Consider the following 57,671-nt stretch of genomic DNA (forward strand, 5'->3'; position numbering starts at 1 on the left):
CCCATGCAGGCATCACGTATGCTTCATCGGTGAATGGCAAGCTGTCGGCTCCACTTTTTTACCTTTTTTATCCTATTGATAACATGCAAGGGAAAAAGGATGCCGATAGCCCTTTTGAAATAGTAAACACCATTCCGGGGATCGAATTCAGTAAAGTCATTGGGGTCGATATTTTCACCATTTAACAGCGCCGCCCAGCGCCGAATAGATTTTTCTTCGTTAAAATAAGTGATCATTCGTTTCCGGCCGGTCTTGCCAAACTGAATGGCTTTCTCTTTATGTTCCAAGATATAGGTGATGGCCGATAAAAGCTCCTCTTCGTTTGCTGCTAAAAGTCCCCCGCGTTTGTTTCCAACAACTTCTAAAAGCCCTTCGGCTTTGCCTCCGATGACTGGAACCCTCAGACTCATTGCTTCCGCGGCAGACACACAAAACGTTTCGGTTGACCCATGTGCCGTCGCATTTGGGTTGACGACTACTACGGTACTTCGGCTTATGATGTCATAAAGCACTGTCTTAGGCACGCTGCCTTGAAATGCTACGTTCAGTTCCTTCGCAGATTCCCTGCTTCCGCCCAGTGGTGCTAAAATCCTGCGTTCGTATTCTTCTTCTGCAATCCCGTGAGGCCCAAGTTGCTGTGTTTTTCCGTATAAGCCGGGCGAACCGCATACGTTAAGTATATACGATGGAAAACGCCGGTGCACCTCTGGCCAAACATCCGCTAGATGGTGAAATCCCTTGCTTGCTTTCAGTGCACCGATATAGGTAATGAATGTTTCCTTGTGCTTGGTAGGATTCACCAGATAACCCAATCCGATAGCGTCTACAAAATTCAGAATGGTGACGGTTCGGTTAAATAGCGGATGATGAGCCATATTATAACGTTGCACATTGGAAACGCTGATAAGTTTATAGAAAGCGGGGCAATGATAGGCCTTAGTCATCCAATCAAACGATGGCGAGCAATGGGCCCAAGCGATAATTTTTGTGTGGTTATGTTGAGCGATTTGGAACAATCGGTACTGTACCAAATCTTCTTCGGCATTAAATACCAAAAAGTTGATCTGATTATTGTTGCAATAGTGATAGGCATCAATCAGGTCCTTGACTAAAACGATGGCGGTTTTTTCTTTCTGGCTAACGGGTTTACTGGTCGAAAGGAGATGTACGCCTTTATGTACACCGGCCAACTTCGTGTAAACCCGGAGCAATATACCATCGGTACCAGACAATGCCTGTTCGGATACATTGAGCGACCATTGGCGGCCAAGCCGTGCGGAATCAAAGAAAAAAGCTGCTTTCATGTCGTGCGTTAAGGATGTGTTAATGTGTCAATATTTAATAGCATAAACGTTTTCACTATACGATTTTATGGATGTGACCATTCGCGAAGCAACTCGCTCCATAGTAAAATTAGTCTCAAATACGTGTGTTGTGGCGACGGAAATAGCTTGTTTTTCTCCTTGGTTTAGGTTAAGCCAACGCTTCAGCATGTTGTAAACCCCGTCTCCTGTGTCCGTGTCGACCAACCCCCCGCCGCCTTCCACGACTTCCCGCCAGATGTTTACCTTATCGCTGATCAATACCGGTTTTCCACAAGCCATAGCTTCGACAATGGCAATGCCGAAATTCTCCTGATGGCTAGGCAATACAAATAGCTCGCAGTTGTATATCGCGCCCCATTTGGCTTTGCCGGTCAGCATTCCTGTAAAATGAATGCGCGGATTATCTTTCGCCAGTTGAAGAATATATCGTCCGTATGGCGTATTAAGGCCCGGCCCAGCTATAACCAAATTAGGAATATCTACATATTCCGACAACACCCTATTATAGGCGGAAATCAGCAAGTCGACCCCTTTCTTGGGTACTATCCGGCCAAGAAAAAGCCAATAAGGTCTATCCGGTAATGCGGAGGGCATGGTTGATGAGTAAACGGGTGGAAAAGGGATTCCCAAACCCACATTGAATGTAGCTTTGGGCCTATAACCTAAAAAGGTTTCCTTCGCAAGGATCTTTTCCTGCTCACAAGTAAAAAAAAGTCCGTCGGATTTATTGATTAAGTTTTTCTCAACCAAATGCCAGACGAAAATGTTACGGATTGCCTTAAGGCGTCGCCCTCTTGCTTGCTGGAAATAGGGATCCAGCATACCGTGTGGCATGGTGAATAACAGCGGCTGGGTTTTTTGCGAGGTACTAATCGCCTTCACAATGGCATAGCTTTGATATTGCCACAAACCATGTACGATGATGACATCGTATTTCTGTAGATTAATCGTTATCCATTTCAATAAATCTTTATGGTATTTCCAAGCCGATTTGCCGGGACTGAGCGCGTGCACAACATAGGGTTTGTTTCTAATATAACTCTCGAGAGGGTTATCCAAACATAAAACCTCTTGTTTTACGCCCTCATTTTCGGTTGCAATTATAAAACTATGAACTGCGGTAGCCACGCCGCCACTTTGCGGGTCGAGCGTGGAAACTAAATGGAGAATGTTCACTGCTGCTAAATTTTTAAAGGTTTATTTTGGTTCGCGTTGTCTACCTATAAAAAATCCGTAATCGACGCCACGGCATTTCTCGTTTGATTTTCAATGGAATACCTCGAAATTTCACGAGCCAGCTGTGGGTTTTCCGCCGTAAATACGCTGAGCAGCTCCTTTGCTTTGTTCTCCGAGCTGTTCTGGTGCGCCCACTCCCAGCATTTTCGCTGAAGTGATGCGTATTTTTCCTTATCCAGTCGATTGATTTGTCCCATCAAGTCATCATAATCGTGATATACAATACAGTTAACTCCTGCTTTCAGCCCATGAGGTGCACAGGTATGGGGCTTTCGGTCTAGGTCTTTAAAACAAATCACGGCACCGTTTGCAGCCACTTCATAGTGCCGCAGGCAGTCCCATCCTGCGCGCATGGTCGTGATTCCGAAACGGGCGTCTTGTAAATCCTGATAATATTCGATTTCGCTTTGGAAAGCATAGGTGGTGGTGGACCCTGGTATCTTATCCGCCAGTTCATTGTCGACTATGTGTTTCGGGAAGTCCTTTTTCTTTTCGGGGAGCTGGCCGACAATTTTTTCTTCCGGCACACTAAAGGAAATCGACCGAAGGTTTTTAGCTGAAGGCAACCTTCTTCGTACCGGAGCCGGTAACAAACGTGCCGCCGCATTGAAATAAGTATCATCCGTCCACTCTCGTTTAAAATAAAGAAAAGGCTTATGGGCCTTCGGAAGAAACCAATAATAAGGTCTCCGCCACCAGCGCCCGCGGGCCGGGTAGGGCTGCGAAGTATCTAACCCATCCATGATAATCGTATTCCGCTTCGTCAACCATGGTCGGAAGTGCACGAACAAGCCAAACTGACGTTGTATATCCCCGAATATAATGAGATCATAGTACCCGTTTTGGAGTTTGTACTCAATATTAAACCGATCGATAGGAATGTCATCCAGCAAACCCGTATACAACGTGAACCCCTTTCCCCGCACTTGTGACAGCACATTGTCCGGGCAATTTTGGTAAAGTATTTCGCATTTTGGATAATCAATACAATCGTCACCAAAAAGTGCACGCAGGCCGATTAAGATGCCATCACCTAAATAATCTTCGACGGCACTTGTAAAAAATAAAATCTTCATTAGAATAAATTGCTTGTGGATGATTGTTTGTTTTAACTGTATCAATTGGCCACTACGTTATGTTTCAAATGGCAAAGAAGCTTACGTAAGCTGGACTTTCGGCAGCTCATGCAGGTTTCATAGCGAAACGCGGTTTTGGTTTAGTTGTAGGAATGTTGTATGAAAGCAAGCCTGGCCAGATCTTGCTTATCAGGCGTTATGTGCTATTTTTTAGGAGGGTGAACAGCGAATTTATGTACCTTCTGAAGTAATTCGTGGTACTTGCTTTTCCAATATTGTTCGTTGAACTTTTCCGTTGCTTTCAACGCTGTCTGAGGGTTCAAACGATTCTTTTCGAAAACGCTGCGGAACTCATCATCAGAAAAAAGTTCAGGAAACTCTTTCGAAAAGTCATATTTAATCGCATAGCCAATCTTGAAGATGATTTCAGAGCGCAAATTGGGCTTATCAAACCAGTTATAAATCGAGCGCCTGTCTACATTTAACAAACGGGCTAGCTCACTAATGCTAATTTGATGAACCCTTATAACACGTTCTATCGTTTTACCATGGTGTTTTCCGGTCTTCATAAACGTTGGTTTTAATTGTAATAGGTACTTTACTATGATAAAAAAAGAACAGTTACCATTAGTAAAATTTAGCTTGGACGATCGGCGTTAAAAGTGAATGGCGAATTCAGCAATCAGTGGTACGCCAAAATTGAATAGTGATCTGCAAACACCGGAACTGTATAATTGCTCGACTTGGTTCAGCAGCATCTCATTATATTTTTCCAATAATGCGATGTATTTATGTTCCCAGCGATCTCCGCTCCGGTCTAAGGCCGCGGTTTTTTCGGGGTTCCGAAGGCATATCTTTTTACTGAACTCCTCGGGACGAAAAAGTTCAGGAAATTCCTTTGAAAAATCATACCTAAGCGCACATCCAATCTTAAAAATTATTTCCGGTCGAATCCTTGGCATGTTAAACCAATTATAAATAGACCTTCTGTTAACATTCAAAAGCCTGGATAACTCGCTTATATTAAAACCATTGCTGCGAATAACGTGTTCCAAGATTTGACCATAATGCTTTTCCATGTCGTATAACAATTAGAAATGTGTTGCAGAATTCGTCAGAAATACCCTTTATTTATTGATTGTAAGGCAAATTTATCTCTTTAAAAATACACATTACGTTGAAAAAATAATGTTTCGATTAATAAATATAACATAACCCAACACAATTTGACGATTTATTTAAACTACTGACCGAGCTGATTCGGGCATCAATCCAAAGAACGCGTCCTGTTGCCGGATTAGTTGGTCGATGAATCGGCCCTCTGGCAACAAAACATCATCATAGGTAAGTACTCGGTCTTTTGGCACATCCTTCCTAAGTATGCAGCCTTCAGCTGCGCCGATAGGAAGATAACCTTTTGCAGCCCGGACTGGGGTGTTCTCACAAAGGCCATACGTCATGTAGTGCCCGATACCATCCAAGATGGATCCGGCTGTCAAATCGATTTTCGCCGCCGCCACGACTTCTACATGAGGTTTGTTCATCGGTTTCAGGGTAGCGTCGTTGAACAGCACCGCCCTTGCCACCGTGTTCGGAACCTCGAAATGGCAAAGGTGATAGGGCGTATAAAACAAGTACAGTGGCCCTTCCCCAAGCTTATAAAGATGCAGATAATGTTGCTGCATGGGATGGTCGTGCGTGCCTAATACGAACACGCCAGGACCTGGTTCTGCACCCACCACGTAGTCCACTATCCCTTCTCCGGCCAATAATTCGTCTAACGGAAATAGGCCGACTGCTTCTTTTAGCGAGGTGCCGGCGGGCACCGTAGGGCCAAGCATCCCCAGTTTTGCTACACGCATACCTGTACCATTGGCAATGACGGCTTGTTCGAAGGAAATCTTGCTGCCGTCTGCAAAAGAGGTGACCATGGCCGGCTTCTGTCCCCATTTTTTAGCAAACCCTTGTTGGGTCGTTGGATTGCGATATGGATCATGGAGCCCCTTGATATTGCCACAGAGTACGGGTTTGACTCCGATTCCTTTGACAAAACGATATAGGTTCATGGTTACTCCCGGTTGATCGCCATCCGCATTGGTGTATACGACGCCAGTACGTTGGGCAAACACACTTAAAATAGGGCCCACGGTACCATCAACTTCAGCATTCATGGAGACGACGTGTTTTTTGTGCTTGATGGCCGTGAAGATTACCGTTGCCGCAAATTCAACGGTTCCTGTTACTTCAATGATTGCATCGATTCCTTCGGCCTCGCATAACAGTAACGCATTATCAGTAACCGCAGGTTTTTGCTGTGCAATTAGTTCTTCTACCTGCCGCACCGTACCGGCCTCATACACAGCTGGAACTCCCGCCAATGTATACGCATTCCTGGCCTTTTCAAGGTTTCGGTTGGCAATTGCTACCAGCTCCATTCCAGGTGTATAGCGGCAAATCTGAAGAGCTATGCCCCGGCCCATAAAACCGGCGCCTATCATCGCTACTCGAATGGGCTTACCCTCGCTTTGACATTTTGCTAAAGCAGTATCTATAATAATCATCGTTATAAACTTTATTCAGTTAAAGATTTTTATTCCATTGAAAAAGGGCATGCGCCTGATCTTTTTCAGAGATAACAACTGGATTTATGGGCCATTGAATTCCAAAGACGGGGTCATCCCAACGGTAGCCCCGCTCATGGCCTGGCGTATAAAATTGGCTCACTTGATAACAGACATCGGTATGGTCTTCCAACGAAATAAAACCATGAGCAAAACCTTCCGGAACATATAACATCCGGTAATTTTCGGCTGTTAATTCGACGCCAATCCAATGGGTAAAGGTTTCCGAATCTTCTCGCATATCGACAATAACGTCATAGATAGCACCCCGCGTGCAACGCACCAACTTGGCTTCTGCATAGGGAGCTGCCTGCAAATGCAAGCCGCGGAGTGTGCCTTTTTTTTTGTTAAAACTGAAGTTCGTCTGTACAACCGTGCTGATGAGTTGGTGTGCGGCAAATTCCTTTTGACAATAGCCCCGGGCAAAAAATCCACGCTCGTCTTCAATGGGGTTTATATCGACAATGTAGGCACCTTTAAGCTTGGTTTCTTTGAAAATCATGATATACTAAATTGGTTTCAAATCTGGGTGGGTTATGATTTGTCCATGTTAAGTCGGCGTTTAACCTTTCTTCAATCTGTAACTTGTTCAACACGCGCAAACGGATAAGGGGCGATTGATAAATATCATAGCTTTTGAAATCCAATGAAACAAGTCCTTCCACGAGTTCAATAATCGTTTCTTTCAAGGTGAAAACAGGTTGATGATCAGGAGCAAGCTCGGCAAATTTATCGAAATTAACCCGATACGATCGTTTGTCGGGCACAGCGTCCGAATTGATACTGATAGTCGTGTCGGGGATGATGTTGGCGACAGCTTGGGCCAGCGCCTTTACCTGATAGTTCCAGGCATTGCTCCCTACGTTGATGGCAAGGAAATCCCCTCCATTTGTCGCAGGCCTACAGACTGCCCATTCGATTGCCCTGGCCATATCACTGACATGGATAAGCGGACGCCAGGGGCTTCCATCGCTCATGATTTTAATGTGCCTTTTTAGCACGGCGTTGGCTACAAAATCATTCAAGACAAGGTCTAACCTAAGACGGTCACTCATTCCACAAGCAGTTGCAAAACGAAGGGAGGTGACCGTAAACTGTTCATCCGCCAGAGACGCTAAGGCTTGCTCACTTTGTACTTTAGATTGCGCGTAAGTTGTGAGCGGATTAAGGTCGTCCGTTTCCACTTTATCTGCACCATCGGCAAAACCATAGATGCTGCAACTGGAAGCAAAAACAAAATGACGCACCCCTGCTTGTTTCGCCAACGTCGCAATGGCAATGGTCGCGCGATAATTGACATCAAGTGTGACATCGTGGTAGGCTAATCCCATGGGGTCGTTAGAGATGGCTGCCAGGTGTACAACGGCGTCAATCGCCGTTAGCACATCCGGCGACAGCGATCGGACATCTCCGAAGATTTGCTGGTTGAGCTTGCATTCAGGCAATACGTCGGCATTGGTTATGCATGAGGCGAAGTAACCCATGTCATAGCCAATCAACGTCGCTGTCGGAAATGCATTTCTGAGCCGATAAATCACACCCGGGCCGACATAGCCCATGTTTCCTGTAATTAAAATGTTCATATTTTTAGGATTTAATGTTATCAACAGCTGCGTACAGGAGTTTCTTGGCGATGTTCTTTTCCAGCGATTCTACATGCCATGGCGCTACGCCTTTTTCCCACAGTTCCTCAAGCACGTTCTTATCGCGGAGGGTATCCATGGGTTGCCAAAAACCAGTATGCCGATAGGCAGATAATTGTCCTTTGTTGGCCAAATACTCAAGCGGTTCACGCTCCCAGACGGTGTGGTCTCCTTCTATATAATCAATGACCGAAGGTTCGAGCACAAAAAATCCGCCATTGATCCAAGGCATCTCATGCCCTGCTGGCTTTTCATGAAATGAGGAGATCTGAATGTCTTCGGCTCCTAAATTAAATGCACCGAATCTTCCTGGCTGTTGGACTGCCGTCAGCGTGGCTTCTGTACCGCAAGCTTTATGGAATTTTATCAGTTCATCGATATCGACATCGCTAAGCCCATCACCATAGGTCATACAAAAGGTCTCATCACCGATATATTCCCGTACCCGTTTAAGCCTCCCTCCCGTCATACTGTGGTAGCCGGTATGCACCAAGGTGACGCGCCAGGGTTCGGTGTCCTTTTTATGCACTTCGAGGCTATTTTTCGCCAGATCAAACGTTATATCAGCATTATCAATATAATAATGCGAAAAATACTCTTTGATAACGTGCCCCTTATGCCCACAGCAAATAATAAAATCATGAATACCGTAGGTCGAGTAGATTTTCATAATATGCCACAGGATCGGTTTGCCACCGATCTCTACCATCGGTTTGGGGCGTATACCACTTTCTTCGCTGATACGGGTACCAAAACCACCCGCTAGAATAACTGCTTTCATTAGTACTGGATTTAATTAATCACCTATATTTATTGGTTCTTTCCGCGTGTGCACTGTTACACGGCGGTTTTGCGACGCTATTTTTCAAGAGGTGTCCTGCTCTGTACCCGCAAAATACGGAGCGCGCTTCGGTAGGTCAGTTCCTGTTTCCTGTTGAAGAATACGTAGATGAGCCCTTCGAACAGCATCCGCCACTTGGGCCAGACAATTGAACCGCGTGTGTTTATGAATGTGCGGATAAAGGCAAACTGTCCATGTAACATGCTTCGAATCCCCGTCCTATAGAAGCTGGCACAGACCTCCTGATTAAAATAATTTACCAAACTCCGTTTCTCGATAGAAGGCGTCAACCGGTCGATTAACAGCTCGTATACCGTTATTTTTTCTCTCAATGCTTCACATTTCCGATTCATGTAATGCGTGGCCGTCCCGTTATGCTGCCGTACATAAACGATGGGTACTTTCTGAAAACCTATCGCAACGCTTTCCGAAGCCCTCAACCAAAACTCAAAGTCCCCTACTGTAGGAAGTCCTTGGTCGAAATACCCCTTATCCGCGATCAATCGGGTACGCACGGAAATATTAGACAAGTTGCCAACAAAATTGCCAAAGACGAAAAACCATAAGTTGGCCATTTCCGGGGTGATGACTTCGGGAAGAAACTTGTTTTTTAGTTTGGTGATCCGCGAATCGGACGGGAGCTCGTCCGTAAAGCACGCAAAGCCCACTGCCGGCCGCCCATCCCAAAATTGGACGATTTGCCCGAGCGATTTCGAATGTATAAAGTAATCGTCAGCACATAAAATCTGACTAATCGGGGCCTGCGCCTGTTCGAACAGGAAATTTAAGTTTCCCATGATTCCGAGATTTGTCGGCTGTTTGAATACCCTGATACGCTCGTCATCCAATGTATCCAAGTACGCTCTTGTTCCGTCAGTAGACCCGTTGTCACTGATCAATAGCTCCCAGGAATCGAATTCTTGCATCAGCACGGAATCCACACACTCCCTTATATAAGGGAGCCCATTCCATACGGGTGTAATGATAGAAATAGTCGGAGAGCGTTTCTGCTTGTGCATATGAGATTTAATAAATAGCGTTCAACGTCAGTAGAAAGATCTATACAATGTGGCGATAAATGGTCTCTATACAGTTGAGCGCAGCATTTGTATTGAATCGCTGTGCGTTTTCAACACAATCAGCCACGATTTTCTGGTAGTCCTCCTCGTTCAATTCCAGTACGCGTTCGATTAGCCTACCTGCTTCAAAGGCCCAAATTTCAGCTTCTTCAGGATGGGATGGCCGCCTGGGAATGTAGATACCTGCTTGAGCGGCAACTTCTGTCATAGGTGCCTGATTGGTTGTTATGACCGGACTACCACAAGCCATGGCTTCGGCAATGGGCCAACCAAAACCTTCGGCCAATGAAGGGAATAGAAAAATCTGGGCGCCGGCATACACAAAGACCAATAGCTCGTTATCTACGTCGGACATAAAGTAAATATCCCGTTTATATGGCGACCGGTTATAGGCATCAGCTAATCGACTGTCAGGTGTGGCACCGACCATCACCAAAGGCAATTTACGTTTGGTAAAAGCGCGCCAAGAATCGTATATCTCCAATACCCCTTGCCGGTTTTTGTACCAGTGATTGGAGCCAACGTGCAGCAGGTAACCGCTTCTCAAGTTACGCCCCAGTCGCCTTCCCAAAATAAGCCGGGCGAGTTCTTTATCAAAAGGCTGATAGTCCTCGTTGAGCCCATTGTAGACAACTTTTGAAATAATCGGATCTTTCCTCAAAAACCGGTGAAGGTCATTACGTGTCTTCTCCGATACGGAAATAAAGTTCTTGCCCATCCGGAAGCCACGCCTAATGTAAGCTTGCAAGACTTTCCCGGTAATACCCGTGGGATTTTCCTTGATTTCTCCAAGCGCCGACTGTTGCGCTAGGAAATCGTGGCAATGGATGACGTGGGGACGTTTACGGAGCAAGGGCACATAAGGTCCAAGGGCCTGATCTGTAAAAACAAATAGGGTATGCTTAGGGCATGTCTTTAGGCGCCTTTTAATCGTTATCGGAAAGACGAGGTATTGATCAATGTATCCCAACCATTTTTTCAGTAAAGGGTGCCTGGTTTGCCTGAAGAAGAAATCATCAGCAGTCCAAACTTCCACATCGTGGCCTCTTATTTCCATACCGTCTTTAAGTAATTTAGTGTACTGCGCTATACTTCGATAGCCCAAAAAAGTGGGATGCGCTACCAGTACAATGTCCATATCGTTAAGTTGATAGATTAGCGACTCAATACATCGAAACCCGCCGTGTCCGTGCCTCACGCAGAAGATAAAGAATATGCCTATAGTAAGACAGGTTGTAAATCGACGTGGGACAGGATTTCTTTGCAAATCATCTCGTTGCCAAGCCCCAGTTTTCGAACTTTCTCCGCGCCGGCCTGCTTAATCCGCTCCCTTAAGGTATCGTTTCGCAAAAGGTGTTTACAGATTAAGGCACAGTCCTGTGCGTCAGACCAAAATACAGCTTCTTTCCCCGGAAAATACATTGCGACATGTTCGGGCGTTCGCTCGGCACATAATAACCCTCCCGCATAAGGTATTTCAGCCGAGCGAGTGGTATGTTGGTCGCGATTGCCTTTGGAAACAAAGCCCAGGCAGATCTTTGCACCCTGAATCGCAGCCACATAATCCCTACCGCCAAGCGCGGCTCCTCGGTAATACGGTTTTAGCCGTTCCCAATAGGGCGATTTCGGCCATCGATTCCCCCAAATGCTGACGGAGATATCTTGTTCGATCAGCGTACATAAAAATCGGTCACGGTTTTCATTTTTCATCCATGTGCCTATAAAGGTCACATCCGAGCGGTATTTTGCGGGAATATCCGCAGGATTGTCGAAAGGCCTGTGTTCGATTTCGTCATAACTTCTATACACGCGAATCACCTTCTTTGCTCCTAAAAGCTTGCATTCCCGTTCGGTCTCTTTCCGTACAACCACCACCAAATCGTAATGGCGTATTGCTTTCAATAGCGTCTTAAACCGGCCTTTGTCCCGGCGTCCCGTAGGGTCGTCAATATTGTAAAGGATGACTGGGCACTTAAACGATTTTAGTAATGAGAGACAAGAAACGCCAAAAAGTTCGCCGCTGTCTACCCAGACGATATCATACCTTGTTGTATCTTCCAGCAGACGGCGAATCCATTTTTTGAGCTGCGCCTGCAAGGCACGATATCCCGTCCGGTAATGAATGTAGTTGAGGACATTCGATTGTAGCGACCGTTTCACAGCATCGAACGGATTGACAATCCGAACATGATACCCCAAACGACGAAGTGCGGTTGCGCGATGGGCTGAAGTAGAAAAGGGATCATTGTCACCTAAGTATAGTATCTGTATCATATGGAATTTATTTCGACATAAATAGCTTGTGTACCATGTTTGTGAGATGAAAAAGCATAAAATAAAGAACCATCAGTTGGAACCAGCCCCTAACCAGAAAAGTAGCGAGGGAGATGACACTTTCTGAAGGAAGAAATAGGAAAACAGAAGTGATATTCAATAACGCACAAAGGCTAAATCGATGTTCGATGTAAACATAGTCCGTTGGATGATACCCTGCCAAGTAGTTCTTTACATACAAGATATCGAGCAAGAAAAAAACAGGAACAAGTAAAACGCCGAATACCAAAAGATAAAACCAACCGAAGGCCGCAATACCTGTACCTGACATGTGGCCGGCTAAAAAGGAACCCAAATATATTGGATTCTTGAGAACCAGGTAGCGCAGGTAGTCACCGTACGACATGCCGCTTACTTCCGTTTTGTCGACGTTGATACGTAGTAGGTTTAGAAAAGGCTGCGGAAGCTCCGCCCATATTTTATCGAGCGAAAACTCCAGCATGTTGTTTTCTTCCTGCTTGACCCGAGATGCGAGTACAAGGCTCATGTCGTTGAATTTTAAGTTACAGAAGCGGGCGAGAAAAATATTGTCCAAGTAATACTCATCCCATTCCTCCAGTTCATTGAAGTCTTGGGCTTCGTCGCGGAACGCTGCTATGGCCTTATAGTCCTGTACGGCCTCCATAGTTTTCATGATAAGCTCATGACGGGGTATGTCATTCCTTTCACCGCGAACCAGCACCATAGCGACCCCCAAATCAGATATCGGGCCGGTAATCAGCCAAACGCCTAACACAACAATCAACACATTCTTGAATGTCAATATTTTAAATTTATAAATACCGAGAAGCAACCCCAATGCGTAAGTAAAGCCTATCGCCGTGAATCCCATCATAAAAGCACCACGGCTATTTCTTCCCATACTTACCAGGAAAAGCAAGAGGGTGAAGATTGCCAGCATGAGTATAAAATAGGGCGGGTTGTTTTTTGTCTTTCCATAAAGCCTTCCAAATGGAATGGCATATGGCGCATAGCTGAAGGGCATTAAACCCTGAATAACCCTGTCGGCAACACTCACATCAGCACCTTCCTGCGAAGAAATAAAAAATACGCTGTACGCCATTGCCCCTAAACCGACACATCCCATAAGCCAGATTTGCAGATTAGAAGGCGGTGTAAACCATCCGCCCTTTGCCAGTAGTTTTACACCCTTGGAAATCGCCGAGACCTTTCGGTAGGTAAATGTCCGGTAAATCGCGTGCGTCAGGATAAGGACACATAGCTCCGCCAAGCTATGGAAAAACACCTCGTAAGGAAGAAGCAAATTAAAAATCAAGGACTTCCCTTCGATAAATGTAAAAACAACAGGAAAATAAAACTGGGTAAGGGCGAAGGCAATGACCAAAAAGGACGTGAGCGGATATCCCCGCAATATAGCGGGTTTGAAATAAATTGTTGTAATCAATATCCACGCTAAAACGGAGGCGGACAACGCGCTTAAGTTTTCGAAGCTTGGATAAAATGATAGTTGTAAAAAAACAAATAACGCCAATACACCCCATGACCAAGCGGTAAGTTGGTGTAAAAACACGTCGCCTTTCAACAAATAATAATACGGCGGTCTCCACAAAGAAAAGGAAGTATTTAGTGTCAAAATGCTCGGAAATTACAGATTAACGGAATCTTATTCATTAACGTCTTGGCCCGGTCCCTGGCCAACAGGGGAAGTTCTTTCCAAAAGCTGACCGTGTTGGCAACCAATGCAACCAACCCGATGGTGACCAACACCCATCGTGATCCGGGCCAGTAAACCATGGCAAGGGAGATGGTACCTGCAATAATGACCGCCAACAATGCCAAGGTAGCTATTCGTTTGGGCCACATCAGTTGGTTCGTTTCAAGCCATTTGATAGCCACCTTGAAATAAGCTGCTGTCATGATCAATTCTGAAATCAATAAAGCCAGTCCCGCACCCTTAATTCCAATCCAAGGCACCAATAAAAATACACCAATAACCAAGATGAGTGCAGCGCCTGTATTGATAATCAATTGCTGCCTCAATAAGTTATTGCCCAAAACGATGGCTATTGCGGGCTGGGCCAGGGCATAAACCAAAACCCCTATCGAGAGATATGCAAACAAAGCCGGGTCAAAATCCAATTTACGCCGTGTCCAGATGGCGTATAGCGGTGTAATAAACGCCTGTAAAAGCACCACCATAGGAGCCATCACCCCCACGAGGATCATCCATACCGTGGAGAAAGCGATCTCACTTCTTGCCTGATCACGTTGATGTAAAAAACGCATCAGCTCCGGCATCAATGGGTCGGTAATACTATGCAGCCCCTGCATGGCAAAATTCGCACCGGTGCGTATGGTAGTGAAGGTAACCAACGCCTGCGTGCCGGCCAAGGAGCTGACCATCAATCGCACCCCCCCTACCTGCCAATTTTCAAGCAGGCTTTTCCAAGAGAGAGCCAGCGAATTTACCCAGTTTTGAAAGCCGAGCCTTAAATTCCATCGATTAAATGGTATTCCTTCCTTCTTGAACAAGGAAAACATATCCACGTAAAGGAAAAAGTTGACCAGCCAGGTAGACAGGACCAGATTAATGCCCGTTTGAAGTAGCCCAGCTCCGAGCACTACACCTATTGCTGGTATCAGGGCGTTGGCAAATGCCATGAGCACACCCCACCAAGCCATACGAGGATAATAGTCAAACGCATACAACGCACGTCCGCAGATCCCGCCGGCGCTACCCGTAAGCATCCACGTTGCGCTTTGCAGCATCAGAACTATACCAGCGTCGCGGAGCAGCTGATCGTCGAGATCGATAGCCGTAGACAATAGCTGTCCTAAACGATTGGATAGGCAGATAAAGACAACAACGACTAATTGAAATGCACCTAAAAAAAATCCGATGATCATGCCCGAACATAAATGAAGACCCAGTTGTTCCCTTTGAGGCTGTAGCCCCAACTTCAGGAATTTATAGCCCAGATAATTTTGGTGGCCAATATCCAGCATGGTCAGTAACGCCTGAAAAGCCCAAACAGCCAACCAAACCCCGTAGGTCTCAATATCCCAGAACGATAAGTACAGTGGGACAATAGCCAATTGGGAGATCAACGTAATGATGATCTTTAACCATGCAGCTGTGGTACCGGAAACAAGTCGAGAAAAAGCTGACATAATGAAAGTAGGTTGAGATTCCTGATTTTTCGGCTTTTTAGATAGAGCTTATCAAGGAAACTTAACAACGTGGTTAGCAATTTAGCGGGGCGTTGTATCTCAGACGGATACAGTCCGTTTGAATTTCCAGTCTGCTGAAGCAGCAGTTCCCAGTCAAAACTCCATATGTTATCCAAATGAAACCGTTTACAACCATGCGTCTTGAACAGTTTTAACACCTCCAAATCTTGCCAGTTGAAAGAAGGATCCGGAAAATTATTAAGATCAACATCTATCGTATGGTGATAATTAATCCAGCTTTCAGGTAGTGGCTCTATCCGTTCTGCGTAGTTTCGCTCATACGTATCCGGACTATAAATGTATCGACGCAGGTAAAAACGACTGGTATGCTTTATATTTTCCAGCGCCGAGTAATAACGCAACTTTGCAAGACGCAAGTTTAACCGTGCACAGAAAAAGTGCATAAACTTAAGTTCTTCAACATACACATGTTCTCCGGACGGGTTGTTGGGCACCCGACGGGAGTGGATCAAATCCGGTTGATGCGGGCTGCCGTCATCGATATAGCCCAAAGGGAAATAATGAGCGTATTTTTTGCCCCGGATACATGCTTTATTGCCATATAATATATCCGGCCGCTCGAAGTGCAAGGACGTGCCTTTTGGCAACCGCTTTAATCTGGCCCATACTTGGGTCATTTCCAAGCTGTCGGCGCTGACAAGCTCATCGGCGTCGAGTCCGAGCAGCAGCCTGGTGTCTTTTGGGAAGTGCCTCCTCGCGGTTTCTATTAATAATAACTGCCGATGGTCTTCATTAAACTCTTTGGAATTGTTTTCAATGCGTATTACTTTCGGAAATGCCCTGCAGATTTCGGCGCTGCGATCACTGGATTGCTGGTCGGCAACAATAATGCAGTCAGCAAACAAACTGGTTAATGTAAGAAACTGATGGAGAATCCAATCCTCATTTTTTATGGGCGTCAATACAATGATTTTGGCTTCGTTGTTCATTTACATGAATTGTTTTTAGGTGGTGAAACTTGTCTGCCTACCGCAGGCAGGTATTTCTGCGGCAGGCACAAGCTATGATGTGTTTGCTTTAATAAGCGCTAAAAACGTTTAAGAAAGTCTCCGAAGACCGTATGACCAAATTTTTGTTTAGTCGAATCGTAATACCCATAATCGATATGGTATCCGAAGTGATTGGTCATCATGACGCCGTTGAAAACGATATTCATATTGGGCAATTTGTGATTCCGATAAATCTCATCGATAAATTTCAATTCTGATTTCGGTGTGTAGTTATGCCTGACCACGTAAAGGCACACATCGCAGTAAGCCGCCAGAATCATTCCGTCTGTCACTAAATGCACGGGCGGAGAGTCAATTAGTATGTTATCATACTCTTCCCTGAGCTCATTGATAAGCTGTTCCATAGCGACATTGTCCAGCAATTCCGAAGGGTTGTCCGGCACCGGCCCAGATTTCATGACGTAAAGCAAAGGATGCACGCCGGATGGCTTGATGACTTCGTTTTTGCTGACTTCCCCTTTCAATAAGCTGGTCAATCCAACGGTCTCTATCTTTAAGTTGAGCAATCTGGTCAGTTCTGGTTTTCGGAGATCGAGTTCGAGTACGATGGTTTTTCTACCGGAAGCTGCCAAGGATGCGCCGATATTAGCGGTGACAAAACTTTTACCTTCACTAGCAATGCTGGAAGTCAGCAGCGTCACTTTACCTTTCTCTTGCCTGCCGTACAGCCGCATTAAGTTTGTTCGTAATATACGCATTTGTTCGGCGATAATGAGCCTACTATTGTCGAATACGACTATGGCATTCTGTTTGTCGTTTGAATGGCTTAATTCACAAATAATCGGCGCGCTGGTAGCCGAGGTAATATCTTCTCGTGTCATGACCTTATTGCGTAAGGACTCCCGGATATGGATAATGCCGATAGGCATCAGGAAGCCGAAAAGAAGCGCAACAGCAACCGGGAAGCTTTTTCCGCCATTAGGCTCGTCATAATAGGGCTGCTCGATGATTTTCATCCCTGCAAGCGTAGAGGCATAGCTTAATGCGGTCTCCTCGCGTTTCTGCAACAAGTACACATACAGTCCCTCTTTGATACTTTGCTGCCGCTTGATGCTCATGTATTTCTGTTCCTGAATGGGCATGCTCCTTATTGAACTTTCGATTTGTTCATTGTTGCGCTGCAACTGGCGCTGTGTCACGACCAACGAGTTCTTTATGCTCTTGATGTAATCATTCAAGGCGACCTTTGTGCTGTTGATTTGTTTATTCAACGGAATAAAAATCGGATTGCCCTCGGGTGTCGTAGCAAGTAACCGCTCTTTCTGCAACTGTAGTTTTGTTAGCTGATCCACTAAACTGATCAGCCCGGGGTCTTTAATACCGATGGTAGCCGGAGGCGTGCTGCTCCCACCCGCCGTAGTAAACCGCTCAATATCCTCTATCACGTTTAATTGAACGTTTACTTCGTTCAGAAGCGCATCATTTTGCTGGACATTGTCTAAAAAAAACTGCGATTTTGACGATATATCAGTCAGCCCGACACTGCTCTTAAAGCCTGCGACGTTTTGCTCCGCAGCATTAAGTTCACCTGTCAAGGAAGTCAGCCGCTCGTCTAAAAATTTAAGTGTATTTTTGGTCTCCAATCTCTTATCTGTGACATTGTAATCTTCATACGCTTCAATCAGCATGTCTAAAATCGCGCTCCCCCTTTCAGGAATCACATCGGTAAGGGAAAGATCCACAATCGGATCTACCTTATCCAGGGTTACCATAATCTCTTTTTGGTATCTCGTCACAACTTTATTCGGATCGCTGACTTCGATTCGGATAGTTTTTCCGATGAAGGAATCAAACCGATCAGTCTTGGTCAGTTTCCAACGGCCGAAGTCATCGGACAACGTATCATTAAACGTAGCTGAAAGCTCCGTTCCATCTTTTTTCTTCAATGTGAAGTGAGTCGAATCGTCAATGGTGATTAAGTATGTGTGATCTTTCTTAAATAGCCCGGATGGCTGCACCATTGTTAACTTTAACGGCGTATTTTTCCATAAGTCGCGTTTTCGATAGTCGGTATGGAAGTAGTTGGTCCACAACTGAAGCCTGGAGACGACCGAGAGAATCAATTTTCTCGACTTAAGAACCTCTACTTGGCTTTTTACTTCTTTCTTTTGCACATTGAAGCCCAACTGTTGCACAGCCAGTTTATCTGCAGTCGATTTTGCTTCGTCCGAGAGCGTCAGTTTGGCTCTTACCGTGTACGCAGGCTGGCGGTAGGAAATGTATAAAAATGCCCCTGCAAGCGTAAAGAACAGGCATAGCAAAAACAACGGCCAATGATAGAGGTACTTCGATAGCAATAATCTAAAATCTTTCGGCTTGTCCTGCTCTATTAAATCGGCAAATTGCGGCGGTAGATTCAAAAGTTTCGCGTCCATGGGAAATAGTTATTTAATCAACGTGTAACAATAATGGCAACGATGGAAGCAGCAGACAGCAGGAGACTTAAGATTCGGTAGTTTCCATCAACTGAGGCGTACTTATTCCTGCCCGCTTCCACATAAATAATATCATTGTTTTTGAGGTAATAATACTCTGAATTAAAGGTTTTTCGCCCGGCTAATAAATCGATGGGCACGAAGATCCGTCTTCCGTCCACCTCTCGGATCAATAAGATATTGCTCCTTTTTGCCGTTATATTCAGATCACCGGCCATCCCCAACGCTTCATTGATGGTTATCCGTTCGCTCAACACGGGATATACATCGGGCTTTAAGACATCGCCCATTACCGTTATCTTGAAATTCAGCATCCTTACAACCACGGAAGGTTCCTTTAAATAGGGAAGCAGCTTCTCTTTTACCTCCTCGGCTATTGCTGCAGTTGTTTTTCCGGCAACGGCAAGTGTACCGACCATCGGCAACGAGATGGTCCCATTTTGATCAACTAAATACCCTTTGTCGGTATTCGCAGTATCTGGCCACGCTATGGGGTTTAGACTGGTAACCGAAATAGATAAAATATCGTTAGGCTGCACCGTTACAGGTGTAAAATTCTTAATGGCTTCTTCAGTTTGCTGTCGCCTACTGATATCCTGGAAATAAATGGTTTTTTTATAGAAACTGCAAGAAGTGGCCCCGAGAAGACATAAGAATGCAATGCTTAAGTTTAAACAGAATCTGAACATAGTGATTGTTTTTTTTAAGAAAAAAGATTAATTTAGTCAAAACTGACTAATAAAGAGTAGTTTACAAGAACCGAAAGAGTTATCGGTAACGATTTAGTAATGGTGCTTACTGCACTTGCTTTCATTCAATTACCTTGTAAATCATTATTGCAAATTTATAAAAAATAAAGGTAAAGCATTGAAACTTTACCTTTATTTTTCGTCTTGCTCGTCCATTCTTTTGATAAGTGCATCCCGAAGACTATCAAGGAACTTCGTTCGGTTTATCTTCCTGCCTTTCAGTTCCAAATAGGAATGATAGAAATCCCCTAAGTCAATATTAAACATATTTTCAAAGGTTTTGGCTATGATTTTAATGTCTGCATTACCGTTGTCAATCGAACCTTGCGAATGCAGCGAATATATCAACTCGATGAGTGAGGTCTTGCTGCCCGTCCAGTTTAAAGGCGGGTTTTCCCAAATTCTTTTCTGACTGTTGTTATTCAACTGGTCTTCGAGATAAACCTGTATCAAATCATTGGCAATAATCTTGGCTACTTTGTAATCGTGTGAGGTTGTAAAATTGTGGTCTGCCTCAAAATAATAGGTGTCTAAACTTAGCTTAATATCGTGTTTGCCACGTACAAAGTATTTGTTATCAAGATGGGTGCTGTTGGTTCTGTAATACTTGTAAAATTCCAGATTGGCATCGAAGTACCGCTTGATTTTGGAAAGCTCAATATTGAGGTATTTCCTGATAATTTTATCCCCTCCACGTGGTCTTTTTGTTTCAATTTTATAAATCGAATTGAAGAAGATAAGTTTTGAAACTAACTGCGGCTTTAGCTGCTTGAAAAACAATATTTCTTCTTCCGCATCTTTAAATCCCTTTTCTTGAATGTGCTTCTTTACCTCTTCAATCTTCTGCAATACCAGCACAATAGCATTTTCATACGATACCAATGAATTATTCTGCTCGTAGGTCAATTCACTTATTCTATCGTCTAATTCGTTTATTATAGTATGGCAATAATCTGTCATTGAAAGCGGAATTTTAAGTATGATACCAATAAAAAGGATAAAATGAGGCAGTAATTGCAGGTATCCTACAATAAATTACCTCATTTCAATATGTTTGTTATAGTATGCTTATAGGAAAGCCATATCCGCTTTCACTTTTGAAACTGAATAGGGCTTGTGTATTAAACCATTAAAGGTTCTGCTTTAAAGCCTTTTTTCTTAACGATGGCAACTATTTCATCTTCTGTAATTCCCTCTGATTTTACGGTTAGAATTTTGTCATTGTTAGCTGTATCTACATTCCATTCGCAGATACCGTCCGCTCCGTCCAAATCAGCTTTTACTTTTGATACGCATCCACCACAATTAAGGTTGGTTTTGAATTGAAATTCTCTATTTTCCATTTTTTTGAAATTTATTTATAATGTTTTGTACTGTTGCAAAATTCAGCATAATTCCAAAGCCTGCTATTGTGATATTTCTTGTTTGATTTGTGACTTTTACTGATTTAGCCCGTATTATAAAAAGCAAAAAGGTCATAGCAACGCTACAACCTTTCCCAATCTTGTATTGAAATGCTTTAGTAGATGAGCGAAAGCCCTACACCAAAGCCCATATCACTATCATAGTGTGTTCTGATACCGATATGCCTTGTCAGGATATACCGCAGGTCTGCCATATATTCCAAATCGGTATTGACCATAAATCCGGCTCTTAGTCTTCGGGAGATAGGTATATCCTCACGCATTAACGATACACGAAAAATCCCATCGTGATATACTTCTGCCTGTACATTAACGAGCATTGGCAGGGTGTACATTACACCCAAGCTGACTGCTGCCCGGTTGTCCTTTTTATTGACCTGTCCGAACAGGTTTTGCTCGTGTTCGTCCATTCCCATTTTGCGGTATCGCCAATCGAAACCGATAAACGGCATCAGCCATTGCATTTTACCGATGTAACGTCCTAAATGGGTTTCTACTTCGTAGCCGTGCATATCGTTGTAGCCTAAACGCCATTCTGTACCCAAACTGTAACGGGCGTTCATCAGCATAGCTTCCCCGTCTATACCGTTGATGGCAAAGTCGCTCTGTGCCATTAAGTGTGGCATATTGCTTTCCCGCTGTAACATTTTATAGGCTTTTTCCTTGTTGGGCAATTCGGGATTTTTATAATCGTCCACTGCAAAAACCCTGTTCATTCCTGCCATCATATGGTACAGGATATGGCAATGGAAAAACCAATCGCCCTCGGTATTGGCAAGAAACTCGATGGTATCGGTTTCCATCGGCATAATGTCGATTATATTTTTCATCGGTGCATTTTCGCCGTGCTCATTCAGCACCCTGAAATCAAAACCGTGCAGGTGTATCGGGTGGCGCATCATTGAGTTGTTGTGAATGGTAATCCTCAAAATCTCGCCTTTCTTTACAGGTATTTTGTCGCTTTCTGCCAAGACCTTATTATCCATACTCCAAACGTAACGGTTCATATTTCCGGTAAGGGTAAATTTCAGTTCTTTTACCGGAGCATCTTTTGGCAATGTGGTATTGTGTGGCGATTTCAGCATTGCGTAATTGAGCGTTACTATATTGCTCAACGCATTGGCATTATAACGGTTGGGGTCTTCGTCCGTATTCATTTTATGGTTTTCCCCGTGATGCTCCATTGGCTGCCCATTGTCCTTAGCTTTCTTGCCCTTTTCTTCGCCTGTAATTTCAGGATACATTACTACGTTCATATCCATTTGGTTAAGGCTCATATTCATTCCCATATCGTCAAGGTCGCCGTTCATCTTCATCATATCATTCATCATCTTCATACCCTCAAAATATTTCAGGCGTGGCATTTCCCCAACATATTGTTTTGTACCGCTGCCAATAAAATAGCTTGTGGATTGGGTACGGTCTTCGGTAGTTGCCATAAATTCAAAGGCTTTACCGTCTTCGGGAATGGTAACGACTACATCGTAAGTTTCAGATACAGCGATAATCAGCCTGTCCACATCCACAGGTTGCACATCGTTGCCGTCGCTTGCCACTACGGACATTTTACCGCCTGCGTAGCGAAGCCAAAAGTAAGAGGATGCACCGCCATTAGAAATCCGCAAACGCACTTTGTCGCCTGCTTTTAACGGCTTGCCGTCAATGCTTTTCAGGTCTGTATGATGATTGCCGTTCATCAGCACACGTTCGTAATATACATCGCTCACGTCCATAGCCAACATACGTTTCCATTCGTTGGTCAGCTTGGTTTTGAATTTACCGCTTTGGATGGCTTCGGCATAGCTTTGTGTTGCGCCTTTTCTTATGGCAAACCAATCGCTTGCATTGTGCAGCATACGGTGTACATTGTTGGGATTGAGGTTCGTCCATTCGCTTAGCATTATGGGAATTTCCGGCAAATCGTCAATGCCTTTCCTGAATGTTTTGTCATCAGCCCTTTTGTGCATTATAAAGCTGCCGTACATACCAATCTGCTCCTGCAAGCCCGAATGTGAATGATACCAGTGCGTTCCGGTCTGAATAATCGGGAAACGGTAAGTATAGGTTGTGCCGGGTTCTATGGGCATTTGCGTTAAGAAAGGTACACCGTCTTCTTTATTGGGCAGGAATAGCCCGTGCCAATGCAGGGATGTACTTTCTTTCAACTGGTTATGGACAACAATTTCTGCCGTGTCGCCCTCTGTAAATTCAAGCGTGGGCATTGGGATTTGCCCGTTTACAGCGATTGCCCTTTTTTCTTTGCCTGCGTAGTTTACAACCGTATCTCTTACATACAGGTCGTAATGGACTACTTTTTGGGCAATGCTGACTTGTGATATAAAGAGTGCCAACAGGGTTAGCGGCAACAGCTTTTTGTGAAGAAATTTTTGATTATCCATTTTAAAAATAGCATTGGTTATAAAGATTAAAAGGCATTGCCTAATGAGCAATGCCTTAATGGGTATTATTTAGTTTCTGCAACTTTACCACACGTAAGCATAGATGAACCGTAGTAAGGATTTTTGATGTCCTTTTCTTTGCTCAACCAATATGCTTTTTTCATCGGGCAATACTGGTAGTAAACTGGTTGGTTTACTTTGTCGGATGGTTTTACCAGTTTCCACATTATGGTAGATACATCATTGAAAGCGGCTCTTTGCTTTTCAATGTTGTTGCCTGCCTTGCTTAATTTCTCGGTGGCTTTCTGCAATTCTGCTTTCTGTGCAAAATTGTCTTCGCTCTTTACGGCTTCGTTCAGTGCGGAAATAGCGGTGTTTGCCGCCTTGCTGTCACTGCTTACCAAAGCATTTTTTACGCTGATATAATTGTTCAGCAGGTTGCCTGTATTTTGTGCAAAAGCAGAAAATCCAAACATCATTACGGTTATTGCAACTATTAACTTTTTCATTTTTTGTTCCTTTTAAAGATTAGTGAATTGCTGATGGTATTATGCTGAAACAGGTTCAGCTTTAAAACCTTTTTTCCTGATGATTGCGACAACCTCGTCTTCGGTAATGCCCTCTGCTTTTACAGTCAGTATTTTATCGCTGTTTGTGGTGTCAACGTTCCATTCGCAGATACCGTCTGCGTTATCTAAATCTGCCTGCACTTTTGATACACAGTTACCACAGTTAAGGTTTGTCTTGAATTGAAGATTTTTACTTTCCATTGTATTGAACTTTTAATTGTTTTTGTTGGTACAAAATTCGGAACATAATGCGCTATGCTGTTTGCGATATTCCTTGTTTGATTTATGATATTTACTGATTATACCTCAAAAACGGTTCCGCTTGTAATATTTCGGTTTTGTTTTGTGACTTTTACTGATTATGGTGTTGGTTCTGAATAAGCGGAATACATTTACCGCTTAATAACGCTAACTGATTATAAAATGTCTATCAAAACCTTTCTCTCGGTTTTGCATCGGGCGATGTTGTAGCTCGGGTTCAGGAACTAAAACACTATTGCACAATCCCACTTGTGCAAAAACCTTTATTGCAAAATCACACATAACATAATTTTTAAAAATCATTATAATGACAAACGATTTGAAAAACGTTGAATACGGCTTGGATAAAATATTCGAAGGTGCACAGGACTTTTTACCGATTTTAGGAACCGACTATGTAGAGTTTTATGTAGGCAATGCGAAGCAGGCTGCCCATTATTATAAGTCCGCTTTCGGATTTCGGTCAGAGGCTTATGCCGGACTGGAAACGGGAATGAAAGACAGGGCATCTTACGTGGTAAAACAGGATAAAGTACGGTTGGTCTTAACTACCGGAATGCGGTCTAATTCTGAAATCAACGAACACGTTAAAAAACACGGCGATGGCATCAAAGTGGTTGGTCTTTGGGTGGAAGATGCCCGCAAAGTCTTTGAAGAAACCACATCGAGAGGTGCAAAAGCCTATATGGAACCTACCGTAACCACAGATAAAAACGGCGAAGTGGTACAATCGGGTATCTATGCGTATGGCGAAACCATTTTTATGTTTACCGAACGCAAAAACTACAACGGTATTTTTATGCCAGGTTATGAAAAATGGGAAACCGAATATAATCCTGCTCCTGCCGGACTGAAATATATTGACCATATGGTGGGCAATGTGGACTGGAACCAAATGGACACCTGGGTAAAATGGTTTGAGGATGTAATGGGATTTGAAAACTTTCTGTCTTTTGATGATAAGCAGGTTTCAACCGAATATTCTGCCCTGATGTCAAAAGTAATGGCAAATGGTAACGGCAGAATTAAGTTCCCGATTAACGAACCCGCAGAGGGCAAAAAGAAATCGCAGATTGAAGAGTACCTTGAATTTTATGAGGGCGAGGGTGTTCAGCATATTGCGGTAACTACGGACGATATTGTAAAGACGGTAAACGACCTTAAATCAAGAGGTGTTGAATTTCTATCAAGACCGCCACAAGCGTATTATGATGCTATTCCAGACCGTTTAAAAGCGCATATGCACCGATTTAAAGAGGATATAAAGGAATTACAGGAATTGGGTATTTTGATTGATGCAGACGAAGAGGGCTATTTATTGCAAATCTTTACAAGACCTGTGGAAGACCGCCCTACATTCTTCTTTGAGGTTATCCAAAGAATGGGTGCAAGAGGTTTTGGCGCAGGAAATTTTAAGGCTTTGTTCCAGTCTATCGAAAGAGAGCAGGAACGCAGAGGTACGTTATAATTCTATAATTTTCTTTTAATGCGAAGAGGCTGTTTCCAATATTGAAACAGCCTCTTTTTGTGTGCATTTATTTTTGGTATAGTTTACAATTTGGTTAATGTTTGTGTTCAATGTTGTTTTTGACAATTAATAAGCGATGCCTGTGATTGATGTTTTGCCATCTTCCTTTTTGGTTTAGGTCAAAAAAAACTGCCGCAGAATATTTTCGGCGGCAGTCAAATCCAACAATTAAAACTTCATTTTCTGTATTCGCACCGCGTTTAGAATTGCTAATAATGCCACACCTACATCGGCAAATACGGCTTCCCACATTGTAGCCAGTCCGCCTGCTCCGAGTATCAGTACAATTGCTTTCACACCGAACGCCAAAACAATATTCTGATAAACAATTTTCTTCGTCTGTTTCCCGATATTGATAGCCATCGGGATTTTAGACGGCATATCGTCCTGTATAACCACATCGGCAGTTTCAATGGCGGCATCACTTCCTAAACCACCCATTGCGATACCCGCATCACTCAATGCAATTACAGGAGCATCGTTTACACCGTCCCCGATAAAGGCTACGCTTCCATTACGGGATTTGATTTCTTTTACTTTATTTACTTTGTCTTCGGGCAATAAATCTCCGTATGCACTGTCAATTCCTAACTGATTTGAAACGTATTGTACCACGGTATTTTTGTCCCCGCTTAACATTGTGGTTCTAACACCCATTTTACGCAGTTTGTCAACGGCGGCTTTCGCATCTACTTTAATGCTGTCAGAAATGGTTATATATCCGGCAAACTTACCACCATAAGCGATTGCTATCACGGTATAAACAATGTTTGCCGTGTCTGCATCGTGGCTGATATTGAACTTGTCAAGCAATTTGAAATTACCTACCAACAGCTCTTTACCGTTGACAGTGGTTTTTAGCCCGTGTCCGGCAATTTCTTCCGTATTTTCAAGTTTCACTGTGGTATCTACTTCTCCCCAGTAATTGTGGATTGCGGTTGCCACAGGGTGCGTACTTTGGCTTTCTAAAACATTGACAAGGTTCAGGATTTCATCTTTGTTGAACTCCGGTTTTATGAATACTTCCTGTACTTTGAAAACGCCCTCGGTCATCGTTCCTGTTTTGTCCATTACTACGTTTTCAACTTTGGCAAGAATATCAAGGAAGTTGGAACCTTTGAACAAGATACCGTTCCGGCTCGCTGCTCCAATACCACCGAAGTAACCTAACGGAATGGAAATTACCAACGCACAAGGACAAGAGATAACCAAAAATACCAATGCTCTGTACAGCCATTCGCTGAATACATAGTTATCTACAAAGAGTGCAGGCAGCAAAGTAATGGCTATTGACAGGTACACTACGATTGGCGTATAAACTTTGGAGAATTTACGGATAAATAATTCGGTGGGTGCTTTTTGAGAAGTTGCATCCTGTACCAATTCCAGAATTTTGCTCAATTTACTATCAGCGTAGTCGGTAGTAACTTTTATCTGACTTACGGTATTCAGGTTAATCATACCTGCCAGTACAGTGTCGCCTTTACCTTTGGTGTCGGGTTTACTTTCTCCTGTGAGTGCTGCTGTATTGAATGAAGCACTATCCGAAACTAATTCGCCGTCCAAGCCTAATTTTTCGCCCGGTTTCAATTGGATAATATCGCCAATGTTAGCATCTTCGGCTTTTATCACAACCGCTTTGCCTGCCCTAAGAACCGTAACTTCATCAGGACGTTGGTCTAACAGGGCTTTAATATTTCCTTTGGCTCTTGATACTGCAATGGTCTGAAAAACTTCTCCTACGGAATAAAACAACATAACGGCTACTGCTTCGGGATATTCGCCTATGGCAAATGCTCCTATTGTAGCAATACCCATTAAGAAGAACTCTGAAAAGAAATCTTTATACCGGATACTTTCTATTGCTTCTTTAATTACGGGTAGTCCGACAGGGATATAGGCAATTACATACCAAGCAATTCGTACCCATCCGGTAAACCAATCCTGTGGAAAGTAATTATCTAACCCGATGGCGATAAGCAATAAAATTAATGAGATACCCGCAGGCATAAAAAGCTGAAACGCTGTTTTGCCCTCTATGTCGTGGCTGTGGTCGTGGTCATCCCCGTGGCTGTGCCCGTGTCCGTGACTATGGTCGTGTCCGTGGTCGTGGTTATGACCACCTTTTTTGTTATGGCTGTGTTTATGACCGTGGTCGTGATGGTGGTGGCTGTGGTCGTGATGGTCTTCCTCATCATCACAATGTCCGGCATCGTCTTCACTGCAACTGCTGCCGTCAGTGTGTCCGTGTCCGTCATCTTTATGATTGGCATCTTTTAGCAAATCTGCTGCTCCTGCTTTTTCATAAATTTTCTCTGTTCTTACACAGCACAACTGATTACCCTGCGTATCATATTTGTGTTTGTGTTCCTTTTTTTTTACAAGGTTCAGATTGTTATCTGTACTGCAACATAGTTTTGACATATCTATTAATTGTTTTTAATTTCCATTTATAAGGCAAAATTACTATGGGGTTTTGGGAACTTAGTTGCAAAAGCAACACGGCTATTTTGGAGTATATAAAATTTGCCTTTTGGAAAGGAGCGGTTGCTATGCTGTGGTTTCGGTAATGAAAAAACAGCCTGTGTACCTGTCGTCAATCATTACAATAACCACCTTTTCGTTTACGTGGTCTAAACTTTCATCGTAATAGAAGTCATAAGATTTCATCCAGGCTATATTGCCGATGATGACTTCGTGTCCGTCCACAAAACCTTTAATGCCGCAGCCGGGTATCTTTTCAAATTTATCAACCGTATAATCTGATAAAGTGATTGGCGGAAGTGCTTTGAGAATAGCTTTTGCTATGGGATGCTCTGCTTTGGATTGCAGTGCTGCCGTGTATGCCATCATCGTGTCTTTTTCGGGAACGGCACATTCAAACCTGATGACTTTAAAATTATTGTTGTAGCCTACATCTGTATCTTGGGTAGGGATATATTTATCTGCCATAGTAATATTTGATTTAATTACACAGCAAAACTACCCGTTGGTTTTGGGAACTTGGTTGCAAATGAAAAGCAGCCATATCCTGAAATATGACTGCTTTTGATTAACCGATTGGGATAAAAATTATTTTTTCTTAACGAACCTCGAACATTCGTTACACATTCCTTTCATCACGAAATTGACACTTTCCAACAGAAATTTATCGGGAAGCTGAATGGGCGGTATGGAAATGCTTTCAAGGCAAAAGGTATTTTTACAACGGTTACAGTTAAAATGTACGTGCAGCTCGCCAACGGTACACATACAGGTATCACTGCAAATGGAATACTTCATTGAGCCGGAACCGTCATCAATCGTATGGATGAGCAGGTTGTCGTGAAAAAGGCTCAACGTTCTGAAAATGGTCGATTTATTGACAGTTTCCAATTCGGTTTCCAAATCGGTAAGGCTGAACGCTTTTTTAAAGTCAGACATTGTTTTAAAAATTAACAGCCTAACTGATGTTGGTTTTATACTCCTGTTCAATAATTTTTGTTCCAAGCGTTCCATTTTTAGTATTTTATATGCTGTCCGTAGCTAAGGTGATTACACAAAAATAGACAACCTTGCTGCCGACAATTTTACGATATTCTTTGTTTGATTTATGATATTTACTGTTTAGGTTTTTACAGGTAATGTATGTAGCCGATTTCGGGCAAATACATACAGTCATCGCAATTGTCGTATTCTACGGTTGCTTTTTCGGGTTGGTCGAAATTGGCTTGTAAAAAAGCATCAGAAAACAAGGCATAAGGCGGATGTTCGGCAATATGATTTTTCAGCATCTTGTGTGCTTCTACCACAGGTGCGCCGTAGAGCTTCTCGAATTTCCCGATTTTGTATTTGGTAAATTCCCCGTAGTGTACAATTATCTTTAATGATAAAGGAATTTCTATTGCCAGTTGTAATGCGAGGCGTTTGAGTTCCTTTTGAAAATCGTTGTACATCTGTTCTATCTGCATCAATGTTTCTTCAAAGGTGGGCAGGTTGTGGTACTTGTAAAAAAGTATCGCATCGCCCTCAACCTCGGAAATTTCAAGGCAAAGGATATTGCTATCCATTACTGATTTGAGCAGGCTTTCTGTTATGTATTTTCCAACAAACATATTTGATTTGATAACGAAATCCGTAAAGCCTGAAATGTCGGGTATCATTATCATACCGTTTTTATTGGCAGTATCGTGTTGCATTTATATCATCGTATTAACCATTAAAAATGCAGGGGCTTGTTACCGTCCCCCGCAAATTGAGTGTATCTCACTCCAACAAAAACTATTTTATCTGCCCGGTAGCTTTGTGGTACACAGCTTCGGCTATTTTGTACCGTATTTTTGCATCCAACATATTGCTGTATGCTCTTTGCCAAAGCGTTTCAGCTATCAGCACATCTTCTCCGGTAATGGTTCCGGCTTTAAAGCGGTCATTGCTCAACTTCAAATTTTCGTCGGCTTCAATTAATGACGCCTGCATCAAATCAATGTTATTCGCCTGCAATTGCAGATTAAGCATTGCGTGCTCAATCTCCACCGTGATTTGGCTTTTCAGTTCTTTCAAACCGTATTCAGCCGAACGTATATTAGCTTCCTGCTGTTTTACTTTTTCTTTTCTGCTACCCCAGTCAAAAACCGGGATTTTCACGCTTAGCATACCAAAGTAGGTTAGCATATGGTTTTTGGTCGGGTCGCCAAAGTTAATACCCTCTTTTCCAAAGGCAGCCATTCCATTGAGCGATAAGCCTACCGATGGTTTCAGGTCGGCTTTGAGCATACTTTTGGTAAGCTGGCTCATTTTAATGCCATTGGTTGCCAACTCAATTTCCGGTCGGTTCGCATCGACAGCATCCAAAACACCCTGCTTAGAAAAGTCGCCCGTACTCAATGTATCGGCTACGTCTATACCTGTTGGGGCTTCCATCCCGATTAACTGGCTCAATCTTCTTTTTGCCAGGATGAGCTTATTCTCCGCAGCCTGCAAACGGGCTTCGTTTTCATTCTGGAGCACCTTTGCCCGCAATACATCGTTTTTGTAAATCAATCCTGCCCCAAACTGGTTGTTCAGGAATGTATAATGCGAAGCCAGTTGCTTTTTAACCTGCTGTTCCAGTTTGATTTCTTCCTTAGCCTGCACTAAAAGCCAGTAAGCGGTTTCGGTAGCCAGTAATACTTCGTCTTCCACCAATCGTTGTTGCGCATTGCTCATCTGTATATTGGTTTCTGCCATCTGCTTGCCGTACTTAATCTTACCGCCTGTGTAAATCGGCTGTGTAACGCTGACCATCGGTGCAAACCCGTATTCGGGCAGCATTGTGTTCAATGGCTCGCCAAAGTAAAAGGCGGTTGCCGAAGCATCCAGTTTTGGTCTGCCTGCCACATCCGCAATCAGCTTGTCGGATTGGGTGGCAATTACGTCTTCTTTAGCTTTGCCTATTCTGTTATTGTTTTTTAATGCCAGTTCTTTGCTTTCCGCAAGGGTTAGCTGCTGTTGTGCAAAGAGGTTGTTTGTTCCCTGCAAAAGAACGAAACCGCATATAAAAACCTTTATGACTGTTTTATATCTTTTCTGTAACATAATCCCTTTTTATGATAAATATTTTTGGTGGTGAACATCGGTATCGGTATTGCGCTCGTGCTGTTCATCCGATTGTTTGTTTTTAGGTGGTTTTACGAACCTGTAATACAGTACCGGAACGATAAATAATGTGGTAATCATTGATACCAGAATACCGATTGAAATGGTACTTGAAATCGGTCCCCATTCCGGCGAGCCACTCGCCATTAACGGTATCAAACCGATTGCTGCCGCCATTGAGGTAAGGAAGATTGGTCGCATTCTTCGTTTAGCTGCAAACAGGGCTGCTTCTCTAATCGTATGACCGTGCTCCCTTACCAGTTCATCTGCATAGTCCACGAGGATAATCCCGTTACGGACTACGATACCCAGTAAGGCGGTAATACCGATGATTGCCATAAACCCGAACTCGTACCCTGTAAGGAACAAGCCCAACATTGCGCCCAGTAAACTCAACGGGAACGAAGCCAGTACAATGAATACTTTACCCACACGCTTGAACTGGAATAACAGCACAAGGAAGATGAGAACGAAACTTATCATAAAAGCCTTTCCCATTTTGGGACCGCTTTCCAGTCCATCCTCATACTCGCCGCCGTAGGCAATCTTAATGCCTTTAGGCAGTTTCAGGCTGTCAATTTTAGGCTGTACTTCTGCAAATACTTCTGCGGGTTTTCTGCCCAACTGCGCTTCGGAAGAAACGGTTAAGGTTCTTAACCCGTTACGGTGTACAATAGCCCCAGTATGCCACGACGGTTGTAAATCTACCACCTGCTTTAGAGGAACCTTAGCACCGAATGTTGAATTGATGTACATATTGCCCAAAGCATCCAGATTTTCCCTGTCGCTTTCGTCTGTACGCAATACAATGTCGATGGCTTTATTGCCCTCCCACATCTGCGATACCGGGTATCCTTTTATCTTTGCACCCAATGCCTGTGCTATCTGCGCTTTGGTAACGCCCAAACGCAAGGCTACATCTTCTTTAACCACGGCTTTCAGCCCTACATAATCATTCTGATAATCGGTGCGCACCCAGTTAGAACCTTTAGTGTTTTCCAGTAATGCTGCAACCTGCTTGGCTACTTTTTTCTGCTCGGTCATATCCTTGCCAATCACACGGATTTCAATCGGTGCGGGCTGCTGCTTCTTGCTTAGCTGCCTAACCCGCACATAACCGTTCGGCAGGTAGTTGTTGAATTTCTGTACATACTCGTCTATCATTTCTGCCGTTGCATCTTTGCTTGTGGTATTGATGAATACCTGCGCAAAGTTTTCCCGTGGGTGCTCCGGTGCATAGGTAGAGTAGAAACGTGGCGAGCTTGTACCGATAAAACTTGCTGTGTTTACAATGCGCTTATCGCCTGCAATTTCCTTTTCTATCTTCTTAACGGCTGCTTCGGTTTCGTGGATATTCGTACCGTTATCCATCCACAATTCAAGGTTGAACTGGTTTCTTTCCACGATAGGGAAAAATTCGGTTTTAACCTGACTACCTACCACGAAAGACAGTAAGAAGATAACCAAACCTGCTACCAACGTAGTTTTCTGCCATTTCATACAGAACTCGATTGCCCGGTCGAAACCGTCCTGCATCCGGTCTAAGAAATTGCGTTTTTTGGGTTTATCATCGTGCTTTTTCAATCCTTTTTTCAGGAAGTGGTAACACATATACGGCGTAAGGAACAAGGCTACAAGGAACGAAACCGCCAAAGCTATGCTTACGGTAATCGGTATCCATTGCACAAACTCTCTCGTAAGCCCGGTAAGCGTAAATGCCAACGGCAGAAACGATAGGACAATGGTAAGCGTAGCCGTGAAAATGGGAACCATCAACTGCGTGGCACTCTGCCAGGCGGCAGTCCACGACGGTATTTTTTCGTCCACTTTCTCGATGTAATTATCCACTACGATAATGGCATCATCGACCACCATCCCCAGTACGATAATCATTGCCGCCAAACTAACCTGGTGCATTTCGATACCCAACAAATTGAGGATAGCAAATGTTACGGCAATGGTAACGGGTGCTGCAATGGCTGAAATGGTGGCAACCCTGAACGGCAGCAGGAGCATTACGACCAAGATAACGGCTGCAATGGCGATACCGAACTCGATAAAGAAATGCCCCAAATTCATATCAACCACTTCGGGTTGGTCAACAATGGTGCTGACCTGCACATCTGATGGCAGGATTTCTTTTACTTCAGCAACTTTCTGTGTCAGCGCATTACCCAAATCGACAATGTTCTGTCCGGGCTGCATTTCTACGGTCAGCATCATTACATCGTTTCCTGAAACGGTAATTTTGCTTTTCAGGTCTTCATATCTTCTCTCGATGTTGGCTATATCCCGCAAACGGATATTGCCGCCCTGCGGGGAACTATATACAATCAGGTTCCCGATTTCATTTTCATTCTGATACTGCGCATCCGTGAAAATAAGGAAACGGTTTTTGTCAATTTCAATATCGCCACTCGGAATAGTTACATTCTGTTGGCTTAATGTGTTTGTGATTTCGTTGATACCGAAACCGTATTGCTTCAATACATCTTCTCGCAGGGTAATAAATACCTGCTGCTTCTGTCCGCCGTAACGCTTGATTTTGGAAACGGACGGTATCGTCTTAATGCCGTCTTCCAGTTCATCCAAATAGTTTTCCAACTGGGCGTAAGAACGACCGGGGGCTGATACGGCAATCATCTGAACAACCACATCGCCGAAATCGCTGTTCACATACGGTCCCTGTACGCCCCGTGGCAATGCTAAAGGCATATTGGCATCCAAACCGTGCTGTAAAGTATTCCAGAATTTTTTGGTGTCCTTTACATAGTCCTGCAATTCTACCGTTACAACCACCTGTCCGGGCTTACTTTCCGAATGGGTTTTTTCTTTTTTGATTTCCTCGAAACCGAACAGGTATTGTTCCAGCTTGTCGGTTACTTCTTTCTCTATCTGCTCTTCGTCGGCTCCGGGGTAGAAAGTCACAACAAGCCCCTGTCTAACTGTTACACGGGGGTCTTCACTTCTCGGCATCGTCATTAATGAAATTAACCCGGCAAACACCATAATAACGGTAATCGCTATCGGTACTTGCGGAAATTTCATTGCCGCTTCAATGAGGTTTATCTTTCTTTTCATAAATTATTCAGATTTTGGGGCTGATGCTGTTACCGATGTAGTTTGCGCTTTTACTTTCTGCCCGTCTTTCACGTTGTTTTGTCCGGCGAGGATAATTGTCTGGCTCTCGTTAAGACCATCGGTAATAATAACTTCATCGCCCACGATTTTGCCTACTGTAACCCTTGTCAGCTTAGCGGTGTTGTTCCTATCCACAACATATACGTGCGGGATTTTATCTACATTGTTGATGATGGCGGTAAGCGGTACACGCACCTGCCTAACCTTTACCGGAATGCCTGCAAGTACTTCTGTAATCATTCCCGGCATCAGCACACCGCCCGGATTGTCCAAGCGAACTTTCAGCGTGTAGGCTTTTGAAATTTCATCAGCTACGGGATTGATTATAGTGATTTTGCCCGTGAAATTGCGTTGCAGTGTAGGAATGTTTACGGCTACCTGCATTCCTTGTTTGAAGCTGCCGATTTCGCTTTCGGGTACGGCAAACTGTGCATATACCATATCTGTTTTTACAATGGTAAAGGCAGGAACGCCCGGTGCTGCCATACCGCCAACCTCGGCAGTTTTAACGGTTATAATACCATTGGTCGGTGAATGCAAACGGCTGTCGGCAATGCGCTTGCGGTTGATTTTTTTGTTGGCTTCTGCCTGCGCTACTTTGGTCTTGATGTCGATGTAATCCTTTTCAGGGAAACTTCCTTTTTTGTACAGTTCATCAAATCTTCTGAACGCATCCTGGCTCTGCTCTAAACTGGCATTGGCAATCTGCAATGCCGCTTCGTACTCGGTGGCATCAATGCTTGCAAGAAACTGTCCTTTGCTCACTCGCTGCCCCTCATTTACACCCACACTGTTAATCGTGCCGGGAACGGCAAAACTTATGGTAGTCATATTGTCGGGTACAATAGAACCCGAATAGGAAACGGATTGCTCGGTTTCCGAACTGCTGATAGTGGCTACGGTGACTACCGGAGGCTCATCTTTTAACTGTTTTTCTTCTTTTTGTTTGCAACTCTGTATCAATCCTGCTCCGATTATGAAGAGGGATAACAAACCAATTTTACTTGTTCTCATCTTACATTTATTTTGTTACGCTTCTTTGTTTAATTAAACTTTTAAATACAGGGCAAAGGTCGGGTTACAGCTAAGGCGCAGCTATACGAAATGACGCGTAAAAGTTGTGAAATTTACTTCTTTGATTGGTGGGTATCTGCCTGAAACAAACAGAGCTACTGATGTTTCAGTAGCTCTGATGCTCGCATTAAAAAATAGCAAAATGCCTGCGAATGGATTGAAAAAGCCTCAATGCGGAGTATGCTATTCGTCCATCTGCATAGTAACGTTTTGCCCTTGTTGCTGCTTTACCTGCTTGAAATAGCTTGATGTAAAGCCGGTGTGTTTTTTCAACTGGTTGGAAAGGTATGCCTGACTGCTGTAACCCAGTACGTGGGCAATCTCGGTCAGCGACATTTCGGTATGTACCAAAAGGTCTTTTACCTTTTCAATCTTCCGATTAATGATGTACTTTTCGAGTGTTATTCCCTCCACCGAAGAAAATAAGGCACTCAATGTATCGTAGTTCTTGTGCAGCTTGCCACTGATTAAGGTTGTAAATTTGGTAGGAGTGCCGCTTTGCAGTTGCAACGTGATACCTTTCTCCACCAACTCTTTTATCCTGTTTATCGTCTTTTGGTTCTTGTCGTACATCAGTTCTAAGCCGATGCTTTTCAGCATCGTTTTTATGGCTCCCAACTTTTGCGAAAAGTCTGCCGTATCTTTTATGATGGCTTGCCCCAGTTTTATATCCAAGACCTCAAAACCCAAAGCTGTCAATTCCTGTTCAAGAACATACGTACATCTATTGCACACCATTCCTTTTATTAATAGTGTCATAGTTCTAAAGTGTATAAGTTCCTTTATTCAATGGTCAAAATTCTGCATTTGCCACCGACATACTATTATGATATTCCGGGTTTGTTTTGTGAAATTTTATGAAAATCGGTGCAGCAACATTAAATATCATAAACTAAACAGGGAAAAGTACATAGCTACACCCGTTCATCTTACGGAATTTTGTAACAGACAACATCCGTATAAAAATGAAGAATAAAAAAAGCAACGAACATCAAGTTTTAAAGGTGCTGAAAGACTATAACGCAGGCAAAAGCGGACTGGAGCTTTTTGAGAAATACGGCGTTTACGGCACGAACATTTTTGAACTCAAACAGAAATACAAGGATTTAGGAATGGATATTCTTGCAGAATTAGTAAATTTAAACGCAGAAAACAGCAGGCTAAAAAATATGTACGCCGAATTGTGCATACAGCACCGGAAGCTCAAAGACCTGCTAAAAGAGGACTTCTGACAGGACAGCCGGGAGTGATAAACAGCAATTTAAAAGACTATTACTATGACAAATGTAACGTACAAATACGCTACGGTTTTGGTAGCGATACAGAACCTACGGAACGAGGGCTATAACGTGGATTTCAACCTCGAAGAGAACTGTTTAATCTGCGGCAGCAACAAATATACAGTTGATGAATTTGAAATCGAACAGGTCTATCGCTACGAGGGAGAAAGCAACCCAAGCGATGAGGCAACGGTGTACGGAATTGCCTCGAAAGACGGTTTAAAAGGAATTTTGGTTACAGCTTACGGGGCTTATACGGATAGTATGAGTACAGCAATGCTCCGCAAACTGGCACTTAAAAAAGACTAACAAAACAACAAGGGCAAAACAGCAGCTATAAAGCTGTAATTTTGCCCTTTTTCTATATGGATATTACTGTACCGTAACACAAACATCCGCATTCATCGGGTAGCTTTGGCACAACAAAATTATTCCCTCGGCAATATCCTGTTCTGTTAGTGCGCCGTTATGGAGCATCCGAACTTCCCCATCTGTTTTCACCGCCCAACAAGCCCCGCAGGTTCCGTACTTACAGGAACTCGCCACTTTGATATGATGCGCTTTCATCGCATCCAAAAGCGATTGCTTCGGCTGTACCTCAATGAGCGATGTACATTCATACGTTTGCTTTTCGTCGTTCTCGTAATTGTCCTCGTAATAGTTTACAATCACATCTTTAACAGTACCGTCCGTTTCCAAATCGCCCGCATCCACCGGAACCGGGTCGAAGTATTCCAAATGGATATGGTCTTCGGGAATGTTCAAACCCGTTAAGGCATCCCGGTATAAATCCATCAGCCCATTGGGTCCGCAGATGTAATAATGGGCTGCCGCAACCTCGCCAACCAGTCTTTTAATGACCGAACGCAATACAAGCAAATTGAACCTGCCTGCAACGTGGTTGATTTTGGTGGAAATAAAATCGGGGGCGGTAAAGGAATAACAAATATTCAGCTTTTGTGCTGCCTGCATCGTTTCCAGTTCATTCCAAAATATGGTTTCTTCCGGCGTTTTGTTGCTGTACACCAGTAAGGGAATTTGGTTACTGTTCTCAACGCTTTTCAGCATTGCGTATAACGGGGAAATACCGCTACCACCCGCCAACAAAACAATTTGGGAATGCTCGGCTATGGGCTTTTCCAAAACAAAGCTGCCAAAGGGGGCTTCTATTTCCCAGGCTTCTATTAGTCCGGCATTATCTAAAATGTAATTGCTCATCTTTCCGCCCGTAACCCTTTTAATGGTAATGGCGGGAAATTCGTCAGATGGCACAGAACTGAACGAATACGAACGTATGAGCTGTTCGCCGTTTATGGCAAGCCTGATGTTAAGGTATTGACCGGGCAGGTAGCTAAATGCCTGCTGCTCCGTGTCAAAGTATATACTAATGGTATCTTCGGTTTCCTGTATAATTTTATGTGTTCGCCACGTGTATTTCTTCATCCCTCGGTAGTTTCTTGTCTTGCATTGCTGATAAAAAGAAAACCTCTGCTTCTGTACACAAAGCGAGGTTTCATCAAGACTTCTATTTAAAAGTTTGCTGTTCTGACAATTATAGTTCGTTTTGCTTTTCCTGCTGTCTTCTGATGATTTCGAGCTTGTTTTTTCGTATCTGCTTAAAATGGGCAGACGTTAATCCCGTGTAAGTTGCTAATTGCTCTGATAGTTCCGCAGGCTTCTGATAGCCTAACGATTTTGCGATTTGTGATAGCGATTGCTCGGTGTACACCAATAACTCTTTTACCTTTTCGATAATGCGCTTGATATAGATAATTTCAAGGCTCATATCGCATTCAACGAGAAACAGATTATTCAACTGCTGATAATCCGTTTTCAGTTCTTTTGTAAGCTGCACGGCAAACGGTGCAGATGTACCTGTGTCCAATCGGTTCTGTATAATCCGGTCTGCTACATTGCAAACTTTCGTCATTATCTCCGAACAGTCGCTTGAATTTTGTTTCTGTAACATTGCTTTTTATTTATGGAACGAGGTTATTAACTGTTTCATACGCTGGAGTGGCTTTGGTAAAAAATCCCGGAGAAGCACTGGCGTACTTGCTCCGGGACTGCCCAAATCTTATCCGCAGCATCCTGTTGAACAACTTGAAGCCTTATCGCCGTCGCCGCCAACTTTGTAGCCTGCTTTTTCAATCGCCTCAACCAACTCTTCTTTTACTTCGTCGTTTTCAACCGAAACAGATAATTTTCCTGCTTCCAATTTTTCAACTTTAATGCCGTCAATATCTTTGATTGCTCCGTTTACTCTTGACTGGCAGTGTGCGCTTTGCATATCTGGTATGCTTAATTCTACATTTTTCATTTTGAACTTATTTTTATTGTTATACAAATTTCCGTATTAAACGGATGGTTACTATTACGCTATTCCTTGTAAGATTTGTGATTTTTACTGATTTTGAAATCGCCGGATTACTCTACGATTAATTTGCCTTTCATATAGATGTAATGGCCGGGAAACGAACACAGAAAATCATATGAACCCTTAGCCGGAGCCGTAAAGGTAATTTCCGTGGTTTGCCCACCGCCAATCATATCCGTTTTAGCAATAACGGCTTTTTCCATTCCTTTAGGTATGTAGCCGTTGTCCTTAGCATCTATCGCAGCATTGGCAAAGGCGTTGAAATCCGTACCCTGTGCAAGAATGACAACATTGTGTCCCATTGCCTCAATTGGTGCTTTACCGATATGCTTCAGGATAAGCCTTACTGTTTCGCCTGCTTTGGCTTTCAGTTCGGTTTTGTCGAACTTCATATCATCGCCACCGCTAATGGTAATTATATTTTCGTTCCCTGTTTCTGCTGGGGCAACCGCTTCTTCTGTTACTGGCTGATTGCTCTCCTGTGTGGTCTGTTCTTTTTGCTGATTGTTGTTACAGGCGGTAAATGCGATTACCGACAATGCTAACACTAACTTTTTCATTTCTATTTGAGATTTTATATGTTATCTGATAGCGCAAATTTCAGCACATAAGGCCACTTCCTTATTACGCTTTTCCGTGTTTGATTTGTGATATTTACTGATTGGACAGGGCACAAAAAAAGAGGGTTGCAAGAACCCTCTGAATTTTAAACAAAAAAAATGCCAGTATTACGCTGCCATTTCCTCACACGCCTTTGCACAAGCTCTGCACGCTTCTGCACATTCTTTACAATGCTCCATACCCATTGCAGCGTGTTTTTCACATTCTTCAGCACAAGCGTTGCAAATGTCAGCACAAAGTTTGCAAATGTCTTTGCTAAATTTACCGTCAAGACTTAATACGTTTGCTGACGCCTGGCAAATAGCTGCACATTCCAGGTCTAACTGGATACATTTTTTTACGTGTGCAACATCATCTTCGTTTAAACAAGCGATGGCACATTGGTTACAGATAGCCACACATTTAAGGCAGGCTTCTATACACGATTGGAATTTTGTCTGTATCATATCTCTTAATTTTTGTGATTACTAAATTATAACATTTGAAGCCCGGTTTAGTTCTTTTTAAGTTAACTTTAGTAAACGCTAAAAGCATTTTTCCATTTTAATCCGTTGGGTTCCACGCCGTGCTCTTTTAGTATATCTGACTGCAAATTTTGTTCCTTAATGGTTAGGGCTTCTTTCAATTCGTCGTATCGGCTCGGTAAAAGTTCCGAAACTTTGTAGTAATTATAGAGTATGTGGTTCTTCCTGATGTAGATAATCCGGAGCAGGCTCAATTCTACCTCTAAGTTCTTTTTCTCCTCCTGATTTTTGATGCTCAAAGCAATCTGTTCGTAGCTCCTGACCAGTTCCTCGGTCAACACCAGTTCCAACAGCGTATTCATTCCACCAAAGAAGCTGAAAAATTTGCTTCTGGAGATTTTAGCAACCGATGTAATGTCGGATATTTTCACGTCCTGTATGTTCTTCTCCGTTAAAACCGCCCTTATGTTTTCAATGGATCTGCGGACAAGGTTCGCATTCTGTGTATCGTTGTTTGTCATTAGGAAATTCCCTCCATAAAAGTTAGACCATATACAAATCTACTTATAGGATAAGAGCTTGAAAGTGTGATTTTTCTTGTAAGATTTGTAATTTTTACGGATAAGTCATAAAAAAACGGCAGCTCCTTTTTCAGAAACTACCGCTTAGCAAACGCAATAAAGCTAAGTTCTACATTATTTTTTTAGCTTGTCAGCAGGTGGGTTATAATCAGCTAAAGTCGTTACTCTTACGGTATCAACCCCAGTAATATCCCAAGTAATCGGTATCATTGTCATGTAATCACACTTAGGACACATATCACCCTGAGAACCTACCATTTCTTTATGTCCAGGACAGCCGGTAATTAGGTGTCCTGCTGCATCAATTAGTTCGCCTTTTTCATTTCTGTCTTTGAGTGCTACTTTTTCAACGGGTTTATCAACCTGTTCTGTAGCATGGTTATGTCCGTCACCATCGGTGTGTACATGAGCGTCCTTTGCTGTTTTGGTATCGCCACCACAAGATGTAAGAAAGATGGCTAAAGAGGTGAATGTACCTATCAGTAATTTGTTCACTTTCATTTTTATTTATTTTTAGAGATTAAAACTTGATTTTATTGAATTTGATTAATGATTATGGTTGTCGTGACTTGATGGGTCAGCTTTTACACTACATAATATTGAATTATCGTGCATGTGAGCAGGTGTTTCCAACTGGATAGTGACATGGTGAATGTTCAGATCTTCCAAAGTATACTCGATGTTGCGGAGCAATTTTTCACTTTCTTCAATCTTCATTTTTTCATCTACGACCAAATGGCAGGTAAGGGCGTTCAAACCACTTGTTATTGTCCATATATGAAGGTCGTGCATCCCTTTGACACCCTCTGTTTTCAGAATTTTTTCTGTCATCTTTTCCACCTCTACATTCTCCGGCGTACCCTCCATCAGTACGTGTACCGATGATTTAGTTACTAAATAACCGCTCCGTAAAACCAGTATGGAAACGATGATACTTGCCAACGGGTCTGCCCACCCCCAACCAAAGAACATAATCAGCAAGGCTGCGATGATAGCACCAACCGACCCTAACATATCACTGAGGACGTGCAGGTATGCTCCACGCATATTGAGGTTTTCTTTTACATCAGACCCCCGCATCATTATCCAAGCTACAAGCACATTGACCAGTAGTCCAATGAATGCAACAATCAGCATACCGCTTGATTGAATTTCCGGTGGGTTCTGGAAGCGTTCTATTGCCTCGTAAATGATATAACCTGAAATCAGTATCAGCGTTGCGCCGTTAATGACTGCTGCCAGTATTTCAAATCTTTTGTAACCATAAGTCTTTCCGTAGTCAGCTACCTTACTACTGAACTTAAATGCCATCAATGCGATGAAGAGTGATACTGCATCACTCAACATATGTCCAGCATCGGCTAATAGGGCAAGGCTGTTAGTTACTAACCCACCTATAACCTCTACTGCCATATAGACCGTAATAATGACCAAACTAACCGTTAAGGTCTTCTTATTCGTACTATGAGAATGGTCGTTTCCTTGCTCTTTTTCCATAATTTATTTTTTCCATTTTAAGCGTAAACTGTTGCTTACAACACTTACACTACTTAACGCCATTGCTGCTCCTGCAATCATCGGGTTCAATAAGAAACCGTTAATCGGATAAAGAATACCTGCGGCAATTGGAATACCGATAAGGTTGTAGATGAACGCCCAAAACAGGTTTTGCTTGATAGTCGCAACGGTCTGTTTTGACAATCTAATCGCCTGCGGTATTTTGGTAAGGTCGGATGAAATGATGGTCATTTTCGCCACATCCATAGCGATATCCGAACCTTTGCCCATTGCGATACTTACATCAGCTGTTGCCAGTGCGGTACTGTCGTTAATGCCATCCCCAACCATCGCTACCACTTTGCCCTGTGCTTGAAGTTCTTTTACAAAGTCGGCTTTGTGCTGTGGCAATACTTCGGCTTTGTAGTGCCCGATGCCTGTCTGCTGTGCAATGGCTTTGGCAGTCGCTTCGTTATCTCCGGTAAGCATATACAGGTCGATGCCCATATCCTGCATTTCCTTGATAGCTGCTACCGATGTTTCTTTAATTTTATCGGAAATAGCGATTACCGAAAGAGCCTGTTTGCTGTTTGCAAACCATATAACGGTTTTAGACTGTGTACCCCATTCGTCCGCCTGCTGTTGCAGTTGGTCGGCAATGGTAATGTTGTTTTCAGCTAACAGCTTTTTATTACCAACATAGTAAGTATCGTTGTTGTAATCGGCTTTTGCGCCTTTACCCGTAATACTGTCGAAGTTTGATAATGCAGTGGTGGAAACGCCCTCCAAATGTTTTACAACGGCTTCCGCCAATGGGTGCTCCGATTGCTTTTCGATGCTCAATAAAACGTCTTTGGTCGCATCGTCATTGTTCAGCCATTGTATGCCTGTAACCTGGGGTCTTCCCTCGGTAATTGTTCCGGTTTTATCCAGTACGATAGCATTTACTTTTTTCGCTAATTCAAGACTTTCGGCATCTTTAATCAGGATGCCGTTTTCAGCACCTTTACCCACGCCTACCATAATAGCGGTCGGTGTAGCTAAGCCTAAAGCACAAGGACAAGCGATAACCAGTACGGTAACGGCTGCTAAAAGACCTTGCACTACGCCGTTGTCGCCTCCTAAGAAGTACCAAAGAATAAATGTAAGAATGGCAATGCTGATTACTACGGGAACGAAAATCCCTGCGATTTTATCTACCAGTTTTTGTACCGGAGCTTTACTCCCCTGTGCATCCTGTACCATTTTGATGATGTGGGCAAGCATTGTTTCTTTACCCACTTTTACCGCCTTAAATTGGAAGCTGCCTTTTTGGTTGATGGTTCCTGCAAATACTTTTTCGTTCTCTTTTTTCAGTACCGGAACAGGCTCGCCGCTTAGCATACTTTCATCTACATACGAGTTGCCCGATACGACCATTCCGTCCACTGCGATTTTTTCGCCCGGCTTAACCAAAATAATGTCGCCTGCATTTACATCTTCGATAGCTTTTTGTCTTTCGGTTCCGTCAGCTTCTATCACGATAACTGTTTTCGGCTGTAAGCCCATCAGCTTTTTAATAGCTGATGAGGTGTTGCCTTTGGCTTTTTCTTCTAATAGCTTACCTAACAGGATGAATGCGATAATAACGGCTGCTGCTTCAAAATAGACGTGAGCGTGTAAACCCCTTTGATGCCAAAAGTCCATAAACAGCATATTGAACACGCTGAATATGTAAGCAATACCTGTACTCAATGCTACAAGCGTGTCCATATTGGCAGAACGATGTTTCGCCTGCTTCCACGCATTGATAAAAAAGTCTTTGCCTAACCAAAGCACTACCGGAGTGGAGAATGCCCACATTATTTCATTACCATAGGGCATATCCATAAAGAACATACCGATAATGACTACCGGGAGCGATAAGATTACCGCCCAAATGGTTTTGTTTTTAAGTTTTCTGAATTTTTCGGCGTGGATAGCTTCTAAGGTTTCCTGCTGCTTGTTCTCGTCTTCAAGTAAAAGGTCATAACCGCCGTCCTGCACCGCTTTTCTGATTTGCTCGGAATTGGTCATATTTGGCAGGAACTCGACGGTAAGATTGCCTGTACCGTAATTCACTTCGGCATTTACCACACCCGGAGCGTATTTTACCATACTTTCGGCACTGCCTGCACAGGATGCACAGGTCATACCTAAAACGGGATAGGATTGTTTAACGGTCGGAACGCCGTAGCCTAAATCTTTGATTGCTTTTACAGCTTCGCCTACTACCTCATTATCATTTACGGTAATAGCCGCCCTGCGGTTATTTAGCTCTACTTTGTGGGTTTCTACGCCTTTTACCTGTGCCAGTCCTTTTTCGACGATTAATGCACAGTGCTCGCTTTCCACATCCTCTAATGGGATGTAAATTGTTTCTTTATTGGTTGCCATATCTCGATTGCTTTATTTTCATAATGCAAAGTTGGCAACAATAAAGGGGACTTCTATTGTGAAATTCTGGGTTTGATTTGTAAGATTTACTTAAACCTTATCCAGTGGCTTGCGCTTGTCCTCACGTATCTGCTTGAAATGGCTTGGTGTAAGCCCCGTTACTTTCTTAAACTGGTTGCTCAAATATGCCACGCTCGAATAATTCATACGGTCGGCAATTTCGCTTAAAGACAGCTCATCATATACCAAAAGCTCTTTTACCTTTTCTACTTTCTGTGCGATAAAATATTTCTCAATGGTCGTGCCCTCAATATCGGAAAACAGGTTGGAAAGATAGTTGTAGTCGTTGTGCAGCGCATCGCTCAATACATCCGAAAGATTGGTTTTGGCATCATTGTCCTGATGGTGCACCAAATCAATGATAACATTTTTTATCTTCTCAATCATCCGGCTCTTCTTGTCGTCAATGACCTGAAAGCCCAAAGGGTCTAAAACATTTTCCAATGCTTCACGCTCTTTTGTGGTTAAATCTTTTTTAAGGGTTATTTCGCCCAACTTTATATTGTTAGCCTCTATACCGAGCTTGTCGAGTTCGTTTTGAACTACGAGAATACAACGGTTGCAGACCATATTTTTGATAAATAATTTGCTCATATTTCCCTAAATCACTGTTCATATTATTGCATAAATACGCAAAGACAAATTTAGGATTAAAATTTAAGTATTTATTGATTGTGAGCGACTAAGTGATACGGGTAAGGTTTTTTACAGGAGAAAACAGGCATAAATGGTTCAAAATCTTCCCCATTGTAGGGGCATATTGGCAGTTAAATCCCTGTTTATTAATAACATTTGTGCAGGTACACTGTATCAGTAACAAAGTATCAGTAACAAAATCCTCCCTACTATGAGAAAATCATTAGGCAATATTGTTAGCGAAATTCAGGAGAAGGAACGGAAACTATCACTTACGTGCTCGGGGCTGATTGAAGAGGCTTTTCAAATGACGGTTTATCTTCAGGAGCTACTGGTTTCGTCAAAAGAATGTGTTTTAAATTCGGGCTTTGTCAATGAGGCAAAAGAGATTGAGTTTTTCAAAATGGTTAAACCCCAAATCCTGGGCAAACTCATCTACTACAATAAGCTCTACCGGATAGAAACCGCTTGCCCGGTTAATAACGGGAAAATGTATCATACTTATTTCGCTAACCATTTACAGGAGTTAAAGATTGAATTTAGGGAACATATTTGCAACTCCCACTTTTACCGATACTACCGTTCGGGAAGGGTGGATAAGGATAGCGAATACTTTAAGCGGGGGCAGATAAATTACCTCGATGGGCTTAATAGTTACGTTTTTGAAATTGACCCGCAATTCTCTACCTATTATGATTACAAAGTAGCCCGCATCATCGCTAACGACCTGTTATACGCCTACCTCTTAACCAAAATCAGCCCCGAAGAAAATCCCGATACCTTTTTTCAAAACACAGACGACATCAAAGAGCTTTCTTGGACGGACAGCAAAAACGCCCTGATTGAGTTGATGTATGCCCTGTACGCATCGGGTGCTATTTCGGGTGGTAAGGTGGGCATCCGAAAGCTCACAGCCATTTCGCAGGTCTTGTTCCGAATTTCACTGACCGATGTGCATCACGCATTCCACCGGATGAAAACCCGTGCAGGTTCTCGCACCTTGTTTTTAGACCAGTTGAAGCAGGCACTTGAAGAATATATGGATAAGAACGTATAAACACCCCGTCAATAAAGAGTTTGAAAGCAATACGCAACCCGTATTGCTTTTTTTGTGCTTGCACTTGCCCATATATGCCAATTGGCAAACAGGCATATTTTCCTACACCAAAAATCAACAAATCTGCCGAAACGCTTATTTAATAAGGCTTTCCGGCAAATTGTAAAATTTTCAAAAAACCACTTTTTCAATTGGTAAGCATTGGCAGACAAACACTGCCACACTTCTGAATTTTGTCCTGTGAATATTAAACAACAGTGCTATGAACATTATAACAGTTGACGAAGAAGTGTGGAAACACCTCAACGAACGGTTGAAAGCCATTAGCGAATATATCCTCAAACTGGAAGATACAAGCTACGATAGCTTGTGGCTCAACAACCACGAAGTCTGCCAGTACCTCCACATCAGTGAAAAAACATTGTGGCGTATGCGCACCAATGGGCAGATAGCCTTTTCAAAAATGTACGGGCAGTATTACTATACGATTGGTGCTATCAAAGATATGCTCAACGCAAACGCTGTGCAGACCACCGATGAATATGTAGAGCAGCTTATGGCGAAAGGCAAAAGCTATATCGAAAAAGGCAGAAAGCTGAAATCAGGTAATCATTAAAAGCGTACCGTATGAATATCGACAAAATGGAATTTGTGGCGTGGATGGAACGCATAATGGATAGGCTTGACATACTCGGCAACCACATAGACGATTTACAAAAGAAGCGCAACAGTATAGACGGCGAGGAATTACTGGACAATCAGGATTTATTGCAAATGCTGAAAATCAGTAACCGTTCCCTGCAACGGTATCGCTCCATAGGCAAGCTCCCTTATTATACCATTAGCGGAAAGCTGTACTATAAACTTTCCGATGTGCATCAGTTCATCAGGGAAAGTTTTAACCCGCCTTTGCCCAAACTGGATGCCAATAAGTGACAAACACTGCCTTTGACTGCCACATAACGCAAATCAGTGAAGGCTTCCTTTACATTCGACCGTGAATTTTTAAAATTTTTCAGACTATGAGCGAAGAAAAAACAAATAAACAGGAAATGCCCGAACAGCTTTCGGACATATTACTCGTACTGGATAAAGAGAAAATGAAAATCCAGGCGGTAAAGAGTATCGACGAAAACGGGAAAATGGAAACCGTGGAACCCACCAAGAAAAACCAAAACCAGTTTATGCGTGTGGATAAAGGCGGTGATTTCTTTTCCAACTTCTTTTCCAATTTTTTCAGCCAGTTAAAGAACCCGACAAACTTTACTTTCTTCAAAGTGCCTGCCCCGGTTGCTGCTGAAAAAGCGGAGGAATTGCAAAAGCACGTAGATAAGCCCACCCCACAGGGCGAAAAAGTGCTGAAAGAACACGAAGTGAAAGCAGAACCCCAACCGGATAAAAAACAAGAAAATCAAAATAATATGGCAACAGCACAAACAACAACGGAAGCAAGCGAATACCGCTACAAGCCGGAGCAGATTGATTGGGACACAATGAAAAACCTCGGATTAAGCAAAGAGTATCTTGAAAAAAGAAACCTGCTCGACCCTTTGTTACGAGGTTACAAAACCAATGAGCTTTTACCGATAGGTATTAACCTCGGTGGCTCTATCCTCCGCACAGATGCCCGCCTGTCTTTACAGCAAGGTGAAGACGGCAATGTTATCGTGGCAATACACGGTATCAAAAAAGAACCTAACCTGCACTTTGAGTTTTTCGGTCACAAGTTTACGGATGAAGACAAGAAAAACCTAATTGAAACGGGCAATATGGGGCGTGTCGTCAATTTGGTAAATTCCAAAACAGGCGAACTGATGCCGTCCATTATCAGCATTGACAGGCTGACCAATGATGTAATTGCACTGCGCACGGAGTTTATAAAAATTCCCGATGAAATTAAGGGCGTAAAGCTGAATGACGAACAAAAGCAAACGCTGATGGAGGGCAAACCACTCTATTTAGAGGGTATGATTTCCTCGAAAGGAACGGAGTTTTCGGCAACGGTACAATTCAATGCGGACAAGCGATATGTTGAGTTCCTGTTTGACAGAAGCAACCACAATCAGCAAGCGCAAACGAACCAACAGAACACCCAACAAAGCAATCAGCAAAGCCAACCGCAGGACGCTCCAAGAACTTTCAGAGGCAAAGAACTGGATGATGAGCAATATAACAAGTTCAAAGCCGGACAAACAATTTACGTTGAACTGAAAGACAAAAAAGACCAACCGTATAAGGGTTATATCACTTTCGACAAAGATACCGGAAAGACCAATTTTGAGTTCCCCGGTCAGTATAAAGCACGGGTAGAACCTGCCGAAACCCATAAAACGCAGACTGCCGTTAATTCCGAGGGCAAAACCAACGAAGCGACCAAGAATGTCCAAGAGCCTTTGAAGTCCGGGCAGCAAAGACCGAAAAACGAAAAGCAGCAGGAGCAACAGGACAACAAGCCTGCAAAATCCAAAGGCAGAAAAATGTAATACAGTATGAAAACAATTATTGCAGAAAAACCAAGCGTAGCAAGGGAAATAGCCGGACTTGTGGGAGCATCCGATAAAAAGGACGGCTACCTGACAGGTAACGGCTATTTTGTTACGTGGGCATTCGGTCATCTAATAGGACTGGGAATGCCAGAAGATTACGGGATTTCGGGATTTGACAAGGCATCCCTACCGATATTGCCCAACCCGTTTTTATTGACCGTTCGTAAGGTCAAAAAGGACAAAGGGTACACCGCCGATACTGGCGCAATAAAGCAACTGAAAGTCATTGAGCAGCTTTTTAATAAAAGCAACAGCATCATCGTTGCTACCGATGCGGGTCGTGAGGGCGAACTCATTTTCAGGTACATTTATGAATACCTGAAATGCAACAAGCCATTTGAACGCCTTTGGATAAGTTCCCTGACCGAAAAGGCGATAAAGCAGGGCTTTGACAACCTGAAAAACGGAAATGAATTTGACGGACTGTATCAGGCAGCGCAAGGCAGAAGCCGTGCCGATTGGCTTGTGGGCATCAATGCTACACAGGCATTGAGCATTGCCGCAGGCAATGGTATCTATTCGCTCGGCAGGGTACAAACGCCAACACTGGCTTTGATATGCAAACGCTACCTCGACAATAAGAATTTCACGGTAAAGAAATACTGGCAGATACAACTAATGCACAATAAAGCCCAGGTTGATTTCAAAAGTATTTCCGCAATTAAATGGGATGAAAAGCAGCTTGCCGATGATACGCTTAAAGCTATTCAGCGTGGCGCAACGGCAACCGTTACATCGGTAGAAATCAAAAGCGTTACAGAACAACCGCCCTTGCTTTTTGATTTGACAGGCTTACAAAAGGAAGCTAACAAAAGGCTGAAATTATCTGCTGAAGCGACACTTAATATCGCACAAAGCCTGTACGAAAAGAAGTTTATCACGTACCCACGTACCGGAAGCAAATACATCCCTGAAGATATGTGGGCAGAAATTCCAAACCTTGTGCGGGCTTTGCAGAACCGTGAAGATTGCAAGCAAGCCCTTACCAAAATCAAATGGGGACGGTTCAACAAACGTATCGTGAATGACCTCCGTGTAACGGACCATCACGGTTTGTTGATTACGGACAAAGTGCCGTCCGTACTTAATGCAGACGAAAACAAGATTTACAATATGATTGCGCTTCGCTTGCTTGAAGCCATATCGCAAGCCTGTGTCAAAGAAATAACCGATGTATCATTACAGGTATTGCATTACGACTTTACGGCAAAAGGCTGTAAAATTCAGGAAGCGGGTTGGCGTTCCATAAAAGGAAGTTTTACCGATGACGGAGAAGAGCCAGTGCAGGAATTACCCGAACTGCATAAAGGCGACGAACTTGCCATAAAGGAAGCCGCCGTTTTGGAAAAGCAGACCAAACCGCCAGTGCTTTACAGCGAAGCCGGGCTTTTGTCGGCTATGGAAACCGCAGGAAAGGAAATCGAAAACGAGGAAGAGCGCAAAGCCCTCAAAAATATCGGCATCGGTACGCCTGCGACAAGAGCCGCCATTATCGAAACCCTGTTTACCCGTAATTATATCGTTCGGGATAAACGTTCTTTAATCCCTACGGAAAAAGGATTGCAGGTTTATGAGTTGGTCAAAGAACGCAAGATTGCAGATGTGGCAATGACCGCCGAATGGGAATTGGCATTGCAGAAAATTGAAAACAATGAAGCAGATGCCGGAACATTCCAAAAGGAAATGGAAACCTACGCCAAATCCATTACCGATGAATTGCTGCAAACCTCTATTGCAAGCACCAACCAACCCAAACTAACCTGCCCGAAATGCAAAAGTCAGCAGCTTATTATCCGTGACAAGATTGTGAAATGCCCTGATGAGGCGTGTAACTGGGTACAGTTCCGCACCGTCTGCGGTGTACAAGTCAGTATCGAAAATGTAACAAGCCTTGTCAATAAAGGCAAAACCTCTTTAATCAAAGGGATGACAAGCAAAGCCGGAAAGAAATTCGATGCTTATATCATTCTGAAAGAAAACGCCGAAAGTTCCTTTGAATTTGAGAAAAACAAAAGCAGTAAGCGTAATGGAAAATAGACGGTCAATCGTACCCAAAGAAATCAGGAACCTGATTTATACTATCCGGGGCAAACAGGTAATGTTGGATAGCGACCTCGCTGCCTTATATCAGGTGGAAACAAAGAACCTGAACAAAGCTGTTAAAAGAAATATTGAGCGTTTTCCTGTATCATTCTGCTTTCAACTGACCGAAGAGGAAGTTGAAAACTTGAGGTTCCAATTTGGAACCTCAAGTTTAAGCTACGGCGGCAGGCGTTATTTGCCCTATGTTTTTACTGAACAGGGCGTTGCTATGGCATCTGCCATACTCCGTTCCGATATAGCCGTTAAAATGAGTGTGGAAATAATGGAAGCCTTTGTAGAAATGCGGCGTATGCTCATCAGCAACGCTTCTTTGTTTCATCGTTTGGATAATATCGAATTAAAGCAATTGGAAGCCGACCAAAAATTTGAAGAGCTATTTAAGGCTTTGGAAAGCGATAAGCTGCACAGCGAAAAAGGTATTTTCTACAACGGGCAGGTATTTGATGCCTACGCTTTTGTTTCCGATATTATCCGAAGTGCCAAAAATTCCATTATCCTACTTGATAATTATGTGGATGATACGGTGCTTACTTTATTGGGTAAGCGTAAGAATAACGTAACCGCTGCAATCCTTACCAAAAGCATCAGCAATCAGCTACGGTTAGATTTACAACGCTATAATAGCCAATATCCTCCGGTTGATATTGAGGTTTTTTCTGATGCCCACGACCGTTTTTTGATTATTGACCATACAGAACTCTATCACATAGGGGCATCACTCAAAGACCTGGGCAAAAAATGGTTTGCCTTTTCAAGAATGGATATTGAAGTCGGCAGGATGCTTCAAATCTTGAACAAACAATAACAATAAAACCCTCTAATTAAGAGGGTTTAACATTTGATAGAATACTATAATTGTAATTGGGCGGTAATGCTTTTATAGTAAACTTTTAGTGCATCACGTTCATCCTTACCAACGTAACTATTGTGGGCAACTAAACATCGTATCTTGTATAATTCGTCAACCATTACATTCAACCAATGTTCATTCTGTTTTGGGAAATGCTTTCCGAACACTGTCCAATTTCCGACTATTATTTTTCCTAACTCTATAAAGTCGCAATAAAACAAATCGCTATTACCTCGTATTGGTAAATATTTGCTCTCTTGCTCACTTTTCTTTAATTTATCTATTGTGTCTTGCACTCTTTTAGGAATATTTACAGTTTGTGACTTCATTATCTCTTCAATAAATATTCTTAATGAATTTTCAATACAGTACAGGTACAAATATACTTCCGACATTTCTCTCCCTTTTTGTTGTATATCCTGTGGTAAAAGGTTTAAATGACCAAAGTTTACATTTTGCTGTATTTCTTCGATACTATCTAACAGCGAATTTTCATCTGAAATCAGAGGATAGAAGATTTCATTAATATATTTTCTCCGTTCTGCATACCCGCCTTTAGTCTGCATTTCTCTTCTAAATTCCTGAAGCGTAAAGCAGATTTTAAACTCTTTCGGCTCATTGGCTTTAAACTTAGCAGATTTGTTCAGTTCGCTTTTTAATCTCTTATATTCTGCTTCATTTTCAGTTGTTATATTAACATCAGTGGATGCTCCTGTAAGGAGTATTTTTAAGCGTTCAATATTTTCTGTATAATTCATTTGCACTATTATTTCTATATATTACTCTTCCGTGGTGGTATGTAGTTCTTCTTCTTCGAGCATAAAGTCAAGGAACAGCAATTCAGCTTTTGCGGTTTCATCTTCAAATTTTAAATCCCAACGCTGTTCCATAAATTCCAGTAACTTGTTACCTCTATCAAGTATGGTTTCAGAGTTCCATTCCTCGTATCCCGATACTTCAATTTCTGAATGTGAACCGTCGGAATAACCTTGCCTTATTTTCTCTTTCTTTTCGTTGTACTTTGCCTTTTTCTTATCATCAAAGCAATCGTTTTGCAAACTGGAATTAATGCTTTGTGAAAGTGGCAAAAGATTTCCTAATGTTCCTTGAAAAAAAGGTAACTGTGACTTTTTATGACCTTTAAAACTGGATTTCCAGCTTGAATGTGTTGGAGTTTGGGGATAAATATGTTCAATGGAAACTTTGTCTTTTTCACTCTTTACAAATAACCTCCAATCAATCTTTTGACTTCCTCTTTGCCGTACTTTTTCCATTTCATACTCATATAGGAAATAGCGAAGTCCATTCCAATAATAAAAGCCACCCCCGCTTTTAAACTTCTTGTCAATAAATTTTTGAAAGTATGTATAATCGAAATAGGTTTCTTCAGAATTTTCAGGGGTGTAAAAACAGTAATTCATTCTGTCATTCAAGCGTTGGATAATAGTTTCAATAGTTAATTCGCTATTTCGCAACTGTCTTGCAGCCCGATAAAATTCACTGTTTCTATAAGTAGAAAAAGCTCGGCTTAGCCGGAATGTGATAAATATGAAACGCTCAATTGCTTTGAATAAGTTAATTCGTTTACTCGAATTAATATCCTTGTTTAAAAAAGATACGGTTACAAGCGGACGGAAATAAATTATACCAATTCTGTTCAATCGGTCTATCCATAGGCTTTCTTGTGTAGTCAAGTCTGGATTGTTTACCGGATTATGTGTATTATACCAATGAACAGCAGCAGCTTTTAAACTGTTTACATAGTCTTCGATTTCTTTAGGAGAAAGTCGAGAACGCATTACTATTATTTCGTCTTCTCCATTAATCTCAACCTCTTCCTGGTCGGTGTCTTCATCCTCTCTAACTTCTTCAAAATCCTGTAAAGAACTAACTCTCACTTCTGTTTTCGCATATATATTTTGTGGTGTAAATTTTTGCTCCAACAAAAACCTGATGTAATCATCGCCTTTTTCTCTTGTGTATTGAAAATACATTATCCAATGGGCTACTAAAAAATCATCATCGTTGAGTGGATTTTGTTTATTTCGTCCAAGCTGATAATAGACTTCTTTCCAAGCATCATTGATTTTCTCTCGCAAGGAATTTCGCTCATCATTTTTGAGCTCATTCTCATCGTACAAAGTGGTTAAATATATTAAGCGATTTTTAAGAAGTTCTAAATTTGATAGTTTTTTTCCACGATTATTCATTGTTTCAAATGCAACAAAAACATCAAAATCATCGCTTATCTCATAAACGTTAAACATTAGGTTTTGCGTGACCTTTTTGAACAACGCTTCAATTTCGTTTAAGCCATATTGGTCGAAATAATTTTGTAGATTTTCTTTGAAAAACCTTTTGGCATTTTCAAGATTTAGGGTATAAAAAGTTTCTTGAATTGTTCCGCTATTGGGTTCTAAAAAAATTCTATGTCGTAAAAATTTGAAACTTGGATTATCAACCTCGTAGCCAAATTTGTATGTTTTGATAATAAATTGCGGAGGTTTTTCAATTACTAAATATTCTTCCTTAATGGCTTTTAAACTAAACGAACCAAGATAAATATCTTCATCCTTTTTATCCTTGTTTTCAGGTATGGCTTTGAGTTGTTCCGAGATAGCTTGTATAAAAACTACAAATGTTGTCAATCGTTGTTGCCCATCAACAATATGAAAAGGCTTGAAGCCTCTATCTTCAATCAGCCAACGCTCATCATTCCATTTACTCCAAGTATTTTTGTCTACTTTTTTTAAGGACAGTAATCCCGTGTAATGAAATCTATCAGCGGGAAGATTAACTAAATCCTCCCAAAAATCTTTTAGTTGTCGTGTAGTCCAAGCGTAGCCACGTTGGTAGTCTGGTATTTTAAATATTCTGTCTTTAAAAATACTCTTTAGCGGTTCTAATTCATTCATTATCTATTGTCTGTCGATTATCGTCGTTTTTACTTTCAAAAATACAAATTAAATTCCTCGCTATTTAACTTCTTTACGCCAAATCCTGCCTTTCAAAGCCAAACCCTACAACATTATCAAAGCTGTTTGCTTCTGCTTCTAATTTTAGGATTTAAGTAAAATTCTAAACAAAATAAAGTATGGATGTACAGCAAAAAGACCTATCGTATTTCAGATTACGACTGCAAGAATTATTAAACAGCAGCTTTCCCGAAAAGGCACACGACCAAAAATTCATTGACCAACGGTCTTCGTGGGCTGCCAATGCTTATGAGGGTGCTTTCCGTTCGGGAAATGCCGTTGAGCAATGCGACGAAATAGCCAACTATATACTTTTTGAGGGCTTACACTTCTCCAAGTTCGACACGGTTTTCAAAGTGGTATGCAATGAATTTGATACCATAATGGCAGACGAGGAACTGCGACCGTTCGCCTTTAAAATGTTTCCCGTTTGTGAGCCTGTTTTCGCAGAATATGAATTAACTGATGATTTCGCCAACGGAAATGAGTTTGATGTACTCTATACCGAACTGACCGGAACCATCTCAATATGGATTGAGGAAAATGGGCTTCAGTAAAAAGCAACATCTCCAACTGAATATTGATGCCCTGCGAATTGTTTTTGAACTGGAAAAGGAGAAACGACAAGCCACCGTAGGCGAAAGACTGCTAATGATGCAATACAGCGGATTTGGCGGTCTTAAATTCGTTCTGAACCCCGTAGAGAACGAAATAGACATCAATCATTGGAGAAAAACAGAACACGACCTTTTTCCACTAACGCAGGAACTCCACCAACTACTTAAAGAAAATTCCCAAGATGATAAGCAATACCGCAGGTATGTGGATAGTATGAAAAGTTCCGTACTGACGGCTTTTTATACCCCACCAAAGGTTATAGATGCCATTTCATTTGCCTTACGGGATAATGGTCTGCACATTGATAAATTCCTCGAACCCTCCGCAGGTATCGGTTCATTTATCCAATCATTTATAGAAAATCAGAAAGCCAGTGTAACCGCTTATGAAAAGGACTTGCTTACAGGCAAGATTTTAAAGCAGCTTTACCCCGAAAGCAATATCCGTATAAACGGCTTTGAAGAAATCCCCGAAAGGGAACAAAAGAGCTATGATGTAGTTGCCAGTAATATCCCTTTTGGCGATACTTCCGTATTTGACCTTTCTTTTTCCCGTAGTAGAAACAGCGCAAAGGAACAAGCTGCCCGAAGCATACACAATTACTTTTTTCTGAAAGGTGCTGATATGCTTCGTGAGGGCGGTCTGTTGGCTTACATCACTTCGCAGGGCATTTTGAATAGTCCCAAGAACGAACCCATACGCAGGGCGTTGATGCAGGATAATAATTTGGTTTCGGCTGTAAGATTACCTAACAACCTGTTTACCGAATATGCGGGTACGGAAGTCGGCAGCGACCTTATTATCCTGCAAAAAAATACGGCAAAACAAAATCTGACCGACAGGGAAGATCTGTTTTGCCAAAGCAAGCCAACCGAATATAATACTCCCGGCAATGCGCTCTTTCAGGATAGCACAAGAATTATCCATACCGACCAAAAATTAGATACCGACCCATACGGGCAACCTGCCTTAATCTACACGCATAAAGGCGGTGTTGAGGGTATTGCCAAAGATTTGAAGCAAATTCTTTCCGAAGATTTTGGAAAGCATCTGAATTTGAATTTATACAGAGGCGAACGCAATGATGAGCCTGTTATACAAATTCCTATCGAACCAAAGGTTACACCTCCAGTCATTGACCCTGTAATCATTCCGCAAAAACCGCAACCTGTACCTACTCCAGTAGTCTATCAGGAAAGCCCGCAGGAATTAAAGCAACTAAGCATTTTCGACCTGTTTGAAAGTGCGGGCGAACCTGTAATGGTACTTGCTCCGCCTAAAAGAACTACCCAAACCAAAAGGCAAAGCAATAAAAAAAGAAGAGGTACAATAGGTCGTCAGCCCGACCTGTTCAGCAGTGCAAGGCAGCAGCCCTATACACCGCTAAAATCCAATGGTGCTACTAATGGAACCAATCAGGTTAACGGCAAAAAACAGGAAGCTATCGGCGACCTGTTTTCACAAATAAACGGTAATGGCCAGTCTGATAAGACAGCCATTACCGCTATCAATATTAATGCTATTCCTGAACCTGCTCCGTATAGTGGCGAACTGCAATCATTCCACCGTAACGATTGCCTTGTGGTGGATAACGGTTGGGTAGGTTATCTGCAAGAAGTAGAAAAGGACGACAAAAAAGCAATCTTTCATCCATTGCAATTGCCGACCTTGCAGAAAGCAAGAGCCGAAGCCTATATTGCCGTAAGGGACAGTTATATCAACCTGTACCAAAAAGAAGCTGAAAAGCAGACTGAACACAAGGCAGAACGGGAAACCCTGAATCTCCTGTACAATGGTTTTATCAAAAAATACGGCAATCTAAATGCTGCCGACAATGCCAAGCTGATAAAGACGGACAGCGCAGGTAAAGAAATTCCTTATCTGGAGCGTATCATTGGCGGCATAATCCATAAAGCGGATATATTCAGCCGTCCCGTTAGCTTTTCTACCACCACGTTAGCAACCGATAATCCCGAAGAGGCTTTAGCCGCATCACTGAACAAATACGGAAACGTGG

Annotated in this window: 53 protein-coding genes (1 of these 53 running past the window's edge); 11 read left to right on the forward strand and 42 right to left on the reverse strand. The window is 42.7% G+C overall.

Annotated features, from left to right (window positions below):
* Positions 1–23: 23 nt before the first annotated feature.
* The 22 genes from JHJ32_RS19605 to JHJ32_RS19710 all read right to left on the reverse strand — a co-directional run bounded on the left by JHJ32_RS19605 (position 24) and on the right by JHJ32_RS19710 (position 24,155).
* The gene (locus tag JHJ32_RS19605; protein ID WP_200122117.1) at positions 24–1,304 is read right to left on the reverse strand and encodes a glycosyltransferase family 4 protein; all 1,281 of its coding nucleotides are present in this window, start codon (positions 1,302–1,304) and stop codon (positions 24–26) included.
* A 27-nt stretch (positions 1,305–1,331) separates the two neighbouring features.
* Entirely contained in the window at positions 1,332–2,339 is a 1,008-nt protein-coding gene (locus tag JHJ32_RS19610; protein ID WP_370584551.1) for a glycosyltransferase, read from the reverse strand.
* Between the two features lie 206 nt (positions 2,340–2,545).
* Entirely contained in the window at positions 2,546–3,637 is a 1,092-nt protein-coding gene (locus JHJ32_RS19615) for a hypothetical protein (RefSeq protein ID WP_200122119.1), read from the reverse strand.
* A gap of 203 nt (positions 3,638–3,840) precedes the next feature.
* Positions 3,841–4,206: a hypothetical protein gene (locus JHJ32_RS19620; RefSeq protein ID WP_200122120.1), complete on the reverse strand. Its 366-nt coding sequence runs from the start codon at positions 4,204–4,206 to the stop codon at positions 3,841–3,843.
* An 87-nt stretch (positions 4,207–4,293) separates the two neighbouring features.
* Positions 4,294–4,716 carry a helix-turn-helix domain-containing protein gene (locus JHJ32_RS19625; RefSeq protein ID WP_176146073.1) on the reverse strand — a complete coding sequence of 141 codons (423 nt, stop codon included), beginning with the start codon at positions 4,714–4,716 and terminating at the stop codon, positions 4,294–4,296.
* Between the two features lie 159 nt (positions 4,717–4,875).
* The gene (locus JHJ32_RS19630) at positions 4,876–6,198 is read right to left on the reverse strand and encodes an NAD(P)H-dependent oxidoreductase (RefSeq protein WP_200122121.1); all 1,323 of its coding nucleotides are present in this window, start codon (positions 6,196–6,198) and stop codon (positions 4,876–4,878) included.
* A 19-nt stretch (positions 6,199–6,217) separates the two neighbouring features.
* The gene (gene rfbC / locus JHJ32_RS19635) at positions 6,218–6,760 is read right to left on the reverse strand and encodes a dTDP-4-dehydrorhamnose 3,5-epimerase (protein ID WP_079715361.1); all 543 of its coding nucleotides are present in this window, start codon (positions 6,758–6,760) and stop codon (positions 6,218–6,220) included.
* Complete coding sequence (locus JHJ32_RS19640; protein ID WP_079715360.1) at positions 6,735–7,841, reverse strand: NAD(P)-dependent oxidoreductase; 1,107 nt, start codon at positions 7,839–7,841, stop codon at positions 6,735–6,737. Before JHJ32_RS19640 ends, rfbC begins: the two co-directional genes overlap by 26 nt.
* Positions 7,842–7,845: 4 nt before the next feature.
* The gene (gene rfbF / locus JHJ32_RS19645) at positions 7,846–8,682 is read right to left on the reverse strand and encodes a glucose-1-phosphate cytidylyltransferase (RefSeq protein ID WP_079715359.1); all 837 of its coding nucleotides are present in this window, start codon (positions 8,680–8,682) and stop codon (positions 7,846–7,848) included.
* Between the two features lie 77 nt (positions 8,683–8,759).
* The gene (locus JHJ32_RS19650) at positions 8,760–9,761 is read right to left on the reverse strand and encodes a glycosyltransferase family 2 protein (protein WP_079715358.1); all 1,002 of its coding nucleotides are present in this window, start codon (positions 9,759–9,761) and stop codon (positions 8,760–8,762) included.
* 40 nt (positions 9,762–9,801) lie between these two features.
* A complete protein-coding gene (locus JHJ32_RS19655) occupies positions 9,802–10,959 on the reverse strand; it encodes a glycosyltransferase (protein ID WP_079715357.1) in 1,158 nt (385 codons plus the stop codon).
* An 80-nt stretch (positions 10,960–11,039) separates the two neighbouring features.
* Complete coding sequence (locus tag JHJ32_RS19660; protein ID WP_079715356.1) at positions 11,040–12,095, reverse strand: glycosyltransferase; 1,056 nt, start codon at positions 12,093–12,095, stop codon at positions 11,040–11,042.
* A 7-nt stretch (positions 12,096–12,102) separates the two neighbouring features.
* On the reverse strand, positions 12,103–13,560 hold the full coding sequence (locus JHJ32_RS19665) for a hypothetical protein (RefSeq protein ID WP_139378500.1): 1,458 nt from the start codon (positions 13,558–13,560) through the stop codon (positions 12,103–12,105).
* Between the two features lie 185 nt (positions 13,561–13,745).
* Positions 13,746–15,287, reverse strand: a complete 1,542-nt coding sequence (locus tag JHJ32_RS19670; RefSeq protein WP_200122122.1) for a lipopolysaccharide biosynthesis protein — start codon at positions 15,285–15,287, stop codon at positions 13,746–13,748.
* Entirely contained in the window at positions 15,239–16,297 is a 1,059-nt protein-coding gene (locus JHJ32_RS19675) for a glycosyltransferase family 2 protein (RefSeq protein ID WP_079715353.1), read from the reverse strand. Before JHJ32_RS19675 ends, JHJ32_RS19670 begins: the two co-directional genes overlap by 49 nt.
* A gap of 98 nt (positions 16,298–16,395) precedes the next feature.
* On the reverse strand, positions 16,396–18,753 hold the full coding sequence (locus JHJ32_RS19680; RefSeq protein ID WP_079715352.1) for a polysaccharide biosynthesis tyrosine autokinase: 2,358 nt from the start codon (positions 18,751–18,753) through the stop codon (positions 16,396–16,398).
* 17 nt (positions 18,754–18,770) lie between these two features.
* Positions 18,771–19,502, reverse strand: coding sequence for a polysaccharide biosynthesis/export family protein (locus JHJ32_RS19685; RefSeq protein ID WP_200122123.1), 732 nt, complete (start codon positions 19,500–19,502; stop codon positions 18,771–18,773).
* Positions 19,503–19,694: 192 nt separating this feature from the next.
* On the reverse strand, positions 19,695–20,522 hold the full coding sequence (locus tag JHJ32_RS19690; RefSeq protein ID WP_200122124.1) for an RteC domain-containing protein: 828 nt from the start codon (positions 20,520–20,522) through the stop codon (positions 19,695–19,697).
* Between the two features lie 161 nt (positions 20,523–20,683).
* On the reverse strand, positions 20,684–20,905 hold the full coding sequence (locus tag JHJ32_RS19695; RefSeq protein ID WP_120182572.1) for a heavy-metal-associated domain-containing protein: 222 nt from the start codon (positions 20,903–20,905) through the stop codon (positions 20,684–20,686).
* Positions 20,906–21,081: 176 nt separating this feature from the next.
* Positions 21,082–23,385 carry a multicopper oxidase family protein gene (locus JHJ32_RS19700; RefSeq protein ID WP_120182571.1) on the reverse strand — a complete coding sequence of 768 codons (2,304 nt, stop codon included), beginning with the start codon at positions 23,383–23,385 and terminating at the stop codon, positions 21,082–21,084.
* 65 nt (positions 23,386–23,450) lie between these two features.
* Positions 23,451–23,894, reverse strand: coding sequence for a DUF3347 domain-containing protein (locus JHJ32_RS19705; protein WP_120182570.1), 444 nt, complete (start codon positions 23,892–23,894; stop codon positions 23,451–23,453).
* A 39-nt stretch (positions 23,895–23,933) separates the two neighbouring features.
* Positions 23,934–24,155 carry a heavy-metal-associated domain-containing protein gene (locus JHJ32_RS19710; protein ID WP_120182569.1) on the reverse strand — a complete coding sequence of 74 codons (222 nt, stop codon included), beginning with the start codon at positions 24,153–24,155 and terminating at the stop codon, positions 23,934–23,936.
* 367 nt (positions 24,156–24,522) lie between these two features.
* On the opposite strand from JHJ32_RS19710, the gene hppD reads away from it, so the two are divergent.
* The gene (gene hppD, locus JHJ32_RS19715) at positions 24,523–25,683 is read left to right on the forward strand and encodes a 4-hydroxyphenylpyruvate dioxygenase (RefSeq protein WP_200122125.1); all 1,161 of its coding nucleotides are present in this window, start codon (positions 24,523–24,525) and stop codon (positions 25,681–25,683) included.
* Between the two features lie 228 nt (positions 25,684–25,911).
* Here the strand turns inward: hppD and JHJ32_RS19720 are convergent, their stop codons facing one another.
* From JHJ32_RS19720 to JHJ32_RS19755, 8 genes are all read right to left on the reverse strand, one after another.
* Positions 25,912–28,167 carry a heavy metal translocating P-type ATPase gene (locus JHJ32_RS19720; protein WP_050377143.1) on the reverse strand — a complete coding sequence of 752 codons (2,256 nt, stop codon included), beginning with the start codon at positions 28,165–28,167 and terminating at the stop codon, positions 25,912–25,914.
* Positions 28,168–28,293: 126 nt separating this feature from the next.
* Positions 28,294–28,695, reverse strand: a complete 402-nt coding sequence (locus JHJ32_RS19725; protein WP_050377142.1) for an HAD family hydrolase — start codon at positions 28,693–28,695, stop codon at positions 28,294–28,296.
* A gap of 120 nt (positions 28,696–28,815) precedes the next feature.
* Positions 28,816–29,241, reverse strand: a complete 426-nt coding sequence (locus JHJ32_RS19730; protein ID WP_082171028.1) for a Fur family transcriptional regulator — start codon at positions 29,239–29,241, stop codon at positions 28,816–28,818.
* Between the two features lie 116 nt (positions 29,242–29,357).
* Positions 29,358–29,891, reverse strand: coding sequence for a DUF2652 domain-containing protein (locus JHJ32_RS19735; protein ID WP_233632775.1), 534 nt, complete (start codon positions 29,889–29,891; stop codon positions 29,358–29,360).
* Between the two features lie 112 nt (positions 29,892–30,003).
* Complete coding sequence (locus JHJ32_RS19740) at positions 30,004–31,299, reverse strand: TolC family protein (RefSeq protein ID WP_066439822.1); 1,296 nt, start codon at positions 31,297–31,299, stop codon at positions 30,004–30,006.
* Positions 31,300–31,308: 9 nt separating this feature from the next.
* Positions 31,309–34,440: an efflux RND transporter permease subunit gene (locus JHJ32_RS19745; RefSeq protein WP_200122127.1), complete on the reverse strand. Its 3,132-nt coding sequence runs from the start codon at positions 34,438–34,440 to the stop codon at positions 31,309–31,311.
* A 3-nt stretch (positions 34,441–34,443) separates the two neighbouring features.
* Positions 34,444–35,514 (reverse strand): efflux RND transporter periplasmic adaptor subunit, encoded by a 1,071-nt coding sequence (locus JHJ32_RS19750; protein WP_200122128.1) that lies wholly within the window; start codon positions 35,512–35,514, stop codon positions 34,444–34,446.
* A gap of 243 nt (positions 35,515–35,757) precedes the next feature.
* Entirely contained in the window at positions 35,758–36,333 is a 576-nt protein-coding gene (locus tag JHJ32_RS19755) for an AraC family transcriptional regulator (RefSeq protein WP_200122129.1), read from the reverse strand.
* 206 nt (positions 36,334–36,539) lie between these two features.
* Here JHJ32_RS19755 and JHJ32_RS19760 point away from each other — a divergent pair, with 206 nt between their 5' ends.
* Positions 36,540–36,806, forward strand: coding sequence for a hypothetical protein (locus JHJ32_RS19760; protein ID WP_027384316.1), 267 nt, complete (start codon positions 36,540–36,542; stop codon positions 36,804–36,806).
* A 45-nt stretch (positions 36,807–36,851) separates the two neighbouring features.
* A complete protein-coding gene (locus JHJ32_RS19765) occupies positions 36,852–37,163 on the forward strand; it encodes a hypothetical protein (protein ID WP_027384315.1) in 312 nt (103 codons plus the stop codon).
* Positions 37,164–37,226: 63 nt separating this feature from the next.
* Here the strand turns inward: JHJ32_RS19765 and JHJ32_RS19770 are convergent, their stop codons facing one another.
* The 10 genes from JHJ32_RS19770 to JHJ32_RS19815 form a co-directional block, all read right to left on the reverse strand.
* Positions 37,227–38,297 carry a flavin reductase family protein gene (locus tag JHJ32_RS19770; protein ID WP_200122130.1) on the reverse strand — a complete coding sequence of 357 codons (1,071 nt, stop codon included), beginning with the start codon at positions 38,295–38,297 and terminating at the stop codon, positions 37,227–37,229.
* A gap of 109 nt (positions 38,298–38,406) precedes the next feature.
* Positions 38,407–38,823: a helix-turn-helix domain-containing protein gene (locus tag JHJ32_RS19775; protein ID WP_143095588.1), complete on the reverse strand. Its 417-nt coding sequence runs from the start codon at positions 38,821–38,823 to the stop codon at positions 38,407–38,409.
* A gap of 108 nt (positions 38,824–38,931) precedes the next feature.
* Positions 38,932–39,174: a heavy-metal-associated domain-containing protein gene (locus JHJ32_RS19780; RefSeq protein WP_051230726.1), complete on the reverse strand. Its 243-nt coding sequence runs from the start codon at positions 39,172–39,174 to the stop codon at positions 38,932–38,934.
* A 107-nt stretch (positions 39,175–39,281) separates the two neighbouring features.
* On the reverse strand, positions 39,282–39,791 hold the full coding sequence (locus JHJ32_RS19785) for a plastocyanin/azurin family copper-binding protein (protein WP_027384313.1): 510 nt from the start codon (positions 39,789–39,791) through the stop codon (positions 39,282–39,284).
* Between the two features lie 168 nt (positions 39,792–39,959).
* Complete coding sequence (locus tag JHJ32_RS19790; RefSeq protein WP_027384312.1) at positions 39,960–40,298, reverse strand: four-helix bundle copper-binding protein; 339 nt, start codon at positions 40,296–40,298, stop codon at positions 39,960–39,962.
* A 68-nt stretch (positions 40,299–40,366) separates the two neighbouring features.
* Positions 40,367–40,837 carry a hypothetical protein gene (locus JHJ32_RS19795; protein WP_027384311.1) on the reverse strand — a complete coding sequence of 157 codons (471 nt, stop codon included), beginning with the start codon at positions 40,835–40,837 and terminating at the stop codon, positions 40,367–40,369.
* Positions 40,838–41,011: 174 nt separating this feature from the next.
* A complete protein-coding gene (locus tag JHJ32_RS19800; RefSeq protein ID WP_027384310.1) occupies positions 41,012–41,398 on the reverse strand; it encodes a hypothetical protein in 387 nt (128 codons plus the stop codon).
* A gap of 45 nt (positions 41,399–41,443) precedes the next feature.
* On the reverse strand, positions 41,444–42,394 hold the full coding sequence (locus JHJ32_RS19805) for a cation diffusion facilitator family transporter (protein ID WP_027384309.1): 951 nt from the start codon (positions 42,392–42,394) through the stop codon (positions 41,444–41,446).
* 3 nt (positions 42,395–42,397) lie between these two features.
* Positions 42,398–44,809: a heavy metal translocating P-type ATPase gene (locus tag JHJ32_RS19810; protein WP_200122131.1), complete on the reverse strand. Its 2,412-nt coding sequence runs from the start codon at positions 44,807–44,809 to the stop codon at positions 42,398–42,400.
* A 90-nt stretch (positions 44,810–44,899) separates the two neighbouring features.
* Positions 44,900–45,463 carry an AraC family transcriptional regulator gene (locus JHJ32_RS19815; RefSeq protein WP_200122132.1) on the reverse strand — a complete coding sequence of 188 codons (564 nt, stop codon included), beginning with the start codon at positions 45,461–45,463 and terminating at the stop codon, positions 44,900–44,902.
* Between the two features lie 253 nt (positions 45,464–45,716).
* On the opposite strand from JHJ32_RS19815, the gene JHJ32_RS19820 reads away from it, so the two are divergent.
* The 6 genes from JHJ32_RS19820 to JHJ32_RS19845 all read left to right on the forward strand — a co-directional run bounded on the left by JHJ32_RS19820 (position 45,717) and on the right by JHJ32_RS19845 (position 52,016).
* A complete protein-coding gene (locus tag JHJ32_RS19820) occupies positions 45,717–46,562 on the forward strand; it encodes an RteC domain-containing protein (protein ID WP_200122133.1) in 846 nt (281 codons plus the stop codon).
* Between the two features lie 262 nt (positions 46,563–46,824).
* Positions 46,825–47,178, forward strand: a complete 354-nt coding sequence (locus tag JHJ32_RS19825; protein WP_101726704.1) for a helix-turn-helix domain-containing protein — start codon at positions 46,825–46,827, stop codon at positions 47,176–47,178.
* Between the two features lie 11 nt (positions 47,179–47,189).
* Positions 47,190–47,498, forward strand: a complete 309-nt coding sequence (locus JHJ32_RS19830; RefSeq protein WP_002978404.1) for a helix-turn-helix domain-containing protein — start codon at positions 47,190–47,192, stop codon at positions 47,496–47,498.
* Between the two features lie 86 nt (positions 47,499–47,584).
* Entirely contained in the window at positions 47,585–49,045 is a 1,461-nt protein-coding gene (locus JHJ32_RS19835; protein ID WP_200122134.1) for a DUF3945 domain-containing protein, read from the forward strand.
* A 6-nt stretch (positions 49,046–49,051) separates the two neighbouring features.
* A complete protein-coding gene (locus JHJ32_RS19840; RefSeq protein ID WP_200122135.1) occupies positions 49,052–51,145 on the forward strand; it encodes a type IA DNA topoisomerase in 2,094 nt (697 codons plus the stop codon).
* Positions 51,135–52,016: an ORF6N domain-containing protein gene (locus tag JHJ32_RS19845; RefSeq protein ID WP_200122136.1), complete on the forward strand. Its 882-nt coding sequence runs from the start codon at positions 51,135–51,137 to the stop codon at positions 52,014–52,016. The genes JHJ32_RS19840 and JHJ32_RS19845 overlap by 11 nt, the downstream gene beginning before the upstream one ends.
* Positions 52,017–52,060: 44 nt before the next feature.
* On the opposite strand, the gene JHJ32_RS19850 is transcribed toward JHJ32_RS19845, so the two are convergent.
* Both JHJ32_RS19850 and JHJ32_RS19855 read right to left on the reverse strand, forming a co-directional pair.
* Positions 52,061–52,819, reverse strand: coding sequence for a Swt1 family HEPN domain-containing protein (locus JHJ32_RS19850; protein ID WP_091520386.1), 759 nt, complete (start codon positions 52,817–52,819; stop codon positions 52,061–52,063).
* A gap of 21 nt (positions 52,820–52,840) precedes the next feature.
* Positions 52,841–54,976: a DUF262 domain-containing protein gene (locus JHJ32_RS19855; protein ID WP_091520382.1), complete on the reverse strand. Its 2,136-nt coding sequence runs from the start codon at positions 54,974–54,976 to the stop codon at positions 52,841–52,843.
* Between the two features lie 179 nt (positions 54,977–55,155).
* Between JHJ32_RS19855 and JHJ32_RS19860 the strand changes: the two genes are divergently transcribed.
* Positions 55,156–55,593 (forward strand): DUF1896 domain-containing protein, encoded by a 438-nt coding sequence (locus JHJ32_RS19860; protein WP_091520379.1) that lies wholly within the window; start codon positions 55,156–55,158, stop codon positions 55,591–55,593.
* Positions 55,580–57,671, forward strand: the beginning of a protein-coding gene (locus JHJ32_RS19865) for an N-6 DNA methylase (RefSeq protein ID WP_200122137.1). The gene runs 3,347 nt beyond the window's last position; the window shows 2,092 of its 5,439 coding nt (coding positions 1–2,092); the start codon lies at positions 55,580–55,582; its stop codon lies beyond the right edge, outside the window. Before JHJ32_RS19860 ends, JHJ32_RS19865 begins: the two co-directional genes overlap by 14 nt.

The sequence above is a fragment of the Parapedobacter sp. ISTM3 genome, from assembly GCF_016533505.1.
GTDB lineage: Bacteria > Bacteroidota > Bacteroidia > Sphingobacteriales > Sphingobacteriaceae > Parapedobacter > Parapedobacter luteus.

What these genes read in the sequence shown, in the direction of transcription:
- JHJ32_RS19745 (WP_200122127.1), bottom strand. Translation starts at nt 34,440, where the DNA reads ATGAAAAGAAAGATAAACCTCATTGAAGCGGCAATGAAATTTCCGCAA.
- JHJ32_RS19675 (WP_079715353.1), bottom strand. Translation starts at nt 16,297, where the DNA reads ATGAACAACGAAGCCAAAATCATTGTATTGACGCCCATAAAAAATGAG.
- JHJ32_RS19620 (WP_200122120.1), bottom strand. Translation starts at nt 4,206, where the DNA reads ATGAAGACCGGAAAACACCATGGTAAAACGATAGAACGTGTTATAAGG.
- JHJ32_RS19770 (WP_200122130.1), bottom strand. Translation starts at nt 38,297, where the DNA reads ATGAAGAAATACACGTGGCGAACACATAAAATTATACAGGAAACCGAA.
- rfbC (WP_079715361.1), bottom strand. Translation starts at nt 6,760, where the DNA reads ATGATTTTCAAAGAAACCAAGCTTAAAGGTGCCTACATTGTCGATATA.
- JHJ32_RS19780 (WP_051230726.1), bottom strand. Translation starts at nt 39,174, where the DNA reads ATGAAAAATGTAGAATTAAGCATACCAGATATGCAAAGCGCACACTGC.
- JHJ32_RS19860 (WP_091520379.1), top strand. Translation starts at nt 55,156, where the DNA reads ATGGATGTACAGCAAAAAGACCTATCGTATTTCAGATTACGACTGCAA.
- JHJ32_RS19740 (WP_066439822.1), bottom strand. Translation starts at nt 31,299, where the DNA reads ATGTTACAGAAAAGATATAAAACAGTCATAAAGGTTTTTATATGCGGT.
- JHJ32_RS19680 (WP_079715352.1), bottom strand. Translation starts at nt 18,753, where the DNA reads ATGGACGCGAAACTTTTGAATCTACCGCCGCAATTTGCCGATTTAATA.
- JHJ32_RS19725 (WP_050377142.1), bottom strand. Translation starts at nt 28,695, where the DNA reads ATGGCAGATAAATATATCCCTACCCAAGATACAGATGTAGGCTACAAC.
- JHJ32_RS19810 (WP_200122131.1), bottom strand. Translation starts at nt 44,809, where the DNA reads ATGGCAACCAATAAAGAAACAATTTACATCCCATTAGAGGATGTGGAA.
- JHJ32_RS19605 (WP_200122117.1), bottom strand. Translation starts at nt 1,304, where the DNA reads ATGAAAGCAGCTTTTTTCTTTGATTCCGCACGGCTTGGCCGCCAATGG.
- JHJ32_RS19850 (WP_091520386.1), bottom strand. Translation starts at nt 52,819, where the DNA reads ATGAATTATACAGAAAATATTGAACGCTTAAAAATACTCCTTACAGGA.
- JHJ32_RS19795 (WP_027384311.1), bottom strand. Translation starts at nt 40,837, where the DNA reads ATGACAAACAACGATACACAGAATGCGAACCTTGTCCGCAGATCCATT.
- JHJ32_RS19685 (WP_200122123.1), bottom strand. Translation starts at nt 19,502, where the DNA reads ATGTTCAGATTCTGTTTAAACTTAAGCATTGCATTCTTATGTCTTCTC.
- JHJ32_RS19615 (WP_200122119.1), bottom strand. Translation starts at nt 3,637, where the DNA reads ATGAAGATTTTATTTTTTACAAGTGCCGTCGAAGATTATTTAGGTGAT.
- hppD (WP_200122125.1), top strand. Translation starts at nt 24,523, where the DNA reads ATGACAAACGATTTGAAAAACGTTGAATACGGCTTGGATAAAATATTC.
- JHJ32_RS19640 (WP_079715360.1), bottom strand. Translation starts at nt 7,841, where the DNA reads ATGAACATTTTAATTACAGGAAACATGGGCTATGTCGGCCCGGGTGTG.
- JHJ32_RS19630 (WP_200122121.1), bottom strand. Translation starts at nt 6,198, where the DNA reads ATGATTATTATAGATACTGCTTTAGCAAAATGTCAAAGCGAGGGTAAG.
- JHJ32_RS19755 (WP_200122129.1), bottom strand. Translation starts at nt 36,333, where the DNA reads ATGACACTATTAATAAAAGGAATGGTGTGCAATAGATGTACGTATGTT.
- JHJ32_RS19710 (WP_120182569.1), bottom strand. Translation starts at nt 24,155, where the DNA reads ATGGAAAGTAAAAATCTTCAATTCAAGACAAACCTTAACTGTGGTAAC.
- JHJ32_RS19705 (WP_120182570.1), bottom strand. Translation starts at nt 23,894, where the DNA reads ATGAAAAAGTTAATAGTTGCAATAACCGTAATGATGTTTGGATTTTCT.
- JHJ32_RS19845 (WP_200122136.1), top strand. Translation starts at nt 51,135, where the DNA reads ATGGAAAATAGACGGTCAATCGTACCCAAAGAAATCAGGAACCTGATT.
- JHJ32_RS19820 (WP_200122133.1), top strand. Translation starts at nt 45,717, where the DNA reads ATGAGAAAATCATTAGGCAATATTGTTAGCGAAATTCAGGAGAAGGAA.
- JHJ32_RS19800 (WP_027384310.1), bottom strand. Translation starts at nt 41,398, where the DNA reads ATGAAAGTGAACAAATTACTGATAGGTACATTCACCTCTTTAGCCATC.
- JHJ32_RS19655 (WP_079715357.1), bottom strand. Translation starts at nt 10,959, where the DNA reads ATGGACATTGTACTGGTAGCGCATCCCACTTTTTTGGGCTATCGAAGT.
- JHJ32_RS19660 (WP_079715356.1), bottom strand. Translation starts at nt 12,095, where the DNA reads ATGATACAGATACTATACTTAGGTGACAATGATCCCTTTTCTACTTCA.
- JHJ32_RS19720 (WP_050377143.1), bottom strand. Translation starts at nt 28,167, where the DNA reads ATGTCAAAACTATGTTGCAGTACAGATAACAATCTGAACCTTGTAAAA.
- JHJ32_RS19815 (WP_200122132.1), bottom strand. Translation starts at nt 45,463, where the DNA reads ATGAGCAAATTATTTATCAAAAATATGGTCTGCAACCGTTGTATTCTC.
- JHJ32_RS19730 (WP_082171028.1), bottom strand. Translation starts at nt 29,241, where the DNA reads ATGGAACGCTTGGAACAAAAATTATTGAACAGGAGTATAAAACCAACA.
- JHJ32_RS19760 (WP_027384316.1), top strand. Translation starts at nt 36,540, where the DNA reads ATGAAGAATAAAAAAAGCAACGAACATCAAGTTTTAAAGGTGCTGAAA.
- JHJ32_RS19825 (WP_101726704.1), top strand. Translation starts at nt 46,825, where the DNA reads ATGAACATTATAACAGTTGACGAAGAAGTGTGGAAACACCTCAACGAA.
- JHJ32_RS19690 (WP_200122124.1), bottom strand. Translation starts at nt 20,522, where the DNA reads ATGACAGATTATTGCCATACTATAATAAACGAATTAGACGATAGAATA.
- JHJ32_RS19805 (WP_027384309.1), bottom strand. Translation starts at nt 42,394, where the DNA reads ATGGAAAAAGAGCAAGGAAACGACCATTCTCATAGTACGAATAAGAAG.
- JHJ32_RS19785 (WP_027384313.1), bottom strand. Translation starts at nt 39,791, where the DNA reads ATGAAAAAGTTAGTGTTAGCATTGTCGGTAATCGCATTTACCGCCTGT.
- JHJ32_RS19700 (WP_120182571.1), bottom strand. Translation starts at nt 23,385, where the DNA reads ATGGATAATCAAAAATTTCTTCACAAAAAGCTGTTGCCGCTAACCCTG.
- JHJ32_RS19750 (WP_200122128.1), bottom strand. Translation starts at nt 35,514, where the DNA reads ATGAGAACAAGTAAAATTGGTTTGTTATCCCTCTTCATAATCGGAGCA.
- JHJ32_RS19695 (WP_120182572.1), bottom strand. Translation starts at nt 20,905, where the DNA reads ATGGAAAATAGAGAATTTCAATTCAAAACCAACCTTAATTGTGGTGGA.
- JHJ32_RS19765 (WP_027384315.1), top strand. Translation starts at nt 36,852, where the DNA reads ATGACAAATGTAACGTACAAATACGCTACGGTTTTGGTAGCGATACAG.
- JHJ32_RS19775 (WP_143095588.1), bottom strand. Translation starts at nt 38,823, where the DNA reads ATGTTACAGAAACAAAATTCAAGCGACTGTTCGGAGATAATGACGAAA.
- JHJ32_RS19835 (WP_200122134.1), top strand. Translation starts at nt 47,585, where the DNA reads ATGAGCGAAGAAAAAACAAATAAACAGGAAATGCCCGAACAGCTTTCG.
- JHJ32_RS19855 (WP_091520382.1), bottom strand. Translation starts at nt 54,976, where the DNA reads ATGAATGAATTAGAACCGCTAAAGAGTATTTTTAAAGACAGAATATTT.
- rfbF (WP_079715359.1), bottom strand. Translation starts at nt 8,682, where the DNA reads ATGAAAGCAGTTATTCTAGCGGGTGGTTTTGGTACCCGTATCAGCGAA.
- JHJ32_RS19625 (WP_176146073.1), bottom strand. Translation starts at nt 4,716, where the DNA reads ATGGAAAAGCATTATGGTCAAATCTTGGAACACGTTATTCGCAGCAAT.
- JHJ32_RS19650 (WP_079715358.1), bottom strand. Translation starts at nt 9,761, where the DNA reads ATGCACAAGCAGAAACGCTCTCCGACTATTTCTATCATTACACCCGTA.
- JHJ32_RS19670 (WP_200122122.1), bottom strand. Translation starts at nt 15,287, where the DNA reads ATGTCAGCTTTTTCTCGACTTGTTTCCGGTACCACAGCTGCATGGTTA.
- JHJ32_RS19790 (WP_027384312.1), bottom strand. Translation starts at nt 40,298, where the DNA reads ATGATACAGACAAAATTCCAATCGTGTATAGAAGCCTGCCTTAAATGT.
- JHJ32_RS19735 (WP_233632775.1), bottom strand. Translation starts at nt 29,891, where the DNA reads ATGATAATGATACCCGACATTTCAGGCTTTACGGATTTCGTTATCAAA.
- JHJ32_RS19840 (WP_200122135.1), top strand. Translation starts at nt 49,052, where the DNA reads ATGAAAACAATTATTGCAGAAAAACCAAGCGTAGCAAGGGAAATAGCC.
- JHJ32_RS19830 (WP_002978404.1), top strand. Translation starts at nt 47,190, where the DNA reads ATGAATATCGACAAAATGGAATTTGTGGCGTGGATGGAACGCATAATG.